We start from the raw sequence: 46253 nt of genomic DNA, 5'->3' as shown, positions 1-46253 counted from the left end.
AGCTTCAAGTCCAAAAATTATTATCTTTCAATTATTAAAAAAAACTTATCATGGCATTTAAAACCCGTTTAAATTTAGGATCAAAAGAATTTGATGTATTACAGTGCAGCTTTTCTTTAAGCAGAGATGTTGACGCCAAAGGCCGTCCGTCGTCTGGTGTTTATGGTGGAACCATTAATATCGAAATCGAGTCGACTGAGGATACTTCGGTGATCGAATCGATGGTGAACAACCAATACAAGCCACTATCAGGCAATATCATATTTAAAAAAGGAGAAGAGGATGCGAAGATGAAAGAGCTGTCGTTTGAAGACGGCTACATCATCCAATATAATGAAGGCATTGCGGTTAATGACAATACACCGATGACCTTAAGTTTTGTGGTTTCAGCCAGAAAGCTAAAGCTGGGTAACGCCGAGCATGAGAATGACTGGCCAAAAGCATAATCATTAGTAAAAACATTTGAAGGGGCCTGTTATCTAAGGGCCCCTTTAAATGCATTTTGATTCCGTTTCATTCTGGTAAATTGTTTCGGTTGATTTGATTTTCATTTACGCTCAAGCCTATGAGAAAGAAAAAAAATGTCAAACCAGCGGTAAAATCGAAAGCAGGACCTGTGGTAAAACCATCACAGCCTACTGACCTGGAATATATTAAGCTTTTTGAAGATTGCGTTATTGATGCAACCAAAATTGGCGATATAGACAAGGTAATTGATGATAACGTTGTAGCCAATAAGAGTATCTACACTAAAATTTCGGATGCTGTTGCTGGTAAGGTGAATCTGAATCCACCTGTAAATTTCTTTTCATTTACACCTCAATTGGAAGGTGCACAACGTGATTTTTTTAGTCTGAAATCGCCTGAGGAGAGTGATTTGCTCTCGATGGGAATTCCTAAGAATCCATTTCAATTTAAAAATCCGTTTGATACTGCACTGGTAAACTTTGCTTCGGGGTCTTCAAACATCCCCTGGTACTTTATAGCTTGTGCACACTATCTGGAGTGTAGTTTCTCGTTCAAAAAACACCTTCACAATGGTGATCCTTTGACAAATTATACGGTAAGGGTTCCTGCGAACCGACCGAAGGTAGGGCATGAGCCGCCTTTTACTTTTGAAGAGAGCGCGGTTGATGCGTTGAAGTTTATGCGGTTTGATCAGATACAGAACTGGAACCTGCCTACAATTTTAAGAAAGCTGGAAGCCTACAATGGTTTCGGGTATTTCAAGTTCCATAGTATCAATTCGCCTTATTTATGGAGCTATTCTAACCATTATACCAAAGGAAAATATGTAGCGGACGGAAAGTTTGATGCCGAAGCCGTTTCAAAACAACTGGGCTCGGCAGTTATCCTGAAAAGAATGGAAGAGCGGGCATTGATTGGAATTGCCAGGCATTAATTAATATTCCTTCATGAAAAAAAAAGCGATCATATATTTTTTATACATGCTGCCGATTTTCGCATCGGGATGTGAACAGCCGGGTAAAAAAAGCAGTACGCAAATACATGCTGTCTCTAATGTTACGCAGTCGAAAGTTAATGATGAAAAGGACTTTTATGCTGCCCTCAGGTTATTTAAGAAGGAGTTAGCCGTTAAAAACATTGGTGCGGTGGCGCAATGCATGCACTTTCCCTTTTACACCGGCCAGCAGCAATTGCCTGACGGACGCACCGGTAATATTTCTGATCCAATTAGTTTACAGGATTTTAATACTTACAAAAGTTCCATTTATAACCGTGATGTGTTGCGGCTGTTGCCGGCTACAAAGGATGACAACTTATCGGAGATAGATAACAAAACTGATGATCCGTATTATTTATCGGTTAAGAAACTTACTGATAGTGGCAGTAAACTTTATGAACTGTATGTGCAATATGCGGAAAGCAATACTCAGGCCGAGAATTATTTTGCTTTTGTGTTTGGCAGGGTGAATGGAAAGTATAAAGCGGTAGCATATTATGCGAAATGGCCGGTAAAATAAATTATCATGGAAAAAAAGCTTATAACAGAAATCAATATAGAGGGTAAAGCGATTACACACTTTGCTTCTTTTTCTTTACAGCAACAGTTTAATGCCCATCATTATTTTGAGTTGCGGTTTAACCACGACCAGATGGGCGCTCCTGGTTTGATATCATTGGATGACAGCCGTGGTTTTGTTGGCAAAACGTTGACGGCTTCTTTTGGGCACGCCGGGGAACAACTACAGAATTTTGCTGGTTTGGTTACGAAAGTGGAACTGGCACAGAGCCATGGCTACCACGGAGTGATTATTGTGAGTGGTTATAGTCCGACAATATTAATAGACCGGGGTCCGGATCTGGGTTCTTATCTGGCAAAAAGTTTAAATGATATTGTAAAACTGGCTACCAGCGATACGCCGGCGAACGACCTTAAAATTGTTGCAAACGCCAGCCGGACGGCTCCGATTGATTATCTTATTCAATACAGGGAGAGTGACTTCGATTTTTTGAACCGCTTATCGGGTGAATATCATGAATGGTTTTACTACGATGGGGAGCAGCTTAATTTTGGTAAGCCAGATGAGCAGCAATCTATTTCTCTTTTTTATGGACGGGATGTACACAACCTTCAATATGCGATGGAAGTTGCTCCGATTAAAAACAAACGGTTCTCGTATAATCCCAAACAGGATGAGATGTTATCGAGCGAAAGCACAGGCAAGGCAGACGGGCATCCGGATCTGGCACATGCTATTCAGGCTTCGAACTCTATTTACAGTAAAACCTTTAACCAACCCTCGCTAATCAGGGTAGACAGTAGTTCGGATATTAAAACTTATGTAGAAAATGAGGAGAAGGCTAATATCAGTGAGTTATTGAAAGTTAATGCGAGTGGTGATAATGCACAGCTGGCGATTGGCGCTATTGCCGAGGTATCAATGAGTTTGCGTAAGGAACTTTCATTTAGTACAGAGAGTTTAGGGAAGTTTTTGATTACCAGTATTTACCATCATATAGATGGCACTGGAAAATACCACAATACTTTTGAAGGGCTGGTTTCTACAACTGAGCGTTTGCTGGTGAAGAATTACGATACTCCGTACCCTGATATGCAATTAGCCGATGTGGTGGATAATAATGATCCACAGGGACAGGGACGTATAAAGGTTAAATTTAAATGGGAATGTCAAACGAATGATGTGACGGAATGGTTGAGGGTAATTACACCTGATGCAGGAAGCTCGGACAAAGTGAGTAAAAACCGTGGTTTTGTTTTTATTCCTGAAATTGGTGATCAGGTGGCCGTTACCTTTGAAGAGGGAAACGTGGCGCGGCCTATTGTAATGGGATCGGTATTTCATGGTAAAAGCGGAAGTGGTGGCAGTGCAAGTAACAACAGTAAGAGCTTAACTTCTAAAAGCGGGCATACCGTTCAATTGAATGATGGTGGCGGTATCACGATTAAAGATAAGACCGGCGGAAACCACATTATTGTTGACGGACAGAATAAAGTTACGGTTACCTCCAGTCAGACTGTGGTGCTTACTAATGGCTCGTCTTCCATCACTTTAGAGAAAGATCAGATCACGATCCACGCGGATAAAATAGAGATTGCGCAGAAGGGTGGTGCCAAATCAAGTAAGATTGATATCAACGGAACGGCAACTAATGTAAATACCCAGGATATGAAAATAACCTCCACAACCAATGTGATAACTGGTTCAAATAACACCATTACCGGTACCAATCATGTTACAGGTGGAAATACAAAAATAGACGGAGGTGATGTATTTATAAACTAATGATATGTTAGATGACTCAAAAGTAAGGGTTAAAAGCCCTTTTAACGATCAGTACACGATTATAATCGAATCGGAGGTAAATGGCGTTGACGTTCATATCCATTCGAAGGTGCAGTTGCGTTACGATTTTAGCGTATTGCAGGCGAGTACCGATCAGCTGGAAGTGCGGCTGATCCAGTTGGATAATGTAGTGCTTGAAGCCAACAGTCCTTTGGTGACCGAAGTAGCTCAGGTGAGCCAGATTTTTGGAAGGATGTACAGCGAGCTGCACCTGTTGCTTAGTGCAGGGGGAGAAGTTTTAGAAGTTTTGAATATCGGCTTACTGCTTTCCAAGTGGAAACAAACGAAGGCAGAGATGGAGAAATATATTTTGGGGAATGATGCCCTGAAGGATGCCATTATCCTCAATGACGAAATTTTTAATAACCCGGAGAAGATCAAAATTGCTGTTCAGGCCAACGAATTTTTAAGACTTTATTTTGGCCAGGTTTTTAACCGTGACACGCTGATGAAAGCTACGGTAAAGGGGACAAATATTTTTAATACCACATCATTAGATTGGACAGTAGAAACCAGAATAACACCAGTTGCTAGCGGAAGTGGTGACGGTTTGGTACAAGTAGATACTATTGTACTTCCTGCAAATGCTATAAATAAGGATTTTATCAAATCGGCTTATGGGCAATTTGAAGGAAAAATTGAGCTATCGAACCTCAAACCGGAACTCAGTCAACACGAACAAAGGGTGATCGATCCGGTTACAGGGCGTTTACAAGAGGCAAGGGTTTCGAAAACTGAGGTTGCTGATGAAGCACGGTTATATAATAAGTTAACCTACACTTTAAACAGCGATCGCAGGGTAAATGCTAATGATGTGCCGCAACCGGTATCTACAGAGACAGAAAGCTCAAAAAGCAAGTTTAGCTTTTTTTAGTGGAGCGATAAAATTTAAGCGTATGGAAATTGAAAAATCAAATTGCAAGGCTGAAAAAACGTGGGTAAAGACCTGGCGCATTGGTAAGTCGGTTTTGAGGTTTGGCACTTTGGCTGAGGATTTGGAAGGAAAACACCGTTCCAGATCGTATTTTTTCTCTTTTCAAAATAAAGAAGCACGGTATACCGGAGATCGGTTCAGTATTACAACGTTGGGTGTAAAAACCATTGAGGTGGGAAACAGGATAAGGTTGGGTTTTATCAAACGTATACAGGTTTTAGAAAAAAGTTAACAATGGGCAACAAGATCATCACAGAGAAAGATTTCTGGAAATGTAGTTGTGGCGCCGTTCCTGCACAATTTCAATCGATACAGAAATCGACAAAGAAACAGTCGGGTGAAAAATTCATCACCGTTAAAGATACGGCAACCAGTAGCTGGATAGATTTCGGCTGTACGCGAATGATGCTGATTATGGCTATTATTGCTGCGGCTGTTGTTGTTATTGCTGCAATGACGGTGGCTACAGGTGGGGCGGCATTGATTGCATTGGGTGCTTTGGCCGGATTGGCAGGAGCTGCCTGGGGAGCCGTAATTGGTACCATGCTTTGCGGTCAGCTGGCAGCCAAGGCCCGGAAGTGGGTAGGTAGCAAAAACAATTATATTATTCAGGGTGTTGAAACCATCACGGGTAACCAAACGATGACCTGTCCTGTTGGGGGAGTAGTTACGTTTGCGCCTGAAATTAAAAACTGGAGTCAGGCTATTGCACTTGGTGCATCTAACTACATCAGTGGTTTAATGGAGGGAATGATGGCCGGAGCTGCTATTGGAATGGGAGGTGCCGCATTGAGTGGTGGAGCGGGCGCATTTGCCAGTGGTGGTATGCGTGGTGTTGGTCAGGCGGCCTGGCAATTTGCCCGGAGCGCGCCGATGAATGTAATTCGCAATATTGGTGCTACCTTTGGTTATGCGGGTGCAGGAGCCAGCACCACTACTGTAGTTACTACAGCGGCAACAGCAGTTGGTTTACGTGGTGTAACTGCTACACAGGCTGGTTTGGCACATTACGGAAATACAGGCGAATCAGGTTGGGGTGCTGCAGGACGTGGTGTTTTTGGGATGGAAGAGGGGATGTACCACTCGGGTTCGAACATTTTAAGTGGCAATGCAAGCTGGCAGGATGTTGCAGGGATGGCGTTGTTATTATCGCCGGTGCATAAGGCCCCCGAAGAACTGAAAGGAAATAAAGGTGAGCCTGTACGGGATGGGGAAACAGCGAGGGATGGTGAGCAGCCAAAAGATGGTGAGCAGCAGAAGGCCGATGAGGAAACAGTGAAAGATGCCAATACGGCTCGGGAAGAAAGTGCTAAGAAAGAGGGTGAAGGGGAGGCTTATGAGGCTCCTAAAGCAGAATTTGAAAAAATTACTTTAGAAGATGGTACTACTGTTAAACGTTTGAAGCCAAATCTTGAATATGAGGCTAATGGATATAAGTACAAAACTGATGCTCAAGGCAGAATAATAAATGCTAAAGGTAAACTTTCTAAATCTGTAAAGGGAGGCAGAAATCCTTATGCACAAAGAACAGTTGGAAAAGGTGACGGAAGGTTATCGGGCGATCATGGAGGGCATTTGATTGGAGATCAATTTGGAGGTGCTGGAGGTAAAGAAAATATGGTTCCTATGGATGGTCAAGTGAATAACTATCACAAAGGCAAATGGGGACAGATGGAGAAAAAATGGTCGGAAGCTATAGATAATGGAAAATCAGTTGAAGTAAATATTGAACCTCGCTATACTGATGGCTCGTCAAGGCCATCTTCGTTTAAAGTTGTTGAAAACATTGATGGCAATATTAAGACTTACAAAATAATAAACAAGTAATATATATTTGAGATTTAAGACCTATGGATATTATCAATAATTTAATCGAAGAAATTGGACAAACCGTGTTTGACAATGTTCCGGTTGACGACTGGAGCAAGATTTTATTAGAGGCTTCAGTTTTATCGACTTATGTTGAGTTAACCGTAACCTACTATGTGGAAGAAAAAATAGGGAAATCTTTTGATCCCAACTACGAAAATGCTCCGGAAGAAAAAGAAGTGGATAACCTGCTGATTCAGTTAAGGAACGAAATGTATAAGCTTAGTCCTGGAAAAGGTGCCTGGTATAATGTTGAGATGATTGTAGCTGAGAGCGGAGATTTCGAAATTAAATATGATTATGATAACCGACCAAATTTCGAAATGGAACCCGAAGATGATGAATTTGTGATCGACAATGAAGAATTTCCCCGTGATGCTGAAGCCACGCCAGCCTGGTTAAAAGAAATATTGAACAAATAAGGAATAATAAATATTATCAATTTACTGATTATAGATTGAAATTAAAATTATGTAATGGAGGTTTTACACCTGATGAATTTGTTGGAAAAACTGAATGTCGATAACCGGATCATCAAATTAATAAAAAAGGAAGTTTCCTTGCCCAATTATATCGATGATCTGAATTCTGTTTCAGACTATTGGTATCCGCATCCGCCATGTTTAATTCCACTTTTTTTAGGACATGGGGCTTCATATAAAGGGATTGTTAACCATTTTTTCTGTGATAGGGAAAATACTTATGTTGAATATTTTCTGGAATCTGGTTATCTTTCAGAAATAGCCCGAAATGCTGATCAGTTTCTTACATTAATCGCATTGAGAATGATCATTACCAAAGACGAGTTGACAGATGAAATTATCGAATTTTGTAAGCTTAATAATCTCAAAGAATACAAGGCTATTGATGAATTTGTCGTCGATTATGGTGATGATCCTGAAGAGTTCGATCACCTTGTTTATTTCAAGGGTAACAGACCATTTAAGTATTTGAAAAATATTGATGGTTATCATGGAGACTTTCCTTCATCACTTTTTATTTTAAACACAAAAAAACACATGCAGAATGCAGCATTTAAAGAGATAGCCCCAGTAGAATTATTAAATCAGGTTGAAGGTAAAGCGCCATGGTTAACAGGTAAGGAATCTGGGAAGGAGCTGTTTCAAAACTACTTCAACAATAATCAACTCAAAGAAGCCTGGCTGACCTTAAACGGCGGAGTTTGGCTGCTTAGTGATGTAGCCGATGCGCTGGAACAACTGAAACTTAAAACAAAAGATGAATTATTTACAGCAGTTGCTGATCATTGGATCGCAGGTTGGAAAAACTCAAAATTTTTAGATGGTAATTTGTAATCGGGATTTGAAAACTGATGTAAAAACAGGAATAATATATGTTTACAATAAGCTAATCGAGCTATGTTTGCGAAATTTATAGAAACGTATGGAGCAGGTGCCGATGTAAAGAATATACCTTCCGGTGATTTAGATGGGTTTAGAGATGTATTGCCAGCTGAGTTGCTTGAGCTAGTTGCACTGGGAGAAGGAAGCTACATGAATGGGTTTTTATGGATTGTTAATCCGGCTGAGTATCGCCAGCTGGTTAACGAAATATATCTGCCAGTTTCTCATCCGTCTGTCTGTTTTGCCCGTGATGCATTTGGCTGCCTGTATTTATGGGAAGATAACAGTGTGGTTTATATTGACATAAATTACAGTAAGCAAGAAGTGGTGGGCAGGAAATTAAACGTATTTTTTGATCTGAAATTAACAGATAATTCATTCCTTGAAAAAAAAACATCTTATAAAAAATACTTAGATGTTAAGTCCAAATTAGGCCCGCTTTCAATAGATGAATGTTATGGTTATATCACCTTATTAGGATTGGGCGGTTTTGACAAACCTGAGAATTTAAACAAAGTTAAATTGAAGGAATATTTATCGATAGTAGCCCAGGCATTGGGGAAAATACAATAATCAAAGTAAAAGATGCTCGCTTCAAAAGCCAATGGCCTGTTAAGGATAGAAAATACGATTATTCTGGGTGACGATGAGCATTATTATAAATTGTTTACAAAACGCATATTATAATGGCATTCAATGATATTAAATCTGTGTTAAGTTTTTGACCGAAGGGCATTTAGAACAGATTTGTGATTTAAATTTGTATTTTACCGGAACAAGTTCTGGTTGTTCATTTCTGTCAGTAATTTATTGCTCATGTCATCTTCAAGAAGAAATTTCATAAAAGGAACGGTATCCAGTTTGTTAGTAGCTGGGATCAGCACCTCTGCTGATGCGTTGATTCTGGATCAGGCAGCTGTAAATGCGCCTGTAAAGTTAAGGTTTGCTATTGCCTCTGACGGGCATTACGGACAGCCCGGGACGGAATATAAGAAGGATCATGAAAATATGATTGGATGGCTTAATCAGGCACACGAGAAAACTCCATTTGATCTGGTGATTATCAATGGCGATCTGGTACACGATCGACCTGAACTTTTGAAGGAGGTAAAGCACAATTATTACGATAAATTGAAGGTGCCATTTTATGCACTTCCTGGTAATCATGATCATGCAGATACTGCACACTGGATGTCGGTATTTGGTTATGAAGATAATTATGCTTTCGAAAAGAACGGTATTGGTTTCGTCATGGCAAATACCTCAAACATCAAGGGCGCTTATTTGAGTCCCGATAATCAATTCATTAAGGCGGAGCTTGAGAAGTTCAGGGGCTTAAAAACAGTATTTGTTGTACTGCATATTCCGCCACACATCTGGGTTCCACAGCATCCTTTTGTTGATGCGCCGGATACCGTTTCACTGCTGCACAGTTATCCGAATGTTAAGGCTGTATTTCATGGCCATGACCATAGCTTAGATGCGGTTTTTTATACCGATAAGTTGCCTCACTTTTTTGATTCGCACATTGGGGGTAACTGGGGAACGGCTTACAAGGGATTCCGGATTGTAGAAGTGGGAGAGGATGATAAAATATCAACGCGACAGATCAATGCCAGTGGAACGCCTGCATTGAATGAGACTTCATTTTCGTGAATTCAGTTTTTGGATCTGGCTAACAAAAAAGGCCGTCCCCCCGGACGGCCTATAACCCTAATGCGCTCAAACATTGGGCTGCCTGCTACATCGCCAACGATAATAACAAGACAGTTTCGTTTAATATCCCGAAACTTCGGGGATTAATATTTAAACCGGACGAAAGCTTCAATTGCTTCATATTCAGCTAAGCCCAGCTTATTGTATCTGAAAGCTGTTTCACTGGTGCGTTCTTCTGCGCGAACCCAGAATTCACGGGCATCATCTCCGGGGAATACCGGAATGTCTTTTTGCGACTGGTGTTTAAAGATGGCATGTCTTTTCCGGATCACTTCCTGTGGTGAAAGTGGAACAGCCATTTCAATCTCGTGTATTTCGAATTCGTGCCATGCGCCTCTATAAAGCCATAACCAGCAATCGGCAACCCAATCTTCAGTTGCTTTAAGTCGCTTTAAGGCTTCGTGAATGATATTGAAACATACCTTATGTGTTCCGTGCGGATCTGCAAAATCTCCAGCAGCAAATACCTGTTGTGGTTTTACTTTTTTAAGGAGTTCCATCGTTTCGATGATATCATCCTCATATGAAACATTTTTATCGTATTTCGCGCGATCGTAGAAAGGAAGGTTCTGGAAGTGAATGTTTTCGTCTTTCACACCAGAGAATCTGGCTCCGGCAACAGCCTCACCTTTTCTGATCAGGCCTTTGATGTTTTGAATTTCTTTGGTATCAGCCTGGTTTGGTGCTTTATTGGCAAAAAACTCACGGGTTTCAGTGTAAGCTTTTTCCAGTGTTGTTGCATCTGTTCCCTGACTTTTAGTAAGGTCTATATAGAATTCCAGGTAGCGTAACACGTCATCATCCCATATGGCTGTGTTGCCGGAAGTCTGGTAGGCTACATGGACGTTATGTCCCTGATCGGCAAGGCGTATAAAAGTTCCACCCATGGAAATTACATCATCATCAGGGTGCGGGGAGAAAACAATGCTGTTTTTGATTTCAGGTTTTGCTCTTTCAGGTCGCTGACTATCATCGGCATTTGGTTTGCCACCCGGCCAGCCGGTAATGGCATGCTGTAACTGGTTAAATATTGAGATATTGATGTTGTAAACAGGGCCTTTTTCTGTAGCCAGCTGTGCCATGCCATTGTTGTTGTAATCGTCTTCGGTTAATTTTAATACCGGTTTTTGCAGGTGCTCTGCCAGCCAGATTACTGCTTTTTTAATCAATTGCGGGTTCCAGTCGCAATCTTTAACCAACCAGGGTTTATCAAATCTGGTGAGTTGCGAAGCAGCGTCCTGATCAATAATAAATTCTACGTTATTGGAAAGCTGAAGGTAAGTTGCGGGTACATCGGAAGAGATCTCTCCCTCAACTGCTGCTTTTAAGATATCGGCTTTTTTCTCGTTCCATGCCACCAATACAATTTCTTTGGCATTGAAAATTGTTCCTACGCCCATGGTAATGGCTTTTGTAGGTACATTTTGTTTAGAACCGAAATCTTTGGAAGCATCCCTTTTGGTCAGGTCGTTTAAGGTTACCAGTCTTGTGCCGGAGTTGGGAGCAGAGCCTGGCTCGTTGAAGCCGATATGACCTGTTCTGCCTATTCCCAAAAGCTGGAAATCCAATCCACCATTTTCGGCAATCTTTTTTTCGTATGCTATGCAGTAGGCCTGTATTTCATCTTCACTTAATGTTCCGTCGGGAACGTTAATGTTTTCGCGAAGAATATCAATGTGGTTAAACAGATTCATGTCCATGAACTTTACATAGCTTTGCAGGCTATCCGGATTCATTGGATAATATTCATCAAGGTTAAAGGTGATTACATTTTTAAAACTCAATCCCTCTTCTTTATGCAGGCGAACCAACTCTTTGTAAATTAAAATCGGAGAAGCACCAGTAGCCAATCCCAAAACGGTTTTAAGTCCGTCTTTCTCTTTTTTCCGGATGAGGGTTGCTATTCTTTTTGCAATATGTACCGAAGCGTCAGCCTGAGTAGCAAAGACATTAACCGGTATTTTTTCGAAACGAGTTTCTTCTAAAAAGTTTAACCTTGACATATATGAATTAATTTATGTCAAACTTAATAAAACATTTTAATAAGTTTAGCTACTTTATTAAAATAAATTAAATGTTATTGCCTTTGCTCGACCTTTTGATGGTGGATCCCTATTCTGCGATTTCTATATGATGATACTAAATAAGGTGTTCCAGATTTTCAATTACCAGAATTGACGCTCCGATAAGTTCAGCATCGAAGCCGAGGTTACTTAATTTGATCTCTGTGCCGGCAAACAGGCGTGGGATGCAATATTTGTTGAGTGCCTGCTGAATGGGAGCTAACATGATTCTTCCTGCCCGTACCATTCTCCCGCTTAATATAATGGTTTGGGGGTTCATGATATGGATGAGGATAGAGAGCGCTCTGCCGATATCATAAGCCGATTCAGATATGAGTTCAATGGAAAACTGATCGCCGTGGTTAGCTTCAGCAAGGATGGCATTGCTCATGTTGATCTTCGAGTGGTAGTGCTTAGGGTTGCGGAGGCTACTCACTTTGCCGGCTTCCAGTCCGCTGATTGCTTTGTTCGTAACGGCCAAAAGACTTGCCACTGCTTCGAGGCAACCTTGCTTGCCACAGCTGCAAAGGATTTCCTTTTCGGTGATCGGGATGTGGCTGAATTCACCTGCGAAACCATTATATCCTCTGTATAATTCTCCTTTCACGATCATCCCCAGTCCGATTCCCCAACCAAGATTGATTACCATCACTTCTTTTTGTTGTGCAGCGTCACCTAATTTATGTTCCGCTAAGGCCACCAGACTGGAGTCGTTGTCAATAAAAGTTGGAATACCGATTTCTTCGGAGAGGTAGTTTGCCAGGCTTTTTTCCTGAGGTTTCAGGTATGTGAAATTTATGCCTTTCTTTGCGTCGACAAAGCCAGGCATACCAATACCGATGCCCATTATTTTGGATTTAGGGATTTTGGAATCACTAATGTAATTTTCAATGGCCGAGATGAGTTTTGCTAATGCTTCATCATCATGTATCAGATCAATTTCAAGCGAAACAGCTGTGTATGCCTCATTATTTTGCAGGTCAACCAGTCCGATTCTGGTGGAAAGCTGATCCATTGCAATTACAATAATATAGCTCTTGTTTTCTACCAATGCATACATCAGTGGCCTTCTTCCCCCGCTAGATGGTGCAAGACCCTTCTCGGCGACATATCCATCTTCAATTAAATCAGCTATCACTTTGTTTATCGAGGGGATACTTTTATCCAGTCGCAATGAAAGTTCTGCAGATGTAGCTGATTTGATATAAAATAGTTCTTTTATAACATCCAGGTGTATTGCCGAGTATTTAGGCTTTTTGTTTTTCATTTATGCTGAGGGCGGGTGATTACTCAAAGATATATCTTTTTATAAAAATGATGAAGGAATTGTAACCAGAATGAGTGATATCTGATTACTTATTAAAATAAATTAAAAAGTATTACAATGATATTAAAATTATTTGGTATGATTGTGTAATTTTGAAATCATTCAGGTTAGATCTTTAGCCCAAAAAATAATATGTTAATCATTGCTGATAGCGGTTCTACAAAAACAACATGGAGTATTACGTATCCAGACGGAAACAACGAGGTATTTGCAACCGAGGGGTTAAACCCTTATTATATGGATGAAACCTACATTGTAAACGCGATAAAACGTGGGATGGGTACAGGTTTTGTTTTTGATGAGGTAAAGCAGATTTTCTTTTATGGTGCAGGATGTGACGGGGATAAGAAACATGTATTGGCGAATGCCCTTTCATCGTTGTTTCTAAATTCGTCGGTTGAGGTTGATTCGGATATGATGGCTGCGGCAAGGTCGCTTGTGGGGAATGGATCAGGTCTGGTTTGTATATTGGGTACCGGAATGAACAGTTGTTTAATCCAGAACGGTCAAATTTCTCATCAGGTAAATTCTTTGGGCTTTTTAATGGGTGATGAGGGCAGTGGCGCATACCTTGGAAAGCGCTTACTGGTGTTGTATGCCCGCTATGCATTGTCGCCGGAGATTATGGACTTGTTTTTTCAGGAATACCAGATTAAGCCTGAAGAAGTGCTTGATCTATTTTATGGGCAGAAATTACCTAACAGATTTTCGGCAAGTTTTACGGTGTTTTTAAGTAAATATATTGACCACCCTTGTGTTTTTGGTATTGTAAAAAGTGGTTTCTCGGATTTTTTCGTTAACATCATTTCACGCTATCCAGATTATCAACAGTTTAATATCAATTGTGTTGGCTCGATCGCTTTCGTATTTCATGAAGTATTGGAAGAGGTTGCCCGGGAATTCGGTATGACATGCGGAAAAATCTCTAAATCGCCAATGGATGATTTATATAAATTTCATCTTTAAATTTGATTTTTTCGGATGGGTTTTTATCTTCGCGTTGAATTTATAATGATTCATCGGGACGTAGCGTAGCCAGGTATCGCGCCAGCATGGGGTGCTGGAGGTCGGAAGTTCGAATCTTCTCGTCCCGACACATTTACAAATATTTTCGGTTTGCCCTAAGAGAGGTTCAGGATCATTTTATCCAGTACCCGCTTAAGTTCCTTTGCCTCCTGTTCATTGATTCCCAGGTTTTCTCTGATGCGCTGATGGAGTTTTGGAGCCTGTGACTGAAGTTTACTGCCTTTATCTGTAAGGGATATAATAATACTTCGTTCATCTTTATCAGAACGGGCCCTGTTGAGGAGTCCTGTTTCCTCCATGCGCTTGATTAAGGGGGTGAGGGTGTTCGACTGAAGTTTGAGCTTATCGCTCAAAACACCCAGATTAATATGATTATTTTCCCATAACACCATCAGTGCTAAGTACTGCGGATAGGTTATGCCCATTTCATCGAGTACTGGCTGATAACACTTTGTTACCAGGCGAGAAGCAGCGTAAAGGGGGAAGCAAAGCTGATCTTCAAGTTTATAAAATTCTTCCATGGGTGTGAGTATGATCTAATTCTGATGATCTCCAAAGATAGAAAATGAAAGCTACAAAGCATTTTTAAAATGCCTTGTAGCTTTTGGAAACTAAAGTATTTCAAGCGTTACCTCTATATTTCCACGGGTAGCATTTGAATACGGGCAGATTGCGTGGGCTTTTCCGACCAATTGCTGTGCCTCACTTTGATCAATGCCAGGTACAGTAACCTGTAAAGCTGCGCCCAGTATAAAACCGCCTTTACCATCAGGATGTAATGCTATGTTTGCTTTAACTGTTGTTGGTTCAGTAGATTTCACGCCAGCCTGATGCATAACCAGGTTCAGGGCGCTGTCGAAACATGCTGCATAGCCTGCTGCAAAAAGCTGCTCAGGATTGGTATAGCCCGTTCCGTTTCCACCAAGTTCTTTTGGCATTCTAACTTCTAATGATAAAGCACCGTCTTCGCTGCTTATTTGTCCGTTGCGTCCACCGGTTACGGTTGCGCTGGTTTGATATAAGGTTTTCATATTGTATTGATTATGTATCGTTAACGATTATATCGTTTACGATACAAATATTAAAATTTATTTTGATAAGCCAAAAATAACGGCGTTTTATTTAAATTTATTTCTTTAGGCTGACTTTTAGAGGGTAGGTGAAGCAGGGGAACACCGAGCCTTATGCAATTATCTCCTGTCCTGATTTATTTTGCCAACGGTGTTTTACCACCAGGCTAGCGGGAATTTAATTTCGTCGACTGAACTTGCTATCATATCGGGTTTGAAGGCATAATGACCGAGTGTATCTTTGGTCGCTATTCCTGACAAAACCAAGATGGTCTTATAACCCATTTGTACACCTCCTTGTATATCAGTCTCCATGGTGTCGCCGATTACTGTTGTTTCACTGGTTTCCAACCCGAGGAACTTCCTGGCCGAGCGCATCATCACGGGGCTTGGTTTCCCGGTTACGAATGCTTTACGACCTGTGGCTTCTTCGATCATTGCGGTAGTTGCTGCTATGCCCAGATTATTCCATCCTGGTTTCTTTGGTGACGGGTCTCTGTTTGTGGTAATGAACTTTGCGCCGGCCAGAATCATGTCTACTGCGCGCTGAACCATTTCGAGGGTAAAGTTTCTGCCTTCGCCAAGTACAACAAATTCGGGGTCTGTATTTACTAACGTAATTCCGTGGGCATGTAAACTGCTTAGCAGGCCGCCTTCTCCCAGTACATATGCGGTTCCGTTGGGGCTTTGATCAGATAAAAATTTAGCTGTAGCCATTGCACTGGTATACACATGGCTTTCTTCTACCTTTATGCCCATTCCTTTGAGTTTGCGAACCACTTCCAGACTTGTGCGTTGGCTGTTATTGGTCATGAATGCGAATGGTATGTCTTCGTCGACCAGTTTTTTAATGAATTTATCGGCACCCGTTATCAGCGCTTCGCCACTGTAGATCACGCCGTCCATATCTATTAACAATCCTTGTTTCATGTATTTGATTTAAAGTGAGGATAAAATGTATTCGATCAGGCCAAATTTAATTACTTTATTGTTATGAGAAGATAGTGTTATGTTAATTCGGTAAGAAGAATTCTGGATTTTGAAATAGGGATGGCAATATTTAATCTGTTTAGCGGTGGTGAATAGGCAAAACAATCCCGTTAGCGCATGCTAAATGCGATGGGATTGTTGAGGGACTGTTAATAAATATTGCCAATATTGGTTAATTATTGCAGGAAATTGATTCTTTTAAAGATAATTGCTTCGATATTTTAATAATAATTATATTTAGCCTGATGATTTCATTACAGTCGGCTACAAATTCTGATATTCTGATCTATTTTTTGAGCGAGGAGGCAGTAAGCGTGGTTTTTGGTCAAGACATTAACGAAGCAACCTTTAAACGGATTAGTGAATTTAATGCACTGCTTACCTGTAATCCTTTTATAGGTTTTAGGACGACAGTTGTTGCCTATACCACGCTTAGCGTTTTTTATTCACCGATAGAAGTGATGCAATCGGTATTACCTGGAAGCACTGGTTTTGAAAAGATTTCTGCTTATTTGGATCTGCTGAATGCAGAAGCTACGAAGTACTATTCTCTGAAGCAAAGACGGATAGAAATCCCTATCTGCTATGGGGGAATTTTCGGTCCCGATTTACAGGAGATAGCTACTTTTAACCGATTATCTGCGGAGGAAGTTATTCATTTGCACAGCAGTGCAGTTTATAAAGTTTATATGATTGGCTTTGTTCCAGGATTTGCTTATATGGGGGGGATGGACGAGCGGCTGGCTACTCCAAGAAAGGCGCAACCCAGACAGGCAGTACATGCAGGTTCGGTTGGAATTGCCGGAAAGCAAACCGGCATTTACCCGCTAAGTATTCCGGGTGGATGGCAAATTTTAGGGCGAACACCCATCCATTTATTCGATATCAACCGAATGCGGCCTTCATTTTTAGAGGCTGGTGATGAGGTGCGGTTTAAGGCTATTGATGAGCAGCGATATTATGAATTGAGTAATCTTAAAGATGGCCATCAGGATCATTAGGGCGGGCGTTTTAACAACGGTACAGGATTTGGGCAGGCCCATGTTTCGAGGTCAGGCGGTACCTACTTCAGGTGCTATGGATCAACTTTCAGCCCGGCTGGCCAATAAGGCAGTTGGCAATCCGGATGGTTCAGCCTTAATTGAATTTAATTACGGTGGAGCTTCATTTTTTGTTGAGTGTGACTTGCTTATTGCCTATAGTGGATATGGTGCCATATTTACTGTTAATGGTGTTGATTTACCCTGTAATCGTCCTCTTTTCATACCTGCAGGTACAAGTATTACACTGAAGGAAAATCTGCAGGGTTCGAGATCTTACCTGGCCGTAGCCGGGGGATGGAAGGTAACGGAGATCATGGGGAGTAGAAGCACCTATCTCTCTGGCGGCTTCGGCGGTTTTGAGGGGCGAGCATTAGAAGCCAATGATTTGCTTATCAATGAGGCCGGTATGAGTCCATTGTCTAAATCTATTTTAGAGCACTTAAAAAGCAGTGAAATTAATTTTCCTAAATGGAGCATTTCTGATTCCCGTTTTGTTCTCAAAAATGAGGTCAGAGTAGTGCCCGCGCAGGAGTTTTTATGGTTTGATGCGATTTCGATTATAAGCCTGCTTACTAAACCTTTTGTGGTAAATGCTCAGGGGAACCGTATGGGGATACCTATTGATGGTCCATTGATGAGTAGAAGAAAAACTGATGAGCTGTTATCGACTGCAGTTACTATGGGTACAATTCAGGTTACCGGAAACGGAAATCTTGTTTTACTAATGGCTGATGCGCAAACAACCGGTGGTTATCCACGAATCGCTCAAGTAGCCTCAGTTGATTTGGTAGCTTGCGCACAAATGAGGCCGAATAAAGAGATTTTTTTTAAAGAAATTAGTAGCGATGAAGCAGAAGAGCTGTATCTTGAACGTGAAATGCATCTTAAGCAGCTCGATGCTACAATTGCCTATAAATTTATGATTGAATGATAAAAACTGTTGATCTAAACTGCGATCTGGGGGAGGCTTTTGGCAATTATTCGATGCCTAATGATAGCTTGCTGATGGATTACATATCCTCTGCTAATATTGCCTGTGGTTTTCATGCGGGCGATGCCCAGGTAATGGAGGAAACCATCAAACTGGCAATAACCAGAAAGGTGGCTATTGGAGCACATCCGGGTTTTCCGGATTTACAGGGTTTTGGTCGCAGAGAAATTAAGTGTTCTCCGCGGGAAGTTTACCAGATTACCTTGTATCAAATTGGCGCGTTATATGCTTTCGTAAAAGCAGCAGGAGCCAAACTTAACCATGTAAAACCGCACGGGGCCTTGTATAACATGGCTGCCAGAGAATATCCTTTGGCTCAGGCGATTGCCAATGCAGTTAAAGATTTTGATGAGAATTTAATTGTATATGGGCTTGCAGGTAGTCAGCTGATCAATGCTGCAAGGGAACTTGGATTGAGAACAGCATCTGAAGTTTTTGCCGACCGCACGTATCAGGATGATGGTTCACTTACACCGAGGTCGCAACACAACTCTGTGATAAAAGATGATCGGTTAGCTATGGCTCAGGTTTTGCAGATGGTTAATGAGCGGAAGGTAACCACGGCAAATGGGAAAACGATTTCATTGCTGGCGGAAACGATCTGTTTGCACGGCGATGGGCTTCATGCAGTTGATTTTGCCAGGGAGATAACGGCAAGTTTACAGGCTGAAAATATCATTATAAAAGCTCCGCATTCATGAAAAAGAAATATAACTGGAGCGTGCTTTTGGGTGCCGCCTTTTTAATGGCTTCTTCGGCTATCGGTCCGGGGTTTTTAACCCAGACAGCTGTATTTACCGAACAGCTAGGTGCCAGCTTCGCATTTGTAATCCTACTGTCGATCGTTTTAGATGCTATTGCACAATTGAACATCTGGCGGATTATTGCTGTCGCAGATCAGCCGGCACAGGAAATTGCGAACCGGGTATTTCCGGGACTGGGTTATTTTCTATCTTTTCTGGTTTTCCTGGGAGGCCTAGCTTTTAATATTGGTAATATCGCCGGTGCAGGATTAGGGTTAAACGTGCTGTTTGGGATAAGTGTACAACAAGGTGCTGTGATCAGTGCGATACTGGCGATTGGAATCTTTGTGTACAAAGAAGCGGGTAAGGCTATGGATGTGTTTGCTAAAACCATGGGTTTGATTAAAATTTGTCTGGCACTTTTCATTGCTTATATCAGTGATCCGCCGCTGGCTGAAGCAGCAATACGTTCAGTGAACCCTACTCAGTTCAGCTTTGGGGCAGTGCTCACTATTGTTGGGGGTACCGTAGGTGGCTATATCACTTTTTCGGGTGCTCATCGCTTATTAGATGCCCGGCAAACGGGGATAGAAAACCTTTCAGCAGTAAACAAGGGGGCGTTAAGTGCCATTGGGCTGGCTTCGTTAATGCGTTTGTTGTTATTTATCGCTGCCTTAGGAGTAATTTCTACCGGAGCGAGATTAGATCCGGCTAACCCGGCAGCATCTGTGTTCCAGCTGGCAAGCGGCCAGTTCGGCTACAAGGTTTTTGGTCTGGTTATCTGGGCTGCAGGAATATCTTCAGTAGTTGGCTCGGCGTATACTTCAATTTCTTTCATAAAAAGTTTTCATCATTTTATATTAAAATATCACAAAGTCATCATCATCATTTTTATCATCAGCTCTTGTATCATATTTCTGATTGTAGGCAAACCGGTAAAAACCTTGCTTGCTGTTGGCGCTATTAACGGGCTAATTTTGCCTATTGCCTTGGGGGTGATGCTAATCGGAGCTTACCGTACTAAAATCATTTCTAACTATAAGCAGCCTTTATGGCTAACACTCACCGGTGCAGCTGTTGTTATCACGATGATTTGGATGGGCTACGGTACCATTGCCAAACTATTAACTGTAAATCCATAACCATGTTCAAGTTTTTTGCCTTTTCTTTAGTATTACTATTTTCGATTCAGTTTTGCAGCACGGCTCAGACAAATCTTCAGGTACAGCCGGGGGTATCGGAGCAACTTGCATTACGAAGGAGTCAGGTAATCAGCAATGTGCACTATGAACTTCATTTTAATATCCCTTCGCAGGTAAATGCAGCCATATCCGGAATAGAGCAGCTTAGTTTCTTTTTGAAAGATCAGTCAGAAGACTTACAACTTGATTTCAAACAGCCATCGGCAAATATTAAAATGATAAAGGTGAATGGTGAACAGATCGAAGTCCGCCTTGTTAATGAGCATCTGATTGTTGCCGCGAAATACCTTTTGAGCGGAAAGAATGTTCTGGAAATTAGTTTTATTGCGGGGAACGAATCGCTGAACCGAAATAATGAATATTTGTATGCCTTATTTGTTCCAGATCATGCCAGGAATACTTTTCCGTGTTTTGATCAGCCTAACCTTAAAGCCAGATTTGTTTTGAGCTTAACCGTTCCTGAAGGATGGAAAGCCTTAGCAAACGGAAAGCTGAAAAGCAGCAGCAGTGAAGGGGGGAATATACGGTATGATTTTGTGCAAACAGACATTTTGCCAACATATTTATTTTCATTCACTGCAGGGAAATATACCGCATTAGAGAAGAATATCCAAAAATATAACTATGCCTTCCTACACAGGGAAACTGATCGTTTAAAGATCAAATTAAGCGTTGATTCTATTTTCAAAGCCCATTCGGATGCGATTAGTTTTCTGGAAAACTGGACTGCGATTCCATTTCCTTTTCAAAAAATAGGTTTTGTTGCCGTTCCTGATTTTCAGTTTGGAGGGATGGAACATCCTGGAGAAGTACAGTATAAATCTTCCAGTTTATTTTTGGATGAGGGCGCGACCAAGGATCAGTTCATTAGCCGCTCTAATCTGATTTCTCACGAAACTGCCCACATGTGGTTTGGGGATCTGGTGACCATGAACTGGTTTAATGATGTTTGGATGAAAGAGGTTTTTGCAAATTTCATGGCAGACAAGGTGACGGAAAAATTGATGGGGAAAGAAACTTTTGATCTGAAGTTTTTACAGGATCATTATCCGGCAGCTTATGGTGTAGACCGTACATTGGGTGCAAATCCAATCAGGCAGCAGCTGGATAACCTTCAGGACGCAGGATCGATGTATGGCAACATTATCTATCACAAAGCGCCGATTATGATGCGTCAGCTAGAGCTTTTAATGGGAAAAGACAAGTTTCAGCAGGGTATCAGGACTTACCTTAAAAAATATGCTTACCGCAATGCAACATGGAATGACCTGATTAAAATTCTGGGAATGTATACGAGTGAAAACCTTGAAGCATGGAATAGGGTATGGGTAAACACAGCAGGAAGACCTGTATTTGATTACGATATTAGTTTTAAGAACAATCAGATTGATCAGTTAAAAGTTATGCAGCACGCGGAGGTTGGAGCAAATGCAGTATGGCCACAGGTTTTTAGCATAACGTTATTTTACCCTGATGGCAAAAAACAAATTGCGATTAACCTGAACCAGCCTGAGGTTGAGGTAAAAGAAGCGAAGGGGCTGGGCAAGCCTTTGTACATCTTATTTAACAGTGATGCGATGGGCTATGGTTTATTTCCACTGGATCCAAACAGTGCTAAGCGGTTTTCGGATTTAAAAACCCCATTGGAGCGTGCTTCTGCTTATATCAATGCTTATGAAAACATGCTGGCTGGACGTAACGTGAAGCCTGCTGAATTGCTTCAACTTTTTGCCGAAAATATAAAACAGGAAAAAGACGAAATGAATCTCAGGCTTTTGGGTGGTTATATTTCGGGTATTTACTGGTCGTTTCTCAAGCCTGCTCAGCGGTTGGAGAAATCGCCAGAACTGGAAAGCGTTTTGTGGGAGACCATGCAATCTACACCGCTTTCGAACAATAAGAAAGCTTTGTTTGGAACTTATCAGAGCGTTTATATGAGTAAAGATGGAGGGATGAAGCTTGTTGAGATATGGAAAACCCAAAAGGGGCCGACAGGAATTAAGTTGACAGAAGATGATTTTACCGGCATAGCCTTCACTCTTGCGCTTAAGAGTGATACCGTTTCGAGTTATTTGAAGATACAGCGTGACAGGATTACCAATCAGGAGCGAAAAAACAGGATAAGTTTTTTAATGCCGGCGCTATCAACTGACGTAAAAGAGCGGGATTCTTTTTTTGCGAGTTTATCTGAACGGAAAAACAGGCAGAAAGAGGCATGGGTAGGCAGTGCATTAACTTATCTAAACCATCCATTAAGACAGTCGACTTCTATAAAATATTTGCCAAAGAGTCTGGAGCTTCTCGAGGAAATCAAAAATACAGGGGATATATTTTTTCCTCAATCGTGGCTTGGCGCAATTTTCAGTAGCTATCAATCAAAAGAGGCCTATCAGATTGTAACTGATTTTCTGAAGAAGTATCCTGATTATAATCCTAAGTTGAAAGGTAAAATTTTGCAGGCTACTGATCATCTTTACCGGTCGCAAAAGATTGTGCCGGATAAATAAGTGCCCTGATTAATATACTACTTTTGCGTACAGCTCTTGAAAACCGGATCACAACCTCATTTGCTTCCTGGGGGTAAACATGCCCTCCGGGATGCTCGTATAGCACGAATGGTGTTCCTGATGTTGATGGATAAAGCGTAGCATATTTTGCATAAGCCTCTCCGGTTTTTGCTGCGAGGTAGAGGAGCTTTTGATGCTTTTACCTGTAGGGAAGAGACAATGCCTATGCTTAGCAGCATGAGCATTTTGAAATATGTGTAGAACCGTTTTTTGCTTAACATATCCATAAGACTTTCACATTGTTGGAAAGTTTAAGAAAAAGCATTCCATTTGAAAAGTTTACCTTACCATATATTGGTATTTAAAGCCTTTTGATAGTTTTCCTCATCGAACTTATACAGGTTGGGTGCTTTATGTGCGCCGCCTTTCCGTAGTTCATCCAGTTTAATAAGGATGTTGTAACGAAGTATTTTTCTGTAGAAGTTGCCGCGGTTGAGTTTCTGACCCAATATCGTTTCGTAAAGTGCCTGCAACTCCGGCATGGTAAACGTTTCTGGCAGCAGGTTATAGCCAATAGGCTTGTAGCTAATATGCTCTCTGAGCGACTCCAATGCTTTTCCGATGATATGTTCGTGATCCATCACCATTTTAGGCAATTTGTAAACGGGCATCCATTCACAACGGTCGGAATAGCTATCGGTAACTGGCGTAACTTTGGTATGATCTACCAAGGCATAGTAGCCAATGGTGATAAACCTTTGCTTATGCCATAAATCATCAGGATAATCTGCGAAATAATCTTCGGAACGGTTAAGGTTGCCAAAGACACCAAAATTATTCAGAAAGATTTTTTCGGCGCCACTTCGCTCGAATAATATCCTTTGTGCTGCGTCGTCTATTGATTCGTTTTTGTTGATATACCCACCTGGGAGAATCCATTGATCGTCGCCACTCATTCTTAGAATTAACACATTCAAGGTGTTATTTATGAATCCAAATACCACGCTATCAATCGATAAGTGGGGTAAAGACTTTGCCCATAGATCGGCGCTTGCTTCCTGAATTTCTCTATTAATCATCAGCTCAAGGTAACATTTTTTAGGGGATCTAAATTAATAATTTGTTTTTCCAGATTAAACAAGCTAATATTGCTTCATAATGAAGCAATAATAAAATTTTTAGATTTTTTCTAACCAATCTTTAGTTCTCATCAGGTTTGTATTGCATTGTTAGCACTTAAGATTATCAGATACTTAACCGTTTGTTTAATGATGAGCACTCCAGAACGTATTTTTAAATTTAGGTAGATGAATTATTTAACCCATTTTGATGACTTCGTTATGAAGCTTGAAACTTCAATCACATTGAATAATAATAATATATAAATCATGAAAAAGAACGACGTAAACAGGGTGCTCAAGCTTTCGCTGTTGGGGGCAATGGTATTGTCAAATATCTCGTGGAAAAATGCCGGCGATAAAAACAAAAATACTGTTGCTACGCTTACCATTAATGGTTTCACATTTGCAGATTTAAATAAGAACGGGAAGTTGGATAAATACGAGGATTACAGATTACCATTGGGCGAGCGGATAGATGATTTGATCAGCAAAATGACCGATGATGAAAAAGCATCAATGCTGATGGGTACAGGAATGCCTGGTTTTGACGGCTTAACACCGGTAGTTGGCGCAATAGAAGGCCGTGTTCCTGGCGCTGCTGGTGGTACCTACGAAGTTAAACGTTTGGGTATTCCGGAAATTATTGTAGCTGATGGCCCAGCAGGGTTGCGCATTAAACCTATTCGTGATAATGATAAAAATACTTACTATTGTACCGCATTTCCAGTGGGAACGGCTTTGGCCTCTACGTGGAATCCTGAGCTAATCCAAAGTGTGGGAAAAGCAATGGGGAATGAGGTAAAAGAATATGGTGTGGATGTATTGTTAGCACCTGCGCTAAACATTCACCGTAACCCATTGAATGGCCGTAATTTCGAGTACTATTCTGAAGATCCACTTGTGGCGGGAAAGATCGCTGCTGCGATGGTTAACGGAATTCAGGCGAATGGGGTAGGGACTTCGATCAAGCATTTTGCTGCGAATAACCAGGAAACCAATCGTCTTTCCATAAATGAACACATCACTGAAAGGACCATGCGTGAGCTTTACCTGAAGGGTTTTGAGATCACTGTGAAGGAGTCAAATCCATGGACGGTGATGTCATCCTACAACTTAATTAATGGAACCTATACTTCAGCAAGACATGATTTACTGACTGATATTCTTCGGGATGAGTGGGGATTTAAGGGGATTGTGATGACAGATTGGTTTGGAGGCTACGCAGGCTTCAATTCACTGAAGGGCGGAACGAGTAATGTTGTTGCGCAACTGGAAGCCGGAAACGACCTCCTTATGCCCGGACTGCCCGCTCAGAAAACGGCCATTCTTGAAAACCTTAAGAATGGCAAACTATCGAAAACATCCGTAGATGTAAATTTGAAGCGTATTTTAGCATTGGTATTCAACTCGCCCACGATGCAAAAATACAAGTACAGCAATAAGCCTGACCTTAAAAAGAATGCTGAAGTAACGAGAAATGCTGCGGCAGAAGGCATGGTGCTGTTGAAAAATAATGATTCAGTTTTGCCTTACACCTTGAAAGCGCAACCGATTGCTGCTTTTGGCGTAACTTCTTACGAGTTTATAGCCGGTGGAACAGGTAGTGGAGATGTAAATGAAGCTTATACTGTTTCTTTAATTGAAGGGCTCGAAAAATCTGGTTATAAACTGGATAGTGATTTAAAGGACATGTATACCCCATTCGCTGCAAAGGAAAAAGCTGCTGAATTGGAAAGCCGTAAAAAACGTGGTATCCTGGCTTTACCCGAAAGGTTACCTGAACTGGATTTGAGTAAAGATTTGATCAATAAAAAAGCTGAAACCAACTCATTAGCCATTATTACTTTAGGTAGAAACTCAGGTGAAGGAGGGGACAGATCTGTTAATAATGATTTTAACCTTGCCAGTGACGAAATTACGCTAATTGATAACGTAACTGAAGCTTTTCATGCCAAAGGCAAAAAAGTTGTGGTGATATTAAATATTGGCGGTGTAATTGAAACTGCCAGCTGGAAAGACAAAGTTGACTCCATTCTTTTGTCATGGCAGCCGGGCCAGGAGGGCGGAAATTCAGTTAGTGATATTTTCTCGGGCAAGGTGACGCCGTCTGGTAAGTTAACCATGACTTTCCCTGTTAAATACGAAGATACACCATCAGCTAAAAACTGGTTAGGTACACCGTTAGACAACCCGGAGAATGTAACTTACGAAGAGGGGATATATGTTGGCTATCGTTATTTTAACACTTTCAAAGTTAAACCTTCGTTCGAATTTGGCTACGGTTTATCTTACACCAGTTTTGAATATAGTGATTTAAAACTAAGCGATAAAACTTTCAACGGAAATTTAATTGCTACGGTTACCATAAAAAACACAGGGAAAGCAGCGGGTAAGGAGATTGTTCAACTTTACCTCTCAGCGCCACACCAAAATATTGATAAGCCAGTTGCGGAACTAAAAGCCTTTGCAAAAACTAAGTTATTAAAGCCAGGACAATCGGAAACTTTACAGCTGGCGTTGTCGCCTAAAGACTTAGCTTCGTTTATGGAAAGCCAAAGTGCATGGGTTGCTGAAGCGGGTATCTATAAAATATCGGTAGGGTCGTCATCACTAAATGTGAAACAAACGGCTGAGTTCTCATTGCCAAAGGAATTATCTGTTGAGAGAGTTCATAAAGCATTTGCATTAACAAGTCCTGTTAACGAACTTAAAAATAAATAGACCAATAAGCCGCCATTATTGATGGCGGTTTAATTTTTTAACATCATTCTTCTAACATACGATGAATAACAAAACTGCAGAAAGCCAGACCAGATCAAATTACGCCGTTCCCTTAATTACCATTACCCTTTTGTTTTTTATGTGGGGTTTCATCACCTGCATGAACGACATCCTTATTCCATATTTGAAGCAGCTTTTTAAATTGAGCTTTTTTGAATCTATGCTGGTGCAGTTTTGCTTTTTTGGTGCATATTTCATCGGGTCGTTGATCTACTTTTTAATTTCTTATTTCATGGGTGATCCTATTAATAAAGTGGGATACAAAAAGGGCATCCTTTTTGGAATTTTGCTTGCTGCGATAGGCTGCGTATTATTTTTTCCGGCAGCAACTTTTTCGGTATATCCGTTATTTTTGGGTGCATTGTTTGTATTAGGTCTTGGATTTACTGTACTTCAGATTACTGCGAACGCATACGTATCTTTACTGGGGCCAGAAGACAGTGCTTCGAGCAGGTTGAACCTTACGCAGGCATTTAACGCTTTCGGAACCACCATAGCGCCGATTTTAGGTGGTCATTTAATCTTTGAGTTTTTCTCGGAAGCTGACGGAAGTTTTAGTGCTTCTGCTACGCGTATTCCCTATTTAATTTTTGCAGGTATTCTGTTGCTGGTGGGATTATTGATTTTTTATGTCAAGTTACCTTCTTTTAAACCGGATGAAGCGGAGCAAACCAAAGGCCTTGGCGTATTGAAGTTCCCGCATCTTGCGAGGGGGATCATTGCCCTTTTTTGTTATGTGGGAGCAGAAGTTGCTGTTGGCAGTTTTATCATCAGCTTTTTACACTTACCAGAGATTACCGGTTTAGAAGAGGCCGTGAGTAAGAATTATTTATCGCTTTATTGGGGAGGGGCCATGATTGGTCGCTTTGTAGGGTCAATCTCTCTGAATCATGGTTTAAGCCAATCGAAAAAGATGGTGTATATGCTTGGAACTTCTATCCTTGTTTTTGCCGTCATTTACGGGATTGTAGATTTAACATTTGCCCAGATGAGTTTCTTTCTGATATTCATAGCCTTAAATTTTTTAGGTTTTCTTGTCGGTAAATCGGCACCGGCCAGAACGCTTGCTATTTTTTCAACCATCAATGTACTTTTACTGATCTCGGCAATGATCAATAAAGGGGATTTTGCGATGTACAGCCTCCTTGGTATCGGGATATTTAACTCTATCATGTTTTCTAATATTTATACGCTATCGATTGCAAAACTAGGTGCTTATACCAGTCAGGGGTCTTCATTATTGGTTATGGCGATTTTAGGCGGAGCAGTAATGCCACTTATTCAGGGGGCGGTAGCAGATCAGATCGGAGTCCATCATTCATTTGTGCTGCCATTATTGTGCTATTTATTTATTCTTTATTTTGGTATTTATTGTAGTAAACATCTCAAGGAAATCGAGCAAACGGAGGTAAAGGGGGGACACTAGTTGTGATTCGAAGTTTGAGCTGGGGCGAGTGATGTTGGACTTTTTGGTTATTTACAGGTTTAAGTATATTTTCTGTTACAATTGGTTGCATGTTTGTGAGAAATTATACTATTTTTGGTTGCGCATCTCCCTGTCCCTAACTAAAAAAAACATTTAAAGCTGAAATGACCAATAATGGCATCTCATATTCTAGTTTAACTGACAATGAGTTGTTGTATCATCTAAAGAATGATGATCATCTGGCATTTACTGAGATTTTTAAACGATACAGCGCCCTGTTATATTCAAATGCCTTTAATAAACTGCGAAATGAAAGCGATGCCAGGGATGTTGTTCAGGAAATGTTTATCAAAATCTGGACGAAGCGTGAGTCCATCCAAATGGACAACAATCTTTCCGGATATTTATTTGTGGCTTTGAGAAATGGTATTTTTAACCTGATTAAACATAACAATCTGGTTACTGCTTATGCAGATCAATTTTCACAGGCTAACGCTGACAGTGGTGTTTACACTGATACTTTGATTCGTGAGAAGCAGTTTGCCGCCATGATAGAAGCTGAAATTGCCAGCTTGCCTCCACGTATGAGAGCAGTTTTTGAGCTGAGAAGGATGGAGAACCTTTCTAATAAAGAGGTAGCAGCCCGTTTAGGAATTACAGAATCTACGGCAGCTGATCAAATGAAAAAGGCACTTAGGATATTAAAAACGAGGATTGGCTTAATCTTAGTGGTTGTACATTACCTTAACGTAAAATAAATTTTAATTCTCTATCCCCAATCTGTGTTTCACAGTTGTATTACATATAACATTCCGTAATCAACTAAATGGACGAACAGCAATTCATTGAAATTTTAGACCGGTATATTGCAGGTACAGCCAATGCTGAGGAGCAGGCCTGGCTGGAGTCTGCCTATATCAACCTGAACAAAAAATCCTTTTCTGTTTACGATGACGGTTTTCTCGATGCCCAAACCGATCAGATTTGGCATGTGGTTGCCAACGCTACACAGCCACCGAAAAAGTTGACAGGCTTGATGCCATTTATATATGCCGCCGCCGCGTTGCTTATTGTTTCGCTGGTAGCTGTTTTGGTTTATAACCAAAGTCATCCAAAATCTTATCTAACGAATCTGCCTGCAGCCAAAGATATCAAAGCAGGCAGGGATAAAGCCGTTTTGATACTTGCAAACGGTAAACGCATTGATCTGGATAAAACCGGAACCGGATATCTTGCCGATCAAACAGGAGTTAAAATATCGAAAACTGCCGACGGCCAAGTTGTATATAATATGCCTCAACAGATTGAACAAGTTGAGAAGCCTGAATATAATACCATTCAAACGCCTGCCGGGGGGCAATATCAGGTTAATTTACCAGATGGAACCAAAGTTTGGCTTAATGCTTCTTCGTCGGTAACCTTTACGACTTCATTTGAGGTTGAACGGAGGGTAAAGCTTAAGGGTGAGGCTTATTTCGAAGTGAGTAAGATTTCCGTTGATGGAAAAAGAATTCCATTTGTTGTTGAGACTCAAAATCAGAAAGTTGAGGTGCTGGGTACTCATTTCAATGTAAATGCTTACAGCGATGAGCGCACAATCAAAACCACTCTACTTGAAGGTAGCGTGAAGGTTAATGATGATGTTTTACTTCAACCTAATCAACAGGCACGGGGAAATGGATCGGACATAAAAGTATTGAGTGTAAATGCACAGAATTTTATCGACTGGAAAAATGGTGATTTCATTTTAGAGAATAATGATTTCAGGACCATTATGCGTAAGATAGCTCGCTGGTATGATGTGGAAATTGTATACAGTGATGATGCGCCTCAGAAACTCAACCTGGGGGGATGGATTTCACGCTCCAAAAATATTTCGTCCATTTTAGGAGTAATGGAGCAAACTGGAAAAGTTCATTTTAATATTGAAGGAAGGAGGATCACGGTAACCAGATAAAAATAAAACGTGGTTCTAAAAAGAAAGCCAGAAGTGGTGGAACACCTCCGGCTTAGGATTTTTAGAGCTCAAAATCAATCGACTGACTAATAAACTTTAAAACCAAACAAATGTACAAATTTTACCCAAACAAACTGGGTGGGGCATCTGTCCGTATCCAAAAATTTCTACTGATTATGCGTGTAACTACGTTCCTGTTATTGGCCGTAATGATGCAGGTAAGTGCAACTACACTTGCGCAAAGGGTTACTATTAATCAAAAAAATGCCAATTTAACTGATGTATTCAAAGTGATTAGAATACAAACAGGTTACGATTTTATTTACGATCAGGATTTAGTTTCTAAATCTACACCAGTAAATATCAATGTTAGCAACACAGAAATCAACGAAGTACTAAAACGCTGCTTAGTTAATCAATCACTCACTTATACTATTAAAGATAAAACTGTAATTATTCAGGAAAAAGCCTTTCTGGATAAGGTTACCGGTTATTTTGATAACATTACTGTTTCTGGTACGGTGCTGGATGAAACCGGTACGCCCTTACCCGGTGTGGTGATCAAAGTAAAAGGCACCAGTAGATCAACGATATCTGGAAACAACGGTAAGTTTTATATTGCTGCTACTGATGAAAATCCGACTCTTGTTCTGTCTTATATTGGTTATAAAACTTTAGAAGTGACTGCTACACAAAGCTTAATAGTAAAAATGGTTTTAGATCCTGCAAAGCTGGATGAAATTATGGTGATTGGTTATGGTACAACCACACGCCGCCTTAATACAGGTTCGCAGGTTGGAATCAGTGCAGACGAAATAGCTGATCAGCCGGTTACCAATGTTTTACAGGCGCTGCAAGGACGTCTTGCAGGTGTTACCATAACACAAACCAATGGTTTACCAGGTGCAGGTATTAACATTCAGGTTAGAGGTGCAAATGCAATCGGATTAAATGGTGTAAAAGCAAATCGTCCTCTGTATATTATTGATGGTGTACCTTTTCTTTCCGAACCTATTAATACAGCTTCTTTTATATCAACTGCAACTTCAACATCTGCCTTGCCATCTGCAGAAGGAAATACCAGTCCGATGAACACAATTAATCCCTCTGATATCGAAAGTATCGAAGTGTTAAAGGATGCCGATGCTACTGCTATTTACGGATCAAGAGGAGCCAATGGTGTAATTTTAATTACAACCAAAAAAGGAAAGGCCGGAGCAACAAAATTTAACGTAAATGCTTCATCAGGAGTTTCAGAAGTTACACATTTTGTAGAAACTGTGGGAACTGAGCAATATCTTGCCTTGAGAAGAAAAGCCTTTGCAAACAATACCACCAATCCGGCAACTCCAAGTGTAACCACAGCTCCCGATCTATTGGTTTGGGACCAGAACGGGTATACCGATTTTCAGAGGTATATGCTTGGAAATACTGCTAAAACACATGATGTTAATACAAGTTTATCTGGTGGAGATAACCGTACTAATTTTTACCTGAGCGGAACATACCATAAGGAAGGTAATGTGTATCCTGGCGATCAGGGATATCAGAGAGGAGGTGGTAAATTCAACCTGAACCACAGTTCACTTGATCAGCGTTTCAGTTTATCCTTATCTGCAATGTATTCTACAGATAAGAACAATATTTCAACAACAGATTTAGCTAGCTGGGCTTACGCACTACCTCCAAACTTCCCTTTATACAAGGCAGATGGAAGTTTTAACTGGGATGGGGGGATTAGCAATCCATTGGCATATTTAAACCAAACCAACGATAACCGTACCTCTAACCTGTTGACTAATTTGTTGTTGAAATACAATATTGCAAAAGGACTGGATTTTAAAACCAGTTTGGGATATAGTAAAACTGATATGACTCAGATAGCCCTCAGGCCACTAACGTCACTTAATCCAAATTTTACACCAACATCGGGTACTGCCAGCTATGTGTATAATTATACCAATAACTATATACTGGAACCGCAGTTAACGTACACCCGTAAAATCTGGAAAGGTACATTAAATGCACTTGCAGGTGGTTCTTATCAGTTCAAGCAATCAAAAATGCCATATAGTACTTCTGCATCAGGATTCTCGTCAGATGATTTCTTAAGAACCTCTACAGCAGCAACTACTGTAAGTACAACAAGTAGCTCTATCGATTATAAATACACTTCACTGTTTGGACGTGTGAATTATAATTTAATGGATAAGTACATTCTGAATGTAAATTACAGAAGAGACGGATCATCGAGATTTGGTCCTAATAACAAATTCGGAAACTTTGGTTCGGTCGGTGGCGCCTGGATTTTCTCTGAGGAAGATTTCTTGAAAAATAAATTCAGCTGGTTTAGCTTTGGTAAACTCCGTGGCAGTTACGGTATTGTTGGTAGTGATGATATTGGCGACTACGGATATTTTGACTCTTATACTGCATCAACTTATAATTATGCCGGATCTACAGGCTTAAATCCATCACGTCTGGCTAATCCTGATTATAAATGGGAAGAAACTAAAAAACTGGACATAGGTTTAGAGTTAGCTTTCTTTAAAGATCGTTTGTCGATCACCGGATCATATTATCGTAATAGAACCAGTAATCAGTTAATTAATCAGACTGTAAGTACACAAACCGGATTTTCTGGTTATCAAAGTAATCTGCCTGCAACAGTACAGAACTCAGGATGGGAAATTACCTTAACAAGCACGAACATCAAGAACAAGGATTTTAACTGGATTACATCTTTCAATATCAGTGCGAACCGCAATAAATTACTCTCGTTTCCCGACATTGAAAAATCTTCTTATTATACAACTTATATCGTAGGAAATCCGATCAGTTCCTATTATGTTTATCAGTATGCAGGTATAAATCCGGCAACTAACTTACCCATGTTTACCGATTTTAATGGCGTTGGCGGGGTAAACAGCCCAACAACAGGTTTTGCTGCAACAGGCCGTGGCGACCGTTATTTTGCAGGAACATCTTATCCTAAATTTTTCGGCGGTATTACCAACAGTCTTTCTTACAAAAAGCTTACTTTAGATTTTACCTTCCAATTTGTTAAGCAGCAGGGTAGAAGCTTGCTTACTTCATCATTCTACCCTCCTGGATACTTTAGCAATGCTGCATTAAGTGTAGTAAATGATTACCTGGCACTTGGCTCTCAGGACTATCTTGTATCGGCAGGAACACGTGGTGCAGCAGGATCTGCAGCTTACCTCGCTTATTCTTACTACACTGGTTCTGACGCTTCGGTTGTTGATGCCTCTTTTATCAGGTTGAAAAACGTAAACATATCTTACTCACTGCCTACCAAATGGCTATCGAAAGATACAGGCACACAGCTCCGTGTTTACCTACAGGCACAAAACCTGTTCACCATTACCAATTATGAAGGTTTCGATCCTGAATCGCAGGGTGTAGTAACACCACCATTGCGTACGATAACCGGAGGTTTACAATTCACTTTTTAATCTCAAACATCATGTCAAAATCGATATATAAAATAATGGCCATAATGATGGCTTTAACCGCAATAGTTAATACAGGATGTGAAAAACTTATTGAAATCGATCCTCCTGTAAACCAGGTGACTACTGATTTGGTTTTTGCATCCGATAAACTTGCAACCAGTGCCCGTTCGGCATTGTTCAGCACATTATCACAAACTTCTACCCAAAATAATAACATAACCCTTTACAGTTCTTTGCAAGCTGATGATTTGCTTTATCTTGGAACGGCTGCAGGTTTTCAGGAGTTAAATAACAACACCTATTCTAATGTAAGCACCAGTCATCCTACGGTGTTTGCTGAGTGGTACACTGTTATTTACCGTGCAAATGCTATTATTTTAGGCCTGCAAAATACGTCAGGAACATCTGATGCCATCAAAAAACAATATACTGCAGAAGCTAAGTTTGTACGGGCTTACTGTTATTTTAACCTTATAAATGAATTTGGAGATGTGCCCCTGGTTTTAGTAACCGACCCAAACATCACCGCATTTCAGGCAAGAGAAACTACTGCAAATGTTTATAATCAGATCATAGCAGATTTAACTGATGCGAAGGCAAATTTACTTAGCGATTATTCGGCAACATCGGGCGACAGGATAGGGGTTAATAAATTTACTGCGGCAGCACTTCTGGCCCGTGTTTATATGTTCACAAATAATTACGCAGCTGCAGAATCAAATGCATCAGAGGTAATCGCTTCATCACAGTATAGTTTAATCCCAAAAGCCAGTATTGCAGCAGGTTTGTTTATAAAAAACAGTACCGAAAGTATCTGGCAAACTCCGCCACCGGTAGCGGCAACAAACCAATATACCAACGAAGCTACAACTTTTATTCCATCAACATTAACTACCTTGAGTACTTATAATTACAGAATAGATCCACGATTGATCCAGTTGTTTTTAACTACAGATCAGCGTCGGATAAGCTGGATGGCTAGCACAACATTTTCCGGCGAAACCTATAGCTATCCGTTTAAATACAAGTATCGTACTCAGGCGTTGGCAGTAGCCGCAGGTATTACGGAGTATCAAATCGTAATGCGTTTAGCTGAGCAATATTTGATCAGGGCAGAGGCACGCGCCAGAATGGGCATGAACTTAAGCGGATCTTTAAACGATTTGAATACTATTCAAAACAGGGCTGGCGCAACGCTGAGTACTTCAACTGATGCGGCTACGCTGATCAATGATATTGCATTGGAAAACCGCAAAGAATTTTTCTGTGAACAAGCATATCGCTGGTATAATTTGAAACGTACCGGACAAGCAGATGCCGTTTTGTCGGCCATTAAAACAAGTTACACTCCTAAATCAAAATTATTCCCGATTCCACAGGCAGCTATAGATGCCAACTATAATTTAACACAAAACCCAGGTTACTAAACATACAAATGAACACAAGAAACCACTTTAAGGTCAGGTATTTTTACCTGGCCTTAGCCATCGGCATGCTTGGTGCAACCGCCCAATCATGCAGTATTTTGAAAAAGAAGAAGAAAGCTACCGTGGCAACAGCAGTTGCACCAAAGCCTAAAACCGATTCGCTTAAAAATCCTATAAAGCCTTATGCAGAAGTAATTACTTCAAAAGCGGTAACACAAAAAGGACTGTTTACAGTTCATAAAATTGCGGATAAATATTTCTTTGAAATTTCCAATAAGTTGCTTAATAAGGAAATTTTGGCTGTTAACAGGTTAAGCAAATCTACTCCTGGTGCAGGTAATTACGGTGGCGAAGAGGTAAGCTCCAGGGTAATTTACTGGGAATTAGGTCCGTCAAATAAACTATTCCTTAAGGTATCGGCAACGGTAAGTGTAGCCGATTCGACAGATATGATCTCAAAAGCCGTGGCCAGCTCAAACATGAACCCGATTATGGCGGCTTTCCCAATTAAAGCGAAGGGAAAAGATTCTTCATCTGTTGTGATTGATGTAACGGACTTTCTTTTAAGTGAAACTCCATTATTGTCTTTTGACGCTGAAAATAAAAAAGCTTACAATCTGGCCGCACAGGTGGCAGACCGCTCTTACATTGAAAGTGTAAAAAGTTTTCCTATTAACACAGAGGTTAAAACCATCAGAACTTACACTTCATTTGCCGGACGTTTACCAGCTACAAGCGAGGCAGGTGCCATTACTTTGGGAATGAATACCTCATTTGTAATGCTTCCCGAAATACCCATGCGCAAGAGAATGTACGATGCCCGGGTAGGTTTCTTTGCCAGTGCCAATATCAGGTATAAAGACGACCAGCAGAAGGTAGAACAGGAAGCTTTTATTCACCGTTGGAGGTTAGAACCCAAAGAAGAAGACATCGAAAAGTTTAAAAAAGGCGAACTGGTAGAACCTAAAAAACAAATAGTTTATTATATCGATCCGGCTACCCCAAAAAAATGGAGACTTTATTTAATTGCAGGTGTAAACGACTGGCAAAAAGCATTTGAACAGGCCGGTTTTAAAAATGCCATTGTGGCTAAAGAATGGCCGGAAGCAGACACCACCATGAGCCTGGACGATGCACGCTTCTCGGTGATCCGTTATTTTGCTTCACCTCAGCAAAATGCCTATGGCCCAAACATTGCCGATCCGCGTACAGGCGAAATCATTGAAAGCCATATCGGATGGTACCATAACGTAATGAACCTGGTGCACAGATGGTATATGATCCAGGCAGGAGCCATCGATCCAAGGGCACGCAAAAACAAATTCGATGATGAATTAATGGGCCAGTTGATCCGTTTTGTTTCCTCTCACGAAATTGGTCATACATTAGGCCTACGTCATAACATGGGCGCAAGCAGTACTGTGCCGGTTGAAAAACTGAGAGATAAAAAATGGGTAGAAGCTCATGGGCATACGCCGTCTATCATGGATTATGCACGTTTCAATTACGTAGCGCAGCCTGAAGACCATATCAGCGAATCCGGGATTTTTCCTCGTATTAATGATTACGACAAATGGGCAATTCAGTGGGGTTACAAGCCGATTTTTGGAACTGCAAATGCTGCAGAAGACAAGAAAATATTAAACAAAATTACCATCGATAGTCTTGCTTCGAATAAAAGGCTTTGGTTTGGTGGCGAAGGTAGAGATCAGGATCCGCGTTCTCAATCCGAAGATTTAAGCGATGATAACATCAAGGCCGGTCTGTATGGAATTAAGAACCTGAAAAGAATAGTTCCACAACTGATTAACTGGACCAGGGAAGATGGAGAAGATTATTCGGACCTTAAGGAGATGTACAAAGAAGCAGTTGGTCAGTATAGCCGCTATGCTTTCCATGTGCTTAAAAATCTTGGTGGTGTAATGGTTACAGAGAAAACATACGACCAGCCCGGCGCTGTTTATCAGCCGGTAAGTCTTGCCCGTCAGAAAGAAACCATTAAGTTCTATAACGAGCAGGTATTTGCTACACCAAAATGGTTGCTCAATAAAGATATCCTGAACAAAATAGATCCTGGTTTTTCTTTTAACGATGTTCAGATCGTACAGCAGGGAGTAGTGGCATCGGTAACTTCACAAACCCGCTTGTATAGAATGATGATTAACCAACGCGATTATGGTAAGGGTGCCTATTCTCCGCGAGAGTGGTTAAAAGATCTTAAGGCGGGTATTTTTAGCGAACTAATCAGCGGTAAAGCTACAGATGAATATCGCCGTGCTTTACAGAAAATGTATGTAGGAAGTATCATTACCATGTATAACAAACGCTTCGCATTGCAGGGATCTACTGATAATATTCTGGCCTCTGTAACCCCTACAGATGTTTTACTTTACTCTAATGTGAAGTCGCTCGCTTTCGCACACCTTAAAGATCTGCGTAAGGATATTACTAATGGAATTTCTAAAACCAGCGATTATGATACTAAAATCCACTATCAGTACTTAAAGCAGATGTTGGATAAAATAGTAAACGAATCGCCGATTCCGGGTTTAAATTACTAAGGCTTAACAACCATATATCATGCTGAAAAATAGTAAAAAAATCACTTTCCAAATATTAGTAATGATGATATGTTCTTCTGTGTATGCGCAACAATTTGCGCGTTGCACAGGAAACATAAAGGGGATTGGCAAGGGATATGTGTCATTTTCTTATGAGCTGAATGATCAGGTATATAAAGATTCGGTGAGTGCCGTTAAGGATTCATTTGCCATCAGAATTCCCTTAACTGAAACCGTAATCTGCACTTTGTCAACGTCGGTAAATCAGCAAATCAGAATTTTTTTGCTCGAAAATAGTCCGATTAAAATAAGTGGGGATATCAGTAAAGTATATGCGCTCGAAGTTTCTGGTTCAAAAGAAAATGATCTTTTCAACGGCTATAAGGCAGCTTTATTAGCAATACCCGGAAAGAGACCCGCTTTAACCGGAAATCACGAAGCGGATAGGGAAACATTGGAGCAATACAATGTATCGTATCAAAAATTAAAGGATAGCGTGCTGAACGCATTTATTTCAGGCAATGCCAGACATGTATGTAGTTCCATCGCTGTTTTTGATATGTATGTGGTTTATCCTGACCACGAAAAAGCCAGGCTGGCCTATGCAACACTGGATAGCAATGTCCACAAGAGTTCTTATGGCGTTCGTATTAAACAATTTATCGATGCGGTAAGTGTTACTGGAATTGGTGCAGCTGCACCAGCATTTGCGCTTGCCGACAGGAATGGAAAAGTACATTCGCTAGGTGATTTCAGGGGCAAATATGTTTTAATTGATTTTTGGGCAAGCTGGTGCGGACCATGCCGCCTGGAAAACCCTAACCTGATCAATGCCTACCAAAAATTTAATGATAAAGGCTTTACGATTGTTGGTTTATCTATGGACAGTTCGAAAGAAAACTGGTTAAAAGCTGTTGAGCAGGATAAGTTACTTTGGCTTCAGTTAAATGATCCTAAAACAACCAATGGCAAAACAGCAGAAATATATGGTGTAAAAAGCCTTCCTGCTAACTTTTTAGTTGATCCTTCGGGAAAGATTATCGCAAGAAATTTACGCGGTGATGCATTGGAAAAGCAATTGTCTGCCATTTTCGGAAAGTAAAATATTTAAAATTAACAACCGGGTAGAAACGGTTTTTTAGTTAATAGTTAGTGATGACAATGCAGGATGATGGATGTCTCCTGCATTTTTTGATTAATATCCCATTAATACCATAAATATGAAAATAGTAAATATTGTTGTTTACCTGATTTTAACTGTTCTGCTCTCAATCTATAATCCATCTGTAAACATGGCTCAGGAGAAACAGGATGTATATCTTACTTTAAAACATGCCAATATTATAGATATAGAAAAAGGCAGGGTGATGAGTGATATGACGGTTTTAATTAAAAATGACCTCATAGCATCTGTTTATAAGGGAAATAGAACCAAAGGAGAGGTAATAGATATTCAGCACAAATACCTGGTGCCTGGTCTGGTTGATTCGCATGCACACGTAACCAATATCAGCGGATCACCCATCGAAAGATCGTATAAGGTACTTGATTACCTGCTCAAACACGGAATTACCACCATCCGCGATGCCGCAGGGAACGGGGCAATTATGCAGAAGGTTCAGGCCGATGTAAATCACGATATCAAAACAGGTGTCGATATTTATTATGCTGCCTTTATGGCGGGCGATTGGTACTACAACCGCGATCAGCATATCCGAAAAGAACCTTATCATCCATGGGAACAACTGATAGTGCCGGGAACAAACCTCGACAGTGCTATGAAAGCTGCTAAGGAGTGCGGTGCAACAGGGGTAAAGTTGTATCATTCTTTTGATGGTACTTTTTTGAAGGAGGTAGCCGCTGCTGCAAAAAGAAACGGCTTGCTGGTTTGGGGACATGCCATGATGTATCCTGCAAGGCCTTTGGAAGTGGTGAGGGCAGGTGTTCAAGTTATATCGCATGCCAGTATGTTGTCGGCATTGATAAATGATCCGAAAATGAATTATAGAAAAGTTCCCCAAGCCTATAAGGACAGTGTTGGAAGCCGCATAGACGTATCGGAACTGGCCGGGGAAATGAAACGTAGAAATGTAATTCTCGATGCCACACTAACCGTTTCGGAAGTTAAGGAACAATGGATATTTGAACTGGTTAAAAAGCTTCATCAAATGGGCGTTAAAATTTCTGCAGGCACCGATAAAATTACCGTGCTTACCAATCCATATCCATTTTTGATTGAAGAACTCAATTATTTTGTAAACGACTGCGATTTTACCCCGGCCGAAGCACTGAAAGCCGCAACCTTGATTTCGGCTGAAACGATTGGTCAGGATAAAAATATCGGTAGTATTAAAGTTGGTAAAAAAGCTGATCTGCTTGTTACCGAGCAGAATCCTTTGGAAGATATCAACGGGTTAAAAAAGTTATCAATGATTATCAAGCATGGGAAAGTTATTAATTGAGTGAAGGACTGAATAGTTGGGTTTTCTCGAAAGAAGATAAAAAAAAGCGCAATAAATATTCATCGCGCTTTTTTTATGTTCTATATCTTTAATGCTAGATTGCAGTATATCCGCCATCGGCAATGATATAACTTCCTGTAGTAAATGTTGATTTATCTGAGCTTAAAAAGGCAACCAGATCTGCAATTTCCTGCACTTTACCCAATCTGTTGATCGGACTTTTAGCTGCGATTGCGTCTTGCATTTCCTGACTAAGGTTTGCACTCAGTAGTGGTGTTTCAATATAACCCGGGCCTACAGCATTACACCTGATGTTTTTCTGCGCATATTCGGCGGCAATATTTTTAGTAAGTCCAACTACAGCATGTTTTGAGGCGGTATAAGCCGGACTATTCGGTGCAGCAACTTGTCCGTGAATAGAAGCGATATTGATGATTGAACCACCACCGTTCTTCTCCATTTGTTGTAACTGATATTTACAGGCATAGAAAACGCCATTTAAATTAAGTGCAATCACGCGATCCCATTCTTCAGGTTCATAATCACCTGTTAGTTTTGCAGGCCCGCCAATTCCAGCATTATTACAGGCAATGTCAAGGCGGCCATATTTGGCTACTACTGCTTCGACCAGCGACTTATTTTCTTCCGCTTTTGAGGCGTCAGATTTTACTGCGAAAGCTTCGCCTCCATTTTCCTGTATCAATTTTACGGTTTCATTTGCATGTTCTTCGTTGATGTCGGACACAACTACTCTAGCACCTTCCTGTGCATAAGTGATGGCAATGGAGCGACCAATTCCTGAACCTGCGCCAGAAACAACCGCTACTTTATTTTCTAATAATGACATATTGTTTTGTGTTAAATTCTATGTAAAAAACGGGATTGTAGCCTGAATGTTTGTCAGCATAATGTGTTTTAACATTAAATAACTCCATTAGTTGAAAGCACTATTCTACAATAAACGGCAGCGTTACTATAAGAATTTACAGGGCAGTACATAGCAGGATGGATTATTCTGAGAGTACACTATATTTGTTGGAATTGATAGCCAATCATTTTCATAACCAGATATATTATGCCAAAAATTCAATACCTCCTTGCGATTACATTTTTCCTGTTTACTCTTTTTTTATCGCCAGCCGTAGTTAACGCGTTTGATACCAGTAAATTTAATTTGTTGATCGCACCAGGTACATTATCTGAACGATCGGTTACGCTGATATGGGAAAAGCAGGATGAAGCTAAGTCATTGGGTTACGAGATTGTGGTGAACAATAAGAGAGTTAGTTATTGTGGCAAAACCAATTTTACAATTACCGAATTAAAACCTAATACATGGTACATTGCGAAAGTGTTGATAAAAGGGAAAGCAAGGGCAAGTTACTTAAGCAATAGTATTCGATTTAAAACAATGGTATCAGGAAAAATCTTTAATATTTTAAGTTACGGTGCAGTGGCAGACAGCACAAGGATCAATACGAAATCCATTCAGGCTGCCATTGACGCCTGTTCAGCGGGAGGTACAGTATTCATTCCGAGAGGCACGTTTTTATCCGGCGCTTTACATTTAAAGAGTAACATGACATTAAAAATAGAGGAGGGGGGAGTATTAAAAGGGACGCAGGTTCCGGAAGACTACCTGCCAATGATTTTGAACCGCTTTGAAGGCTGGGAAATGAAAACTTACGCCAGCTTATTAAATGCAGGAACGCTTAACCGTGACGGGAGTTACAATGTCAGAAATTTAACCATTACCGGAAAAGGTAAAATTGTAGGTGGTGGACGAAAGCTTGGTGAGGCCATGACTAAAGCCAATGGGATCAGAAGCAGAGGGCGTTTAATCTGTTTAATGAACGCCCAAAATGTAAGTATTTCAGGACTTACCGTTACCGAACCGCCATGCTGGACTATCCATTACATCTATAGTGATGACATAAGTTGCTATAATTTAAATATCATTACTAAAAACATCAGAAATGGCGATGGTATAGACCCTGATTCTTCAACTGATTCCTATATTTTTAATTCTACTTTTGATACGGGGGATGATTGCATTGCCATCAAATCTGGCAAGAACCCCGAAGGATTCTTAATAGCAAAGCCAACGAAAAATGTTCGTATAACTGATTGTGATTTCAAAAATGGGCACGGAATATCTATTGGCAGTGAAATGTCGGGCGGGGTAAGTGATGTATTGGTGCAAGACTGTAAAGCAGGGAAACTCCTTCATGGTATGCAGATTAAAGGGACTAAAGATAGGGGAGGTTACGTTAGGAATGTAACTGTTGCCGATTGTGAGCTGATGAAAATCACCATATTCTCTGCAGTAAATTATAATAATGATGGCGAGCCGGCAACAGAAATCCCAACTTTCGAAAACTTTGTATTCAGGAATATTGATATGTCAATCGCTGTTCCGAACGGCGTAATAATTGATATCAATGGTTTTGAAGATGTTTCGCATCGGTTAAATAACGTATCGTTCAGTAATATTATACTACCGGAAAATGCAAAAGTAAATGTGACAAATGCCGAGGATATTCAGTTTAATAAGGTGAAATCAATATCAGGCATGTTACCTACATATAAGTTTGTAAATGTGGGCACAATAATTAAGGATTGATTTATCATATACTATTAGAATTGCGACGTCTTGTTATACAATAATTTCTCGCAGATCGCGCAGATTTCGCTGATCTTTTAGATTTATTATGCCATGAGACTTCTTCATAAAATCCAATCTGCGGCATTTGGGAGATCTCCGGGTAACATAGTAATAGAGTTCGTGGATAAAGATTTTTTAACTAAACCGATTTAAGTCCACAAATAAATGTCTTGCCGAAATAATGTCTATTAATTTTGTAGTTATTTTTTTGTTTTGACATTGAAATAGTGTTTAAACTCTGTTCAAATCCTTATATTCGTCTCATTGTATGGCGTCTGTAAACGAATTATCGGATAATGACTTGCTACTGCGTTTAAAAAACGGGGAGCACACAGCCTTTACAGAAATCTATAATCGATTTTGGGAAAAGATGATGAATCACGCTGTCAAACTCACCAAATCAGAAGATGAAGCCGCTGATATTGTACAGGAGATTTTTGTATCCATCTGGAACCGTAAGGAATCTTTGGAAGTTAAAGGGCCGCTTGCAGCTTACCTGATTAAATCAGTCCGTAATCTATCATTAAAGTATATCGAAAAGAATATACATAAGGAAAATTTTATCGAGCGCCTCGGATATCATTTTGAAAACACTACAGCGCAAACTGAAGATGACATTTCTGTAAAAGAACTTCAGGAAAATATTGATACAGCGGTTTCGAAACTACCTGGGAAGATGCGGCAAGTTTATGTTTTGAGCCGTGATGAACAGCTTTCTCATAAGGAAATTGCTCAAAAACTTGGGATATCGGAATTAACTGTTAAGAAACAGATTAATAATGCGCTTAAACTGATTGCAAAATCGTTGAAATTGAATCTATCAGGGACAATGCTAGTGCTTTTTGCGCATCTTTTAAAATAATTTTATTTTTTTCTAAAATAAATCTACTACCAAAGTCCTCTTTTCGGAATATAGTATTGTAAGGCGTCCTCTAGCTTGCCTAAATACCTATGAAAACCGAACAAGTTAAAGAACTTTTAAAGCGTTATAATGACGGACAGGCAAGTGTGAAGGAAGCCGATGCCGTTAACGATTGGGTGGAACAAGAGCTTGAACAAACTAGCTGGAATAAGTCTGAAGAAGATAAGGTAGCTTTTGGTATCGCATTAAAACTAAAAATTGATGCTCAAATTAACCTAGGTTCAGAAAAGGAAGCAAGCGGCACGAATTCCCTTAAGGTGACGAGGTTTCGAATGATCTCAGCCATTGCAGCAGCTATAGCGATTGTGCTGTTAGGTACCATTGTTTTCTGGAGAATGAGGAACGAAGACGCTTCCCGCCGATATGCAAATGATATTGCTCCAGGTAAAAACACAGCGGTTCTTAAATTGGCCAATGGACAGAAAATCAATCTTGATGAAAGAAATGGTACGCTTGATACGCTGAACGGAATTAAAATAGAAAAGGCTGCAAACGGTGTTGTTGTGTTCACCATTCTCGATCGTAATGCGGACGCAAGCAACCAGAAGAACACCATTGAAACCCCAGCTGGCGGACAGCATCAGGTGGTACTGGCCGACGGAACAAAGGTATGGTTGAATGCAGCCAGTTCCTTAACGTTTCCGGGCGAGTTTGGTGGGCAACAAAAACGTATAGTTAGTTTAACTGGGGAAGCCTATTTTGAGGTGACAAAAGATAAAACCCATCCGTTTTTGGTCGAGACTGCAAAACAGGAAGTCGAAGTATTGGGAACCCATTTTAATATCAATGCTTATTCTAATGAAGATAATATTAAAACAACTTTGCTCGAAGGTTCAGTTCAGGTTTCGGCAAGCGGGCAACATGAGGTTTTGTCACCTAATCAGCAATCTGTATTTAGAAACAATGCTTTACAGGTTAGTGAAATCGATCCGGCATTGGCTATCGATTGGAAAAACGGAGAATTCCGTTTCAAAGATGAACCACTTGAAAGTATTCTACGCAAATTGTCACGCTGGTATGGTGTACGTTTTGTAAGTGAGCTGGATGAAAATAACACTCCATCGTTTACAGGCTCTGTATCCCGCTTTGATAACATTTCTTCGGTACTTACCATGCTCGAAGAAACAGGCAACATCCGTTTTTTTATCAAAAATAAAATAATTACCGTAAAATAAAACACTGCCTAAAGGATTAACCACCCTTTATAAATAATAAAAATAAACAACTAACTAAAAACCACAACATGAAAAGAAAACTACCAGCCGCGGCGTAACATGAGCAGGTTTTTTAAGCAAAAAAGCCACGAAAGTGTTACCAGCACTTCCATGGCCATAAAGCTGAGTTAACCCTTAAAAACAAATTTCTGAGATCCATTTACGCATTAACCCAAACAAACGAAAGTATGAATTTTAATCCTTTATTTCAAGGGAAGCTACACCTGTGCTTTCCTTCCAAACTACTACTGACCATGAAACTTACCATTGCCATCATGATTGCCTTTATGGTGCATGTAAGTGCTGCCAGTTTCTCTCAAAAACTAACTTTTTCGGCTAAAAATGTCAGCATTGAACGTGTATTTAAAGAAATAGAAAAACAAACCGAATACCGAATTTTATATACTACGCAAACACTTAACGATGCGACTAAAATCAATGTTGAGTTTAACAACACTCCGTTAGCCGAAGTAATTGATTATTGTTTGAAAAACAAGTCGTTAAGCTATAAAATTGAAGCTAAAACGGTGCTGATTAAAAAAGAAGAGAAATCATTTATTGATAAAATCGGCGCGATATTTACAGCATCCCGTTTCAACGGCCGGGTTGTAGATGAAAACAACAATCCGCTGGTTGGTGCCACAGTATTGGTAAAGGGTACTAAAAAATATGCACTAACAGGATCAACCGGGTCTTTTGTGCTGGAACTTAACGAAGGTGATGTTCTGGTAATTTCATACATCGGTTATGAAACCAAAGAGCTAAAAATTACAGGCGGTTTATTACAGAGCGGAGTAGCCAGTCTGATTGATATCAAACTAAGCGCATCGGCAGCCGCATTGGATCAGGTGCAGGTAATTGGTTATGGAAGTACTACAAAAAGATTGAATACGGGAGCGGTGAGCTCAATTACTTCGGGCGATATTGGTAAACAAACAGTGGAGAATCCTTTACTGGCTATGCAGGGAAGAATTTCCGGAGTTCAGATTACCCAGGATAACGGGTTGCCCGGAGCGGGAGTGAGGGTAAATATCCGTGGTTCAGCAACAGCACTTTCAGGAGCGGGTTTTATTCCGTTGTATGTGATTGATGGTGTGCCGTTTACTCTTTTTAATGCTGCACAACCTGCCACTGATAATTTGAATGCTTACGGAGTTTCGGCTGCGAACGGAGGTGTTAGTCCATTCAGTATGATTGCACCTGAAGATATTGAGCGTATTGATATTCTGAAAGATGCAGATGCTACAGCAATTTATGGATCACGTGGTTCTAACGGAGTGATTTTGATTACAACAAAAAAAGGAGGGAAAGGTAAAACTGCTTACAATTTTAATGTCAACAGTGGTATTTCAAATGTTTCGAACTACATTCCTATGATGAATACAGAACAGTATTTAGCCATGAGAAAAGCTGCCTTTGCAAGAACAAGTGTAACACCAACAGCAGCGAATGCACTGGATCTGACAGTTTGGGATCAAAATGCCTATACTGATTGGCAAAAATATTTTATTGGCCATACAGGACACATGACTAATGCTACGGGCTCAGTAACTGGTGGCAATGCGC

The 46253-nt window shown here is 40.5% G+C and carries 37 protein-coding genes and 1 tRNA gene (1 of these 38 only partly in view); 31 read left to right on the top strand and 7 right to left on the bottom strand.

The genetic code is table 11. The features are described 5' to 3' along the window. Positions 1-50 precede the first annotated feature (50 nt). The 11 genes from tssD (at position 51) to AB669_RS20890 (ending at position 9653) form a co-directional block, all read left to right on the top strand. On the top strand, positions 51-446 hold the full coding sequence (gene tssD, locus AB669_RS20940; RefSeq protein ID WP_047797262.1) for a type VI secretion system tube protein TssD: 396 nt from the start codon (positions 51-53) through the stop codon (positions 444-446). 119 nt (positions 447-565) lie between these two features. Beyond that, entirely contained in the window at positions 566-1402 is an 837-nt protein-coding gene (locus tag AB669_RS21720) for a hypothetical protein (RefSeq protein WP_053058531.1), read from the top strand. 13 nt (positions 1403-1415) lie between these two features. After that, positions 1416-1985 (top strand): hypothetical protein, encoded by a 570-nt coding sequence (locus AB669_RS20930; protein WP_047801314.1) that lies wholly within the window; start codon positions 1416-1418, stop codon positions 1983-1985. A 6-nt stretch (positions 1986-1991) separates the two neighbouring features. Next, complete coding sequence (locus AB669_RS20925; protein WP_047801313.1) at positions 1992-3770, top strand: type VI secretion system Vgr family protein; 1779 nt, start codon at positions 1992-1994, stop codon at positions 3768-3770. Between the two features lie 4 nt (positions 3771-3774). Continuing rightward, entirely contained in the window at positions 3775-4704 is a 930-nt protein-coding gene (locus tag AB669_RS20920; RefSeq protein ID WP_047801312.1) for a hypothetical protein, read from the top strand. Positions 4705-4726: 22 nt separating this feature from the next. Beyond that, positions 4727-4996: a hypothetical protein gene (locus AB669_RS20915; RefSeq protein WP_047801311.1), complete on the top strand. Its 270-nt coding sequence runs from the start codon at positions 4727-4729 to the stop codon at positions 4994-4996. 2 nt (positions 4997-4998) lie between these two features. Then, on the top strand, positions 4999-6591 hold the full coding sequence (locus AB669_RS21715; protein WP_053058530.1) for a DNA/RNA non-specific endonuclease: 1593 nt from the start codon (positions 4999-5001) through the stop codon (positions 6589-6591). A gap of 23 nt (positions 6592-6614) precedes the next feature. Further along, positions 6615-7055 carry an immunity protein YezG family protein gene (locus tag AB669_RS21710; protein ID WP_053058529.1) on the top strand — a complete coding sequence of 147 codons (441 nt, stop codon included), beginning with the start codon at positions 6615-6617 and terminating at the stop codon, positions 7053-7055. Positions 7056-7109: 54 nt separating this feature from the next. Then, positions 7110-7949, top strand: a complete 840-nt coding sequence (locus AB669_RS20900; RefSeq protein ID WP_053058528.1) for a hypothetical protein — start codon at positions 7110-7112, stop codon at positions 7947-7949. A 63-nt stretch (positions 7950-8012) separates the two neighbouring features. After that, positions 8013-8570, top strand: coding sequence for a T6SS immunity protein Tdi1 domain-containing protein (locus AB669_RS21705; RefSeq protein ID WP_053058527.1), 558 nt, complete (start codon positions 8013-8015; stop codon positions 8568-8570). A 243-nt stretch (positions 8571-8813) separates the two neighbouring features. Then, positions 8814-9653 carry a metallophosphoesterase gene (locus tag AB669_RS20890; RefSeq protein ID WP_047801310.1) on the top strand — a complete coding sequence of 280 codons (840 nt, stop codon included), beginning with the start codon at positions 8814-8816 and terminating at the stop codon, positions 9651-9653. Between the two features lie 143 nt (positions 9654-9796). Here AB669_RS20890 and nagB read toward each other — a convergent pair whose 3' ends face one another. Together nagB and AB669_RS20880 are read right to left on the bottom strand one after the other, a co-directional pair. Next, on the bottom strand, positions 9797-11716 hold the full coding sequence (nagB, locus tag AB669_RS20885; protein ID WP_047801309.1) for a glucosamine-6-phosphate deaminase: 1920 nt from the start codon (positions 11714-11716) through the stop codon (positions 9797-9799). A 136-nt stretch (positions 11717-11852) separates the two neighbouring features. Further along, positions 11853-13043, bottom strand: coding sequence for an ROK family protein (locus tag AB669_RS20880; RefSeq protein WP_047801308.1), 1191 nt, complete (start codon positions 13041-13043; stop codon positions 11853-11855). Between the two features lie 192 nt (positions 13044-13235). Here AB669_RS20880 and AB669_RS20875 point away from each other — a divergent pair, with 192 nt between their 5' ends. Beyond that, complete coding sequence (locus AB669_RS20875; protein ID WP_047801307.1) at positions 13236-14069, top strand: hypothetical protein; 834 nt, start codon at positions 13236-13238, stop codon at positions 14067-14069. A 54-nt stretch (positions 14070-14123) separates the two neighbouring features. Next, positions 14124-14197 (top strand) — tRNA-Pro (locus AB669_RS20870). A 27-nt stretch (positions 14198-14224) separates the two neighbouring features. Here AB669_RS20870 and AB669_RS20865 read toward each other — a convergent pair. The 3 genes from AB669_RS20865 to AB669_RS20855 form a co-directional block, all read right to left on the bottom strand. Beyond that, on the bottom strand, positions 14225-14650 hold the full coding sequence (locus AB669_RS20865; RefSeq protein WP_047801306.1) for a MarR family winged helix-turn-helix transcriptional regulator: 426 nt from the start codon (positions 14648-14650) through the stop codon (positions 14225-14227). Positions 14651-14740: 90 nt separating this feature from the next. Continuing rightward, the gene (locus AB669_RS20860) at positions 14741-15160 is read right to left on the bottom strand and encodes an organic hydroperoxide resistance protein (protein WP_047801305.1); all 420 of its coding nucleotides are present in this window, start codon (positions 15158-15160) and stop codon (positions 14741-14743) included. A gap of 195 nt (positions 15161-15355) precedes the next feature. Beyond that, complete coding sequence (locus AB669_RS20855) at positions 15356-16129, bottom strand: HAD-IIA family hydrolase (protein WP_047801304.1); 774 nt, start codon at positions 16127-16129, stop codon at positions 15356-15358. Between the two features lie 305 nt (positions 16130-16434). Between AB669_RS20855 and pxpB the strand changes: the two genes are divergently transcribed. From pxpB to AB669_RS20830, 5 genes are read left to right on the top strand one after another with little or no spacing between them, the layout of a single operon-like run. Then, on the top strand, positions 16435-17190 hold the full coding sequence (gene pxpB, locus AB669_RS20850; RefSeq protein WP_047801303.1) for a 5-oxoprolinase subunit PxpB: 756 nt from the start codon (positions 16435-16437) through the stop codon (positions 17188-17190). After that, complete coding sequence (locus AB669_RS20845; RefSeq protein ID WP_047801302.1) at positions 17171-18163, top strand: biotin-dependent carboxyltransferase family protein; 993 nt, start codon at positions 17171-17173, stop codon at positions 18161-18163. The genes pxpB and AB669_RS20845 overlap by 20 nt, the downstream gene beginning before the upstream one ends. Continuing rightward, on the top strand, positions 18160-18924 hold the full coding sequence (locus tag AB669_RS20840; RefSeq protein ID WP_047801301.1) for a LamB/YcsF family protein: 765 nt from the start codon (positions 18160-18162) through the stop codon (positions 18922-18924). The genes AB669_RS20845 and AB669_RS20840 overlap by 4 nt, the downstream gene beginning before the upstream one ends. After that, positions 18921-20108: an NRAMP family divalent metal transporter gene (locus tag AB669_RS20835; protein WP_047801300.1), complete on the top strand. Its 1188-nt coding sequence runs from the start codon at positions 18921-18923 to the stop codon at positions 20106-20108. Before AB669_RS20840 ends, AB669_RS20835 begins: the two co-directional genes overlap by 4 nt. Positions 20109-20110: 2 nt before the next feature. After that, a complete protein-coding gene (locus tag AB669_RS20830; RefSeq protein WP_047801299.1) occupies positions 20111-22675 on the top strand; it encodes a M1 family aminopeptidase in 2565 nt (854 codons plus the stop codon). A gap of 344 nt (positions 22676-23019) precedes the next feature. Here AB669_RS20830 and AB669_RS20825 read toward each other — a convergent pair whose 3' ends face one another. Continuing rightward, positions 23020-23754, bottom strand: coding sequence for an NUDIX domain-containing protein (locus AB669_RS20825; RefSeq protein ID WP_047801298.1), 735 nt, complete (start codon positions 23752-23754; stop codon positions 23020-23022). 309 nt (positions 23755-24063) lie between these two features. Between AB669_RS20825 and AB669_RS20820 the strand changes: the two genes are divergently transcribed. The 9 genes from AB669_RS20820 (at position 24064) to AB669_RS20780 (ending at position 39886) form a co-directional block, all read left to right on the top strand. After that, complete coding sequence (locus AB669_RS20820; protein WP_053058526.1) at positions 24064-26517, top strand: glycoside hydrolase family 3 N-terminal domain-containing protein; 2454 nt, start codon at positions 24064-24066, stop codon at positions 26515-26517. Between the two features lie 61 nt (positions 26518-26578). After that, complete coding sequence (locus AB669_RS20815) at positions 26579-28003, top strand: sugar MFS transporter (protein WP_047801297.1); 1425 nt, start codon at positions 26579-26581, stop codon at positions 28001-28003. 164 nt (positions 28004-28167) lie between these two features. Continuing rightward, the gene (locus AB669_RS20810; RefSeq protein WP_047801296.1) at positions 28168-28761 is read left to right on the top strand and encodes an RNA polymerase sigma factor; all 594 of its coding nucleotides are present in this window, start codon (positions 28168-28170) and stop codon (positions 28759-28761) included. 68 nt (positions 28762-28829) lie between these two features. Next, positions 28830-29960 carry a FecR family protein gene (locus AB669_RS20805; RefSeq protein WP_047801295.1) on the top strand — a complete coding sequence of 377 codons (1131 nt, stop codon included), beginning with the start codon at positions 28830-28832 and terminating at the stop codon, positions 29958-29960. Positions 29961-30070: 110 nt separating this feature from the next. Next, complete coding sequence (locus AB669_RS20800) at positions 30071-33436, top strand: TonB-dependent receptor (protein ID WP_047801294.1); 3366 nt, start codon at positions 30071-30073, stop codon at positions 33434-33436. A gap of 11 nt (positions 33437-33447) precedes the next feature. After that, on the top strand, positions 33448-34863 hold the full coding sequence (locus AB669_RS20795) for a RagB/SusD family nutrient uptake outer membrane protein (RefSeq protein ID WP_047801293.1): 1416 nt from the start codon (positions 33448-33450) through the stop codon (positions 34861-34863). An 8-nt stretch (positions 34864-34871) separates the two neighbouring features. Next, the gene (locus tag AB669_RS20790; protein WP_053058525.1) at positions 34872-37424 is read left to right on the top strand and encodes a zinc-dependent metalloprotease; all 2553 of its coding nucleotides are present in this window, start codon (positions 34872-34874) and stop codon (positions 37422-37424) included. Between the two features lie 61 nt (positions 37425-37485). Further along, positions 37486-38526 (top strand): TlpA disulfide reductase family protein, encoded by a 1041-nt coding sequence (locus tag AB669_RS21700; protein WP_197082463.1) that lies wholly within the window; start codon positions 37486-37488, stop codon positions 38524-38526. Positions 38527-38644: 118 nt separating this feature from the next. Next, positions 38645-39886, top strand: coding sequence for an amidohydrolase family protein (locus tag AB669_RS20780; RefSeq protein WP_047801292.1), 1242 nt, complete (start codon positions 38645-38647; stop codon positions 39884-39886). A 94-nt stretch (positions 39887-39980) separates the two neighbouring features. Here AB669_RS20780 and AB669_RS20775 read toward each other — a convergent pair whose 3' ends face one another. Continuing rightward, positions 39981-40733, bottom strand: a complete 753-nt coding sequence (locus tag AB669_RS20775) for an SDR family NAD(P)-dependent oxidoreductase (protein ID WP_047801291.1) — start codon at positions 40731-40733, stop codon at positions 39981-39983. A gap of 228 nt (positions 40734-40961) precedes the next feature. On the opposite strand from AB669_RS20775, the gene AB669_RS20770 reads away from it, so the two are divergent. From AB669_RS20770 to AB669_RS20755, 4 genes are all read left to right on the top strand, one after another. Then, positions 40962-42509 (top strand): glycosyl hydrolase family 28 protein, encoded by a 1548-nt coding sequence (locus AB669_RS20770; protein ID WP_053058523.1) that lies wholly within the window; start codon positions 40962-40964, stop codon positions 42507-42509. 310 nt (positions 42510-42819) lie between these two features. Further along, positions 42820-43413, top strand: a complete 594-nt coding sequence (locus tag AB669_RS20765; protein WP_047801290.1) for an RNA polymerase sigma factor — start codon at positions 42820-42822, stop codon at positions 43411-43413. A gap of 89 nt (positions 43414-43502) precedes the next feature. Then, positions 43503-44648: a FecR family protein gene (locus AB669_RS20760; protein ID WP_047801289.1), complete on the top strand. Its 1146-nt coding sequence runs from the start codon at positions 43503-43505 to the stop codon at positions 44646-44648. A gap of 293 nt (positions 44649-44941) precedes the next feature. Beyond that, on the top strand, positions 44942-46253 hold the 5' end (the start) of the coding sequence (locus AB669_RS20755; protein ID WP_197082462.1) for a SusC/RagA family TonB-linked outer membrane protein. It continues 1982 nt past the right edge of the window; only the first 1312 of its 3294 coding nucleotides appear in the window; the start codon lies at positions 44942-44944; its stop codon lies off the right edge, out of view.

The organism is Pedobacter sp. BMA, assembly GCF_001027745.1.
Taxonomy (GTDB): Bacteria; Bacteroidota; Bacteroidia; order Sphingobacteriales; family Sphingobacteriaceae; genus Pedobacter.
Note: the sequence above shows the minus strand (reverse complement) of the source record. Positions and strands in the feature narration are given on the sequence as shown.

Bases quoted from the DNA above. Each gene is read 5' to 3' on its own strand.
- tssD (WP_047797262.1), top strand. From the start codon at position 51: ATGGCATTTAAAACCCGTTTAAATTTAGGATCAAAAGAATTTGATGTA.
- AB669_RS21720 (WP_053058531.1), top strand. From the start codon at position 566: ATGAGAAAGAAAAAAAATGTCAAACCAGCGGTAAAATCGAAAGCAGGA.
- AB669_RS20930 (WP_047801314.1), top strand. From the start codon at position 1,416: ATGAAAAAAAAAGCGATCATATATTTTTTATACATGCTGCCGATTTTC.
- AB669_RS20925 (WP_047801313.1), top strand. From the start codon at position 1,992: ATGGAAAAAAAGCTTATAACAGAAATCAATATAGAGGGTAAAGCGATT.
- AB669_RS20920 (WP_047801312.1), top strand. From the start codon at position 3,775: ATGTTAGATGACTCAAAAGTAAGGGTTAAAAGCCCTTTTAACGATCAG.
- AB669_RS20915 (WP_047801311.1), top strand. From the start codon at position 4,727: ATGGAAATTGAAAAATCAAATTGCAAGGCTGAAAAAACGTGGGTAAAG.
- AB669_RS21715 (WP_053058530.1), top strand. From the start codon at position 4,999: ATGGGCAACAAGATCATCACAGAGAAAGATTTCTGGAAATGTAGTTGT.
- AB669_RS21710 (WP_053058529.1), top strand. From the start codon at position 6,615: ATGGATATTATCAATAATTTAATCGAAGAAATTGGACAAACCGTGTTT.
- AB669_RS20900 (WP_053058528.1), top strand. From the start codon at position 7,110: ATGGAGGTTTTACACCTGATGAATTTGTTGGAAAAACTGAATGTCGAT.
- AB669_RS21705 (WP_053058527.1), top strand. From the start codon at position 8,013: ATGTTTGCGAAATTTATAGAAACGTATGGAGCAGGTGCCGATGTAAAG.
- AB669_RS20890 (WP_047801310.1), top strand. From the start codon at position 8,814: ATGTCATCTTCAAGAAGAAATTTCATAAAAGGAACGGTATCCAGTTTG.
- nagB (WP_047801309.1), bottom strand. From the start codon at position 11,716: ATGTCAAGGTTAAACTTTTTAGAAGAAACTCGTTTCGAAAAAATACCG.
- AB669_RS20880 (WP_047801308.1), bottom strand. From the start codon at position 13,043: ATGAAAAACAAAAAGCCTAAATACTCGGCAATACACCTGGATGTTATA.
- AB669_RS20875 (WP_047801307.1), top strand. From the start codon at position 13,236: ATGTTAATCATTGCTGATAGCGGTTCTACAAAAACAACATGGAGTATT.
- AB669_RS20865 (WP_047801306.1), bottom strand. From the start codon at position 14,650: ATGGAAGAATTTTATAAACTTGAAGATCAGCTTTGCTTCCCCCTTTAC.
- AB669_RS20860 (WP_047801305.1), bottom strand. From the start codon at position 15,160: ATGAAAACCTTATATCAAACCAGCGCAACCGTAACCGGTGGACGCAAC.
- AB669_RS20855 (WP_047801304.1), bottom strand. From the start codon at position 16,129: ATGAAACAAGGATTGTTAATAGATATGGACGGCGTGATCTACAGTGGC.
- pxpB (WP_047801303.1), top strand. From the start codon at position 16,435: ATGATTTCATTACAGTCGGCTACAAATTCTGATATTCTGATCTATTTT.
- AB669_RS20845 (WP_047801302.1), top strand. From the start codon at position 17,171: ATGGCCATCAGGATCATTAGGGCGGGCGTTTTAACAACGGTACAGGAT.
- AB669_RS20840 (WP_047801301.1), top strand. From the start codon at position 18,160: ATGATAAAAACTGTTGATCTAAACTGCGATCTGGGGGAGGCTTTTGGC.
- AB669_RS20835 (WP_047801300.1), top strand. From the start codon at position 18,921: ATGAAAAAGAAATATAACTGGAGCGTGCTTTTGGGTGCCGCCTTTTTA.
- AB669_RS20830 (WP_047801299.1), top strand. From the start codon at position 20,111: ATGTTCAAGTTTTTTGCCTTTTCTTTAGTATTACTATTTTCGATTCAG.
- AB669_RS20825 (WP_047801298.1), bottom strand. From the start codon at position 23,754: ATGATTAATAGAGAAATTCAGGAAGCAAGCGCCGATCTATGGGCAAAG.
- AB669_RS20820 (WP_053058526.1), top strand. From the start codon at position 24,064: ATGAAAAAGAACGACGTAAACAGGGTGCTCAAGCTTTCGCTGTTGGGG.
- AB669_RS20815 (WP_047801297.1), top strand. From the start codon at position 26,579: ATGAATAACAAAACTGCAGAAAGCCAGACCAGATCAAATTACGCCGTT.
- AB669_RS20810 (WP_047801296.1), top strand. From the start codon at position 28,168: ATGACCAATAATGGCATCTCATATTCTAGTTTAACTGACAATGAGTTG.
- AB669_RS20805 (WP_047801295.1), top strand. From the start codon at position 28,830: ATGGACGAACAGCAATTCATTGAAATTTTAGACCGGTATATTGCAGGT.
- AB669_RS20800 (WP_047801294.1), top strand. From the start codon at position 30,071: ATGTACAAATTTTACCCAAACAAACTGGGTGGGGCATCTGTCCGTATC.
- AB669_RS20795 (WP_047801293.1), top strand. From the start codon at position 33,448: ATGTCAAAATCGATATATAAAATAATGGCCATAATGATGGCTTTAACC.
- AB669_RS20790 (WP_053058525.1), top strand. From the start codon at position 34,872: ATGAACACAAGAAACCACTTTAAGGTCAGGTATTTTTACCTGGCCTTA.
- AB669_RS21700 (WP_197082463.1), top strand. From the start codon at position 37,486: ATGATGATATGTTCTTCTGTGTATGCGCAACAATTTGCGCGTTGCACA.
- AB669_RS20780 (WP_047801292.1), top strand. From the start codon at position 38,645: ATGAAAATAGTAAATATTGTTGTTTACCTGATTTTAACTGTTCTGCTC.
- AB669_RS20775 (WP_047801291.1), bottom strand. From the start codon at position 40,733: ATGTCATTATTAGAAAATAAAGTAGCGGTTGTTTCTGGCGCAGGTTCA.
- AB669_RS20770 (WP_053058523.1), top strand. From the start codon at position 40,962: ATGCCAAAAATTCAATACCTCCTTGCGATTACATTTTTCCTGTTTACT.
- AB669_RS20765 (WP_047801290.1), top strand. From the start codon at position 42,820: ATGGCGTCTGTAAACGAATTATCGGATAATGACTTGCTACTGCGTTTA.
- AB669_RS20760 (WP_047801289.1), top strand. From the start codon at position 43,503: ATGAAAACCGAACAAGTTAAAGAACTTTTAAAGCGTTATAATGACGGA.